This window comes from Pontibacter roseus DSM 17521, from assembly GCF_000373265.1.
Classification (GTDB): domain Bacteria; phylum Bacteroidota; class Bacteroidia; order Cytophagales; family Hymenobacteraceae; genus Pontibacter; species Pontibacter roseus.
The window spans coordinates 230687-288357 of sequence record NZ_KB890767.1; the positions used below are offsets into that span (position 1 = coordinate 230687).

The window sequence follows — 57671 nt, forward strand, 5'->3', positions numbered from 1 at the left end:
CAACAGCGCCTGCATTCTGCGCATTCAGCACTTTCACGCCGAACTCACAGCTGCCTCTGTATACCATGGCAATGTTGCCGGCAATCGCAGCCGCATTCGCGATAGGATTACAGCCGTCAAGCCCCTCGGCTAGCACCAGTTTGCCTGTGATTGGCATGGAGTTGAGCCTTGGTCCGAACGCAGCCTGTACTGCCAGCGAGCTGCCTGCAATAGAAGCAGGCGAAACAATCTGGAACATATCCTGGTCAGGTATACCGCTCCAGAGGTACATCTGCATTCTGGGGCGTTTGCCATCGACAGGTGTGGCAAAGTTGGCGTTGTTCCGGATGGTGGAGATGTTCCTGCCATCCTGCGCCTCGGCCATCACATAGTCATTGTCTAGTCCTCCTTTGCCAAAGTTGGCGGCCTGGAAGTTGCCGCTTTCTTCATCAAACCCATACTTGTACCATACGTCGTGGATGATGTTGTTCCAGTAGAACAGGTTGGTGATGGCGGCGTCGCGGTAGGCAGCGGGACCAGTTGTGAAATCGAACCCGTATTTGAATACCCGCTGCGTGCCGCCGTCCGGGCTATACCCGTATACCACATCGGCACCGTCGTCTGCGTTGCTGGCAATAAAACCTGTGTTATCCGGGTCTTCATACGAATACACGTTGTTGCCTCTGGTGATGGTATAGCTGGCTTTGTCAGTGGTGTGCCAACCGGAAGGCGATGCCACCACGTCTACTGCCGCTGCTGCGTTCACAGGCTTGCGGCTGCCGTGGTTGGGGCTCTCTACCGGCATCGGGTATACCTCGTACAGGCCGGGAGTTTTGCCATTGTTCATAGGACCGGCCACCGGTGCGTAAGGCGTCATATCGAGCGCCTCTTCCAGTTGTGTGGTGGCCGTGTGGCTGTGCGTTTCGTGCAGGAACTTGCCGCCGGCGCCGTCATTCTCGAACAGGCAATGCACCACCATGTTGTCTTTGTCTAATAACTCACCCGTGCTGGCGTCTACCCGAATGTTCCACCAGTTCTGTGCATCCAGCTCATAGATTGATACCTCCCAGGCCAGCTTCAGCGCATCGCCCATCGGCTGGTATACCAGTTTGGCAGGAATGGTCTCCAATGAGATGCCTCCCTTGGAAAACACCACCGCTTTGTTCCGGTCGTTGGTCTGCTCCAGAACAGTCAAAGGCTCGCTGATGGTGGCACCCAGGTGACGGGCTGCGGCCGCAACCGCCCCGGCAGCGTCCAGCACAGGCTGCTTGCTGTTCACTTTGGCTTCAATGCCTTCATGGAAGCGGTTTCCCATGGTCACCACCTGGTCACCTTTAACAGACATGTTGGTGATGGCTCCATGGATTTCGATTCCCTCGAACTGCTGCTTGATGTAGTAGTGCTTCAGGCCGGTCTTCTTGCTGTCGGACTCGCTGCTCAGCTCCAGGTCCGCGATGTCTTTGTCCTTGACCTTCAGCTTCTGCTTGTTCTTGTTGATGTGGTCGAGCGCTACCTGCGGAAGCTGCTTCCTTTTGTCGTTGCTCCTTCCCTGCCCGTAGGTCAGGGTGGTTCCCAGCAGCAAAATCACGACGAATGCCAACTGGACCAGTAAGCGTAGATTTTTTTCCATAAAGTGATTTGTTAAAGTTTAAGTTAGACTCTGTAGGTATCAGATTATGGAGTACGCAACGATATAGGTATAGTTATATTCAACTGCCTTTAAAATAAAACATTTTTTATCTTAATATTTACTTCTTATATTACACAACTAGCTGATACATTTATATATAAGTATTAATAAATATAAATGTAATCAAGTCAGCCAAATACCCATTCCAGAAGACTATACAGCCATATTCCTACTATAGCAGCAGGCTATACTATCCTACAGGTTCATGTAAACTTCTATTGCAAGGCTCGCTTCCTTGACACCAGCCCTACCTATACTTCCGAAATCATCGGAAGAGCCGCCTTGAAATACTCGGTGCCAATCCTGCGCCGCGTCCTACACCCTTTGTTATAGAGTGGATAACTGTCTGGAAAACTACTGGATAAAAACCACTCCCATCTCACCTTCGGATTCGTTATCTTTGTAGTGATGGAAAATTTCGTAGTATCAGCGCGTAAGTACCGGCCGGCCACGTTCGATAGCGTGGTGGGGCAGCACCATATCACCAACACCCTCAAAAACGCCATCAGCAGCCACCATCTGGCCCAGGCGTTCCTGTTCTGCGGTCCGCGTGGTGTGGGCAAAACGACCTGTGCCCGTATCCTGGCCAAGACCATTAACTGCCAGAACATCACCCCGGAAGTAGAGGCCTGCAACGAGTGCGAATCGTGCCGCAGCTTCAACTCCAACAGCTCCTTCAACATACACGAGCTCGATGCCGCCTCCAACAACTCCGTGGAGGACATCCGGAACCTGGTGGAGCAGGTGCGCTACGCCCCTCAGACCGGCAAATACAAAATCTACATCATAGATGAGGTGCACATGCTCTCGAACCAGGCCTTCAACGCGTTTCTGAAGACGCTGGAGGAGCCGCCTGCGTATGCCATCTTCATCCTGGCCACCACCGAGCGCCACAAAATTATCCCGACCATCCTGTCGCGCTGCCAGATATTCGACTTTAACCGCATCCGCATCGAGGACATGGTGCGCCACCTGGGCAGCATCGCCCAGAAGGAGAACATACAGGCCGAACCAGATGCCCTCCACCTGATTTCGCAGAAGGCCGATGGTGCCCTGCGCGACGCGCTGTCCATCTTCGACCAGATGGTGACTTTCTCGGGCCACAACGTGACTTACAGGGCCACCGTCGAGAACCTGCACATCCTGGACTACGATTATTATTTCCGCCTCACCGATTACCTGCTGCAGGAGAACCTGTCGGGCTCGCTGCTCCTCTTCGACGAGATATTGAAGAACGGCTTTGACGCGCATAACTTCCTGGTGGGTATAGGCGAGCATTTCCGCAGCTTGCTGGTATGTAAAGACGCTCAGACGGTGCAACTGCTGGAGGTGTCGGATAACGTCAAGGCCAGGTATGCGGAGCAGTCGGCCAAGTCGTCGGTGTCGTTCCTGCTTTCGGGCCTGAACCTGGTGAGCACCTGCGACATGCACTACAAGAGCAGCAAGAACCAGCGCCTGCACGTGGAGCTGTGCCTCATGAAGATGGCGCACCTCAACGCAGCCCTGAGTTTTGCCCAGCGCGTGGGAGAAAACGGAGCAGCCCCAAAAAAAGCTAAGGTAGCGGACCAGGCACCGGCCTCTACCAGTACTCCAGGTGCCACTATACCTTCTGCCGCTATGCAGCAACCGGCTGCTGGTGGTGTGCCTTCGGCAGCGATGCAAGGCGGTGGCGGTATACCTTCCGTAGGTTTGCAGCAACCACAGCAGCCGGGCACTGTGCCGTCGGAAGGACTGCAGCAGCCACCTAAACCACAGCACGTAACACCAGATGCCCACCTATCAGCCCCGGAGGCGCAGGCAGCCCCTGCCCCTGCCATGCAGCGGCCGTCTATACCTGTTCCTCCCCAGAAAAAGCTGGGCAAGTTGCCTAGCCTGAAGGACATCCAGAACCAGGCGGCCACTGTGGTGACGGACACGGCCGTGGCCGAGGAAGAGGAGGAGTCGCCGCATGGTAGTGTAGCGCCCGTTGATGCGGACCGGCTCAAAACGGTGTGGCACGCCATCCTGCGCCGCAAAAAGGCGGAGAACATGATGGAGTACACCCTCCTGAACCGCCAGTACCACATCGGCGAAGGGAATGATATTATTCTGCACCTGGAAAACCACGTGATGATGGACCAGTTCACCAGCCTGCGCCCGTCCCTGCTGGCCGAGCTGAAGAAAGAGACCGGCAACCGCAGCATCACGCTGAAAGCCGAGGTGATGGAGGTGCAGGAAGGCAATAAACTCTATACCTCACAGGACAAATTCAACTACCTGGCCGAGAAATACCCGGTGCTCGTCGATATGAAACAGCGATTAGGCCTGGACACTGACTTCTAAATCGGTAAAAAATATATATTTGTAAAGTTATAGTTAAAACGCATCTGTCACGTCGGCCGGCTTCTGTCCATTAGAAGCCGGCGACCTGGCAGCATGTTGTGTGTCTATACCTGTCTATACCTAAAAACTAGCCCATGAAAAAAGGATTATCCTTGTTTTTGGCTGCGTCAGCGCTCACGTTCACGCAGTGTAAAAACGAAATCACCCAGTCCCAGTCGGCCACCGACACGGCTGTGGCCTCTCCGGCCCAAAAGGAGTACAAATACGAAACCGCCGCCAACGACCCACTCAACGCCCGTGTCTATACCCTGGACAATGGCCTGAAGGTATACCTGACCGATTACGAGGACGCGCCACGCGTGCAGACCTACATCGCGGTGAAGGCTGGCAGCAAAAACGACCCGGCCGATGCTACTGGTCTGGCACACTACCTGGAGCACATGGTGTTCAAGGGCACGACCAAACTCGGTACGCAGAACTGGGAGAAGGAGAAAGCGGAGCTGGACAAGATTGAGGCGCTGTATGAAAAGCACCGCAACACCACCGACGCAGCCATGCGCAAGAAAATCTACCATCAAATCGACTCTATCTCGGGTGTAGCCGCTACCTATGCCGTAGCCAACGAGTACGACAAAATCCTGGGAGCCATCGGGGCCAAAGGAACCAACGCCTATACCTCCGTGGAGCAGACGGTGTATACCAACGACGTACCGAGCAACCAATTGGAGCGCTGGGTAGCCCTGGAGGCACACCGTTTTGGCGAGCTGGTACCCCGCCTGTTCCATACCGAATTGGAGGCCGTATACGAAGAAAAGAACCGCACCCTCGACAACGACGGCTGGAAAGTGATGGAGACGCTGAACGCGGCGATGTTCCCGACGCACCAGTATGGCACGCAGACCACCATCGGCACGGTGGAGCACCTCAAGAACCCCTCCATCACTGAAATCAAGAAGTACTTTGATGCCTATTACGTGCCGAACAACATGGCCATCGCGCTGAGCGGTGACATCGACTTCGACCAGACCATCCGCATGATTGATGCCCACTTTGGCAAGCTGCAGAAAAGGTCGGCCCCTGCCTTCCAGGTCGCGCAGGAGCAGCCCATCGCCAAGCCGATTGTGAAGGAAGTGACGGGTCCTAGCGCGGAGAACGTGTCCATCGCCTACCGTTTCCCGGGCATGAACTCGCGCGAGGCGCTCGTGCTGAGCATGATCAGCAACATCCTCTACAACGGTCAGGCCGGCCTGATTGACCTGAACCTGAACCAGCAGCAGAAAGTACTGCAGGCGTACGGCTATGACAACCAGATGAAAGACTACTCGGTGTTCCGTTTGGGTGGCTCTCCGCGCCAAGGACAGAGCCTGGATGAGGTGAAGGACATGCTGTTGACGCAGGTGGAGCTGGTGAAGCAGGGCAAGTTTGAGGACTGGTTGATTCCTGCGATTGTGAACGACAACAAAATCAGCCTGATGCAGTCGTATGAGGATAACTCCAACCGTGCCGATGCCTTCGTGACCGCTTTCGTCTATGACATTCCGTGGTCACAGTATGTGAACCGCCCGGAGGAATTCGCCAAAATCACGAAGCAAGAGGTGGTGGATGTGGCCAACAAGTACCTGAACAACAACTACGTGCTGGTGTACAAGCGCAACGACAAGAACGCTGCCGCCCAGAAAGTAGAGAAGCCAACCATCACCCCAGTGCCGGTGAACCGCGATGCGCAGTCAGAGTACTACAAGAACTTCATGGCGGCCGATGTGCCGGCGCTCTCTCCGGTGTTCGTGGATTACAAAGCCGACATCAAAGAGGCGAAGCTGAAGAACAATATCCCGCTCCTCTACACCAAGAACAACGAGAACGGCCTGTTCCAGCTTTACTACATCCTGGACATGGGCACGAACAACGACCAGAAACTGGGTATGGCGGTGAACTACCTCAAGTTCCTGGGCAACGACAAGTATACCGCTGAGGAACTCAAGAAGGAGTTCTACAAGCTGGGTACCTCCTTCAATGTGTCCACTTCCGGCGACCAGGTATATGTCACGCTGTCTGGCTTGGATGAAAACTTCGTGAAGGCGCTGGCCCTGTTCGAGAACACGCTGCAGAACCCGAAGGCTGACCAAAAAGCACTGGACGACATGGTAGCCGGCATCCTGAAGGCCCGCAACGACGCCAAGCTGAACAAATCTGTTATCCTGAACCAGGCTCTGGTGAACTACGCCAAGTATGGCCCGAAGAACCCGTTCACCACGGTGCTTTCAGAGAAAGAACTGAAGGCTGTGAAGCCACAGGAACTGGTGGACCTCATCAAGAGCATCCCTACCTACGAGCACCGCGTGCTGTACTATGGCCCACGTGAAGCAGACAACTTGGTGGCCGCCCTGAACATCGGTCACATCGTGCCGGGCAGACTGAAGCCGGTTCCTGCCGAGAAGGTATACGCCGAGCTGGACATCAAGCAGCCGACGGTGTACTGGGTGGATTATAACATGGTGCAGGCCGAACTGATGTTCCTGACCAAAGCGGATGCCTTCAACAAAGCCATGGTGCCGACCATCCGCCTGTACAACCAGTACTTCGGTGCCGGTATGAGCTCGATTGTGTTCCAGGAACTGCGCGAGTCAAAGGCTTTGGCCTACTCCGCTTACTCCAGCTACAGCACGGCCAGCAAGAAGGACCGCTCCAACTACATCATGTCCTACATCGGTACGCAGTCAGACAAGCTGCCCGAGGCGATGGCAGGTATGCAGGAGCTCCTGAACAACATGCCGCTGGCCGATGAGAACTTCAATCTGGCGAAGGCCTCGCTGCGCAACAGCATCTCTTCGGAGCGCATCACCAAATCATCTATCCTGTTTGACTACGAGCGGGCCAAGCGCCTCGGCCTGGACTACGACATCCGCAAAGACGTGTACGAAAGCGCCAACAGCCTGACCTTTGACCAGCTGCAGGAGTTCCAGAAGAAGTTCGTGAAAGCCCAGCCACAGGCCATCTTGGTAATCGGCTCGAAAGACAGACTGAATTTCAAAGAACTGGAGAAGTACGGCAAAGTGAAGCAACTGACGTTGGAGCAAGTATTCGGGTACTAGACCTGATTGCTATACCTTGATAACAAAAGCGGCAGCCCCTTCAGGCTGCCGCTTTTGTTTTACAGTTTAACTTATACTTGCTAACTTAAGCATATAGCAACCTATCCTGATGCCGCATAGCCAAATGCTGCAGAAAACGCAGAAGCAGCCGGCAGGTATAGAAAAAACGGCTACGGCAACCCAAATGTAAGTCAGAACAGACCCTCCAGAGCAGCACAATGGATTCCAGTACAAAGCGCCTTATCAGAAAAGCAACCGAACTTCCACTCCCCAGGCTGAAACGCATTCTGTCATTCTCAGTCATCATTCTGTTTGGCGTTCTCTCAGGCTGGCTGGTGGCAGAAACCACAGACCTTACGCCGCAGATAGCCTACATGACGGGCATTCTGGTGACGGCGGCTTTGCTTTGGGCCACGGAGACCATCCCACTGTTTGCCACCTCACTCCTTATCATAGGGGCGCAGGTTATCCTGCTGGGCAACCCGGGCAACTGGAGCATTTTGAATACGCCAGGTATAGCGACTATACCTTACCAGCGTTTCCTCGACCCTATTTCAGACCCTATCATCTATCTATTCCTAGGGGGCTTCATACTGGCCAAGGTTGGGGTGAAAGTGAACGTGGATGTATACCTGTCGAGCGTGATGCTGCGCATTTTCGGTCTGTCTGCCAAAAGTGCTTTGCTTGGCGTAATCGTCATCACCACCATCTTTGGCATGTGGATCAGCAACACGGCCACCACAGCCATGATGATTATCCTGACCAGTTCCATCCTTGCTTTTGTTCCGGCCAGTAACTCATTCCGCAAGGGACTTACGCTGGCTATACCTTTCTCGGCAAGCATAGGAGGCCTGGCGACGCCCATCGGGTCGCCGCCTAACGCCATTGCAGTCGGTTTGCTGGCGAACGAGGGCGTTCAGGTTGACTTCCTTACCTGGATGGTTATCATGCTCCCGCTGGTAGTGGTGCTGCTGTTCATACTTTTTCAGCTGCTGTGGCTCCGGTATAAACCTGAAATCCCCCTTATGCTGACGCCTGTGGAAAAGAAGCCTTTCAGCGGAGAAGGCATTTTCGTGATTGTCGTTTTTGGCATTACGGTGCTGCTTTGGTTAACCGATAGCTGGCATGGCATTCCGTCGGCGGTGGTGGCCTTGTTTCCCGCCATTATGTTCACGGCCACGGGCCTGCTTTCCATTAAGGAGTTCAACAGGTTGGAGTGGAACATTTTGTTTGTGATTGCGGGCGGCCTGGCGCTGGGCGAGGGAATGAGCCTCACCGGCCTCGATAAGGTGATTGCTGACTCTCTGCCTCTTGAGAGTGAATGGATTGTGCTAATCATCTTCATAACCACGTTGGTGGTGGGCACTTTCATGTCCAACACCACCACAGCCATACTGTTCATACCCATGGCCATTTCGATGGCGCACCAACTGGAAGGCGTGAATGTGAAGTTTATGGCCATCGGGCTGGCCGTGATGGCCGGAAGCAGCATGGCCCTGCCCATCAGCACCCCGCCAAACGCCATAGCCTACTCCACAAACGAGCTCACCACGAAGGACTTTGCCGTCAACGGCATCGTGATTGGCATTTCCAGCCTGATTATCACCTACTGCTATTTCTGGCTGCTTACGTACCTGGGTTTTTGGTAGTGCTGTTAGTCGCCAGCCGAACCTTCTGCCAGCACAAGCCTGCACTTCATATTGCCGGTCGTGGAGGTATAGCCGTGTGCTGGGTACAAGCACGAGCTAATAGGTTGCTTTCAGATTGTCTACCCGGAAGGGCAAGTACAACAGGCATGATTCTCTTGAGGCAGAAGCGGTGGTAGAGACAGGGCTCCTGCTTTTACCAAGGTTGCTTTTAACGAGCTAGATTGCCCTCTAGAAGCTGGCTTAAGTACTTGCTCCTGCTGCTCACCACTTTCTGGACTTCATTAGCAAAAAACTCAAAACAAACTGGCTTACAGAAGGTTAAATAATACAAAGATTCAACTGAAATGTCTTATTTTTTTACCTTTAATAGTTAAGCCTATGTTGAACAACCTATCCAAAATCAACATTTTTACGCTAATGTTGGTGCTCAGCACGGTTGTCCTTACCGGTTGTAAGGACGATGACGACTTCCCATTGCCTATCCCCGACACGAAAGTGTATGACCTCGAACCGGTAGCAGTTGAAACAATAGAAGGCACCGCCACATTTGTGCGGATAGATAACAGAACGACTTCCATTACCATTGTCTTGACTGGGACGCCTACAGGGGGCAGGCACCCAGCGCACATCCATGCGAACACAGCTGTAGAAGGAGGCCCCATCGTTATCTCACTCAATCCGGTTGACGGGACAACTGGTGTCAGCACCACGATTGTTCGGCGGGATGATGCCGGCAATCCGGTTTCTTTTGAGGAACTGATGGAATACGATGGGCACCTGAACGTGCACTTGAGCGAAGAGCGCCTGGATGTCATTGTAGCGCAGTCTGATATCGGCCAGAACGAACTGACAGGCAAGTCCAAGAGGTATACACTGGAGGAGGCAGCTGTACCAGGTATAAACGGACTCGTTGTCTTTGAGCGAAGAAGGAACGGAGAAGCCTTAGCCACCATTACTTTAGAGAACACACCTGAGAACGGCATACACCCAGCCCACATCCACAGGAACTCGGTTGAGGAAGGAGGAGGCATCGCATTCACTTTCAATCCTGTAGATGGCACAACGGGTATGAGCAAGACCAACGTGGCGGAACTGGACGATGGCACACCTTTCGGCTACTCGGACGTGCTGAAATACGACGGCCATGTCAACGTGCACCTCAGCCCTGAGCAACTGGAAGTCTACGTTGCCCAAGGGGACATTGGCTCCAATGCAGATTAGAAAGTTTATTTCCCATAAAACAGAAAGGCTGCCTGAGGTAATCAGGCAGCCTTTCTGTTTTGTTTCATGTCTTAGGTATAGCGTCACCTTGCTGCCAGTGCACGCTTACAGCTCGTACTGGCACTCGTGGAGGTATGGCTGTGGAAGGGTATAGGCAGGAGCTGAAAGTTCGCGCCAGCGGGGAAAGAGCGGAGCAAAACTTACCGCCTTTCCAGCACTTCAGCTACAGTAGTCCATTTTATTTCGGGATAGCGGTCGTTGTCTAAAGGCTCCAGTTTTGGTAACCCGCTGAACATATCGCGCATGTATTGCATACCCTGCCATGCCGGAAAGACTTCTTTGCTAGCCGGTGTAAGGGCTTTTGTTATCCTGATGATGGTATTCAGTAAGCTCAATCCGCCAACCCGGAGTAATTTGAATTCCTCTCCAGTAGCTTTGCTCGCAGCTTCTTTTAAGCCGTAGGCATCCAACACGTCTCCGGCGATGCGCAGGTAACGCGGTGCGGTGGGGTCAAGTGCGGCTGCTGCTGTGTAATCGGCTGTATTTTGTATGGTCGTGAAATCCATGAGCTGATTCGGATTCCCATAGTACATCACTTTTTTAATTGGGAACAGGACAATGGGTGCCTGCCCGGTAAGTAAATCAGCGAACATACCACATAGCACAGAAGTCGCGGCGATAGGCGCTTTGTCTAATCGCTCTTTGAATTCTTTGCGAAAGTCGAGGTTACGGTTCTTCCCATAAGGTAGGTTTGTGAAGTCAATCGCAAAGTCGGAAGGTATAAAACGGGGTACACCAGCCGCTACGACCGCATTCAGCAACAGGCTTTGTATACCCACCATCACATAGTGCAGCCCTGACAGGGCAGACACCACACAGGTAGCTCCTTCGCAGGATTTTGCCAGTTCAGAAGCGTTATGAAAATCTACTTCACAGATAGTGGCACCCTGTTTTCGCAATGCATCTACTTTAGCCGCATCACTGTTGCTACGCACTATTGCTCTCACTTCAGCTCCCTTCTCCAGAAGAGACCTGCCAATTCGCCCACCTAAATCTCCTGTGGCTCCTGCCAAAACTATAGTTGGCTTCTGTGACGCTGAAGTAGTGTTGTTTTCCATAGCTGCTTATTTACCTTTGGTTTGAACAAGCATTAACGGGAAAGGTTGCGGGTGGCTGACTATTCATGCTCACCCACGACTGAGATTTGGATTCGGCGAAGTGCCTTAGCTACTGCTACTGCTCAAGTTCAGCCAATCATCCTTGGTAAGCGACTGGAAGAAGCTGTTATCGGCGGTTACCAAATCAGTAGCCAGTTTCGACTTGCTCTGCTGCAGAATTTGGATTTTTTCCTCCACCGTGTTGGGGCAAATGAGCCGCACGGCAATCACTTTTTTCTCCTGCCCGATTCTGTAGCTGCGGTCAATGGCCTGGTTTTCTACGGCAGGGTTCCACCAGGGGTCCACGATGAACACGTAATCGGCTGCTGTGAGGTTAAGGCCTGTGCCGCCCGCTTTCAGACTCACCAGAAACACACGAATCTCTTCATCTTTTTGGAACTGGTCTACTACTTCGCCCCTGTTGCGGGTGCTGCCGGTGAGGTATGAGTACTTGACATTTTCCTTTACCAGCTCCTCTTTAATCAAATTCAGCATACCTACAAACTGTGAAAACACGAGTACTTTGTGGTGCCTCGCTATATTCTGAATCTGCTGCAGGAGCACTTGTATCTTGGCGGAGGTATCGGAGAAAAGTTTAGTATCGCCGGAGAGCAGTGGGGAATTGCAAATCTGGCGCAGTTTGGTGATGCCACGCAGCACGTGCATCGGGTGCTTTGTCAGCTCCTCTTCTCCGGTGGCGTTGATGCAGTCTCTGAATTCCTGCTCGGCGGTGTCGTATACCTTGCGCTGCTCCTCTCCCATCTCGCAGTACAGGACCATTTCTGTTTTATCGGGAAGCTCTTTGACTACTTCGGCTTTTGTTCTCCTCAGTACAAAAGGCCCAATCTTCTCCTGCAATGCCTGCGCGCTTCTCCTGTCCTTAAACTTATCGATGGGCATGGCATAGGTGTTCCGGAAGTAGGTTCTGGTGCCGAGTAAACCTGGATTGACAAAGGAAAGTTGCGCGTAAATATCGAAGGTATTGTTCTCGAACGGCGTACCCGTCAGCACGATTCTGTTGTAAGATTGCAGCAGACAAGCCGCTTTGTAGCGCTGCGAGTTCGGGTTCTTGATGTTCTGCGATTCGTCCAGGAAGGTATAGCCGAAGCTGTGCTTTTTCAGGAAAACAATATCGGAGAGCAGGGTATTGTAGGTGGTGATGACCACATCGTATTCCTGAAAAGCGTCTGTAGCCTTTGCTTTGTTAGAGCCGTGGTGCACATGCACTTGGAGCGATGGGGCAAACCTTTGCAGCTCCGCCTGCCAGTTGGGTATAAGCGAGGTGGGCACGACCAGAAGATGCGTTTGCCGCTCTCGCTTTTCGCGCAGCAAGAGCATAAAGGCGATAATCTGCACTGTTTTGCCCAGGCCCATGTCGTCGGCGAGGCAGCCGCCAAACTGCAGGTCGTCCAGAAAATTGAGCCAGCTGAGGCCCTGCAACTGATAAGGCCGCAAAGTGGTTTGTAGTTGGGCCGGTGCAGGTATAGGAGCGATGTTCTCCACGTTGCCCAGCTGTGCCTGGTACCACCACAGCTCTTTGTGCACCTGTTCATCCAGCATGTAATCTTCAAACAATTCGGTGAGCACGGCAAAGTTCGTTTTGGGAATCTGCAGCAATTCCTCCTCTACTATACCTGTGTCGAAATAGACTTTTAGCTTCTGGAGCCATTCCTCAGGTATAATGCCCATGGTACCATCGTCGAGCAGTACGTACTTACTCTTGTTCACGACTGCTTTCTTCAGCTGCTTGAGCGACGCTTTTTTGCGGCCGAATTTTACCTGAACCGTCACATTAAACCAGTTCAGACCACTGTCTACCTGAATAGCCACCGCGGCTTTGTGCTGGCTGAGTTTGTTGCCTTGCAGGTCGTTGAAACCAAGAATGGTAACTCCGTGCGCAGCCAGGTTGTCGAAGGCATCTAGAAACCAGGCCTCGTCCAGGAACCTGTCTTTGTGCAGGTAAAAGTACTCGAGTATGTTGTCGAGCTGCTCCCGGAAATGCGGGTGCTGCTGCATCAGCAATTTGGTAAAAGCCGCTTCTGCCTCGGTGTTGCGTGCCACAAAAAACGGCCTGCCCATGTTGTCCTGGTCATAAATCAGCTTATTCGACAACAGCGGAATCTCGATTTCACCGTAGCGCATAAAAGGCTGCAGCAACACATAGTTCTGCGACTCAATCAGGTATAGCACCTTCTCGGGCGGCTGGTTAAAGCCTTTGCTTCGCAGCTGTGCTTTGGTGGCAGGTTTCAGGTAGGTATGCTCCACAGGCACATGCGTGTCTATCTTTGCCAGCACCTGCTGCTGAAATTGGAGAAAAGCGTCGTGCGGCAGTTGCAACTCCTGGTCGTGCTTTGTGAAATAGGCTATAACGGCAGGTAAGTGCGGATTAGGACACAGGTACCAGGCATCATCGGCCACCAGGAAATGCTCATACCGAACGCTGATGCGACTAAGGGGATAATAGGTGCCGTTTATAAACAAATCGTTGGTGATGCTGAATACGTTGCTAGCCAGGCCTATGCGCACTTTAAAGTCAATTTGTGGCTGCGTGACCTGAACAGGTATAATAGAGCGCGGCGTTACCTTATCGGAAACCTCGCTGTCGTGGAGATAAAAGGTATAGTGCAGCGGATTGCGTACCAGCGCTTTAAAACTGGCTGCATCTGTAGCTGACTTTTCGTAGAAACTATGAAAACGGGCAATGGCGCTGTAGAACTTCAACTCGTCTGGCTTATCCGTTCGCCATACCTGTTCGAGTGGATTTAATACTGTAAAAGGAGCCTTTAGTTCGCCAGTGCTGCTCAGGCTGCAGGAGACCAGTTGTGCACTAAACAAATTGTAGTAACGGTGCCGCCCAATCACGACAATGGTTCTGGTATCGGATGCGGATTTGGAGATTTGTGGTTGAGAAGCAAGATAAGCCGCAAAGTTCGCCTCAGAGTCGTCTGCGCTGTCAAAAGGTTCGAACGGTGAGTATTGCTCTTCCATTGTTGCTTCTCAGGCAGCCGCTATACCTACAAAGTTGGCTAGGCCTTAGCTTCAAAGTTAATGGATTAAAATAGAAAGGCTGCCCAATCGCTCAGGCAGCCTTTCTATTTTAAAATCTATACCTCCAACTAGAAACTCTCCAAAGCCGCATTCAAGGTCTCACTCGGACGCATGGCTTTGCTGGTTTTCTCTTCGTTCGGGTGGTAGTAGCCGCCGATGTCAACAGGCTTGCCTTGTGCGGCAATTTGCTCATCCACAATTTTCTGCTCGTTGTCCGTCAGTTCCTGTGCCAGCTTTGTAAAGCGGTTTTTCAGCTCCTCGTTCTTGGACTGCTCAGCCAGCGCCTGTGCCCAATACATGGCCAGGTAGAAGTGGCTGCCACGGTTGTCGATTCCACCAACTTTACGAGCTGGCGACTTATCTTTCTCCAGGAACTCAGCGTTGGCTTTGTTCAGGGCTTCTGCCAGTACTTCCGCTTTCTCGTTTTTAGTCTTGTAGGCCAGGTCTTCCAAAGAAACCGCTAGGGCTAGGAACTCGCCCAGTGAATCCCAACGCAGGTAGTTCTCTTCTACGAACTGCTCCACGTGCTTCGGTGCAGAGCCGCCGGCACCTGTTTCGAACAGGCCACCGCCGTCCAGCAACGGAACGATAGAAAGCATTTTCGCGCTGGTACCCAGTTCAATAATCGGGAACAGGTCGGTCAGGTAGTCGCGGAGTACGTTACCGGTTACAGAGATGGTGTCTTTGCCGGCTTTGGCACGCTCACAGGTATAGCGCATGGCCTCCACTGGCGACATGATTTTGATTTCAAGACCGTTGGTATCGTGGTCCTGCAGGTATAGCTCTACCTTTTTGATGAGGTTGGCGTCGTGGGCGCGCTGTGGGTCCAGCCAGAAGATGGCGGGTGTATTTGTGATGCGGGCTCTCGTAACGGCCAGCTTCACCCAGTCCTGAATAGGAAGGTCCTTTGTCTGGCAGGCTCTGAAGATATCGCCCTGCTCCACTTGCTGCTCCATCAGCGTATTACCGTCAGCGTCCACAATGCGCACAGTACCAGCGGCGGCCATCTCAAACGTCTTGTCATGCGAGCCGTATTCTTCGGCTTTCTGGGCCATCAGGCCGATGTTCGGTACAGTGCCCATGGTGGTCGGGTCGAAAGCGCCGTTCTCTTTGTTAAACTGAATTACTTCCTGGTAAATCTGGGCATAAGAGCGGTCCGGTATAATCGCTTTCGTGTCGTGCAGTTTGCCGTCCGGTCCCCACATCTGACCAGACGAGCGGATTGCCGCTGGCATGGAGGCGTCGATAATCACGTCGCTTGGCACGTGCAGGTTGGTGATGCCCTTGTCAGAGTTCACCATCGCCAGCTCAGGGCGTTTCTTCATCTCAGTCTTCAGGTCAGCTTCAATCTCGGCACGCTGCTCAGCCGGCAGGTTCTGAATTTTAGCGTATACATCGCCCAAGCCGTTGTTGGGGTCTACGCCAATCTCTTTGAAGGTAGCGCCATGCTTGGCGAAAGTCTCTTTGAAGAACACCGTCACAGCGTGGCCAAACATGATAGGGTCAGATACCTTCATCATGGTCGCCTTCAGGTGTAACGAGAGCAGGATGCCTTGTTCTTTTGCCTCTGCAATCTCCTTCTCCAGAAACGAGCGAAGTGCATTGCGGCTCATCACAGAGGAGTCCATCACTTCGCCAGCCTTCAGGGCTACTTTGTCTTTCAGCACTTTGGTCTCGCCGTTGGCACCCACGAACTCGATGCGCACATCGGTTGCTTTGTCCACTACCACAGACTGTTCGCTGCCGTAGAAGTCGCCGCCCGTCATGTGGGCCACGTGCGTTTTAGAATCAGAAGACCACTTGCCCATCGAGTGCGGGTGCTTCTTGGCGTACTGCTTCACGGCATCGGCCACACGGCGATCCGAGTTGCCTTCGCGCAGTACCGGGTTCACAGCGCTACCTAGAATTTTTGCGTAACGTGACTTTGCTTCTTTCTCAGCGTCGTTCTTGGGGTCGGCTGGATAATCTGGTATGTTGTACCCCTGCGACTGCAATTCTTTGATGGCCTCTGTCAGTTGCGGTATAGAGGCGCTGATGTTGGGTAGCTTGATGATGTTCGCCTCCGGCGTCTTGGCCAGGTCGCCCAGGTAGGCCAGGTCATCCGACTGCTTCTGCTCCTCAGAAAGGTTTTCCGGGAAAGCAGCGATGATGCGGCCGGCCAGTGAAATGTCTCTGGTCTCTACTTCAATGTCGGCTGCTTTGGTGAAGGCCTGCACTATGGGCAGGAAAGAACGCGTTGCCAGGGCAGGCGCCTCATCGGTTATGGTATAGATAATCTTGGATGCTTTTGTCATCATGTTTTCTTTTGTTTTAAGGTAAAATCACCGGCAGCTGCGGGTTGTCTCCCGATTTTTTCCAGGCTTGTGGCCTTCCCCTTGCTGCTGGTTGGGATAGCAAATATAAGAGTCTTTTTAATACGGGCTAGCCCAAAGCTAGGCTTTCCTGCCCTACCTGGCTACCTCCTCTGCCACAGGATGGAGTGTGCCGACAAGGCGGCTCCACCGCCCTGGGTATATCATTCACCAGACGGCCTTCTTGTACCTGACCAAAACCACATTGATGGCTATACCTCTGTGAGGGTCAGCGGCATCCGGCTGCGGCATGTGGGCGAATATAACCGTTTTTTAATGGCAATCAGGCAGATGGCGCAACCGTAACCCCAGTCAGCCGTTCTTAGTAGCTGTTTGAATTCCACCCGATTAGCATACCTGTGTATGAAAATAACCTTACCTCTCCCCTTGGTTCAGTTGCTTAAAGTGTCGCTCCCGATGCTGTTTCTTGTACTTTTTCTAGGCCCTCTGCAGGCACAGACGCTTCGGATTATGCCTCTCGGAAACTCTATCACGCAGGGGAACACCGAGTATGTCAGCTACCGCTATCCGCTCTGGAAAAAGCTACTGGACGCCGAGGTGGACTTTGAGTTCGTGGGCTCACACAATGAGAACTACGGAGGAAGGCCCACCTATGAGGCCTACAACGGCCAAACCTTCAACAACAGAAACGAAGGCCACTGGGGCTGGAACACCGACCAGATACTGAACGGCAACCCAGGCGAACGCAGCAAGCAGCAGCTGAGCCAATGGATGCAGCGCTATACCCCGGACATCGTGCTCATGCACCTCGGCACCAACGATATGTTCAAAGGCGAGATACTGGATGAGGCTACACTGAACAGAACCTTGGATAACCTCCAGGAGACCGTGCGGCAAATCAGGGTTAAATCCCCTAATGTCATCATCCTGATGGCGCAACTGATTCCGATAGACTACGGCAATGGAAATGCGAACCGAAACGTCAGCAATCTCAATGCGCGCATCCCGGCTCTGGCGCAGGAACTGAACACAATCCAGTCCCCTGTGGTGGTGGTAGACCAGAATACCGGTTTCGACGCGACTTCAGGACGTGACACCTACGATGGTCTGCATCCCAACGCCAGCGGCATGGAGAAAATAGCCCAGCGCTGGTTTGAGGCCATCATGGACCAGATTATTGTACCGCTTCCTGTGGAACTGGTCAGCTTCAAAGGTATAGCCACTACCAGCGGGGTACAGCTTTCCTGGTCCACTGCCTCCGAGCAGGACAACAGCCATTTTGAGGTACAGCGCGCTCTAGACGCATCTGATTTTGCTGCCATCGGCCAGGTAGAGGGTGCAGGCACTACTTCACTCACCCGCAGCTATGCCTTCGAGGACAAGGAGGCGTCCGCCGGCACCAGCTACTACCGCCTGAAGCAAGTGGATTTCAGCGGAGAGACCAGCTACTCCAACGTGGTGGCGGTAACCACCAGTTCAGACGGACTGGCAGCTGACATGCGCCTATACCCTACCCACACGCGAGGGGACCTGGTGACACTCCAACTGATGGCGCTGCAGCCGCAGGAAAAATTCAACGTGGAAATCTATACCTTGGAGGGCAAACTGGTGAAGACATTCGCGGCCGAGGCGGACAGACGAGGCAATTACGCTGAGCGCATCAACCCGGCCGAGCTTCAAAAGGCTAGCCTTTACCTGGTGCGGGCAACCTTCCCAGACCGGGTATACCTGCGGCACCTGATGGTGGACTAGCAGGAGAGGCATAGGGTAAATGTCGGCACAGGCTACTGCTGTTGCAACAACTCAATCACTTCTTCGTCGCTCACCTGCGAGAACTCCTGGTAGAACTGCCCCACTGCCTGAAAGAAAGGCGGCACGAGTAGGCATACCACCTCATCGACCAGGGCAGTGAACCGCTCAATGGCAGATGGGGGAGCCACCGGCACAGCCACGATGATTTTGCGCGGGTGCTGCTTCCTGACCAGGTTCACAGTGGACAGCAGCGTTTTGCCGGTAGCAATGCCATCATCTACAATGATGACGATGCGGTCCTGAAGGGCAACGGGTTGCCGGTTGCCCATGAAGAGGCGGTACTTCCTGTGCAGGCTTTCCCGTATACGCTTTACTTCGGCAGCTACGTATTCCTGCGGCACGTTGATATGTTCCTCCACCTCCACATCGTCCAGGCTCACGGCCCCAATGGCGTACTCCGGATTAGCAGGATGCCCGATTTTCTTGGACACCGTCACTTCCAGTGGCATACCTAACCGCTTGGCGATAGGAGCCGCAACGGGCACGCCGCCTCTGGGTATGGCGAGTACCACGCCCAATTGGCCCTGGTACTTCTCCAGCCTGTCCGCCAGCAGCAGCGCCGCCTCTTCCCTGTTCTTGATGTACTCCATACTATATGGCTTGAGCTATTCTTAGGTCATGACATGTGCACCTCGGCACGCTGCTATACCTAGGGCTGGTCCTGGCGCAGCGGGTGCTGCTTGCCGGGGCCCAGGTACTTCCGGAACCAGTCGGTGGCCAACTGCGCGGCCATCTCCAGCGCCCCCGGCTCCTCAAACAGATGGGTGGCGTCCGGTACAAGCTCCAGGTCCTTGATGCATTGCAGCTGTTCTTGCGCCTGAATATTTAGGGCCAGCACCTGTTCATCCAGCCCGCCCACGATCAGCAGCGTGGGCGCCTGTACATCCGGCAATATGTCCCCTGCCAGGTCGGGTCGGCCTCCCCTGCTCACCACGGCGTCTATGATATCGCCTCCCAGGGCTGCTGCTGCGCCCAGGGCGGAGGCGGCTCCTGTGCTGGCCCCAAAGAATCCGTACCGCAAATCCCCTGTCAGTTCGTTTTGCTGCAGCCAGTTCACAGCGGCTATCAGGCGGGTGGTCAGCAGCGGCACGTCAAATCGGTTTTCGCGCCGCTGGTCTTCCTGTTGCGTGAGCAGGTCTAGCAGTAACGTGGCGAAACCGGAGCGTTGCAGGTGCTCCGCCACAAAGCGGTTGCGTGGGCTCAGGCGGCTGCTGCCGCTGCCATGCGAAAAAATCACCAGCCCTTTTGCCTCCTGCGGCACGGCCAAGTCGCCCATGATTTGCGCGTCCTGCACCTCTATGCTGACGCTGTCATTGAATCTATAATCTACCATTCCGATTGTTTTCGTTTGTGCCTGTCCTGCTTTGTCTTAGTCCTTTGATGTACGACCTGGGTGGGCAATGGTTGAATTCGATTCTTCTCTAGGTCAGGCAGTATCCGCTTCACCTTCTCCCTCTGCCAAACGTATAGGAGCTATACCCCTCATCCATTCTTTATGTATAGCACACGGCATCTGTTGTTGGCCTTCGCTGGACTCAGTCTCTGCCTGGCTTCTTGTAGTTCGGGGGAGCAGGAACAGACCATGGCATCGGAGGAGGCGCAGGAGCCGGAGCGGCTGGAAGAGGTGCAGGAGGAGCACGAGCGGCGGAACAGCACCCCGGGGCTGGACACCATCGGGTTTGAATCGGCTTTCACTCTTTTCCTGCAGGCGCTGCAACTGGCTGACACCGCCGCCCTCAACCAATACATTCACCCCGACTATGGCTTGTGGGTGATTGAACAGCCCGGTGCCATGCCGAAAATGACATATGTGACCGACATACGGGATTTCAAGCGGGAATTCCAGGACCGCTCCTTCTTCACGGTGCGGGAGGAAGTCACCTCATGCGACCTGCAGGAAGAGGCGTGGCCCAGTTTTGATTGCGCCAACCTGAACTACGACAAAGGGCAGTCCGGGTATAGCAAGGACGGCTGCTTTGTAGGCCCACCCAACAAGTTCCGGACTAGCGGCTACTGGGACTACGCCAGTCTATCCAATGACGAGGTGCAACGCGTGAAGGCAAGCTTGCCGCTCCTGCACAAATCGGTGCTGCACACCGCCACCTCCTTTGAGTTCCACTTCGGCCAGGTGGACGGCCAGTGGCGGTTGCTCTTCACCAAACTCATCCACCCCTGCAGCGCGTAGAGAGTTTAGGAGTTTAAGCTTCTAGGAGGGAAGAGGGAAACCTTAATACTTTCTATAGCCTCTGCATCTGTCGCCTTTATGGTCACGAAAAACGTATTCACGTATCCGATAGATTAAACTTCATCTACCGTAACTCATTTCAAGCATTCTATTTCTTAAACCCCCTCAACTCCCAAACTTCTAAACTCTCCCATGGCCTACTTCCGACGCTTTGACTATCCTGCCCCTGACCCGGCTATACTGGCCCGCCTCACGGAGCAGCAACGCGAGATGCAGGAGCGCATCATCCTCCAGAAACCGGATTTTGACCTGAAGCTCATTGCCGGCTGTGACTCCTCTTTCATAGGCGAGGATACCATTCTGTCGGTCTTCGTGCTACTCACCTATCCTGGGCTGGAGGTGCTGGAGAAGGTATGGCACCACGGGCCGGTGGAGCTGCCTTACATCCCTGGTTTCCTGGCCTTCCGGGAGGCGCCCAACCTGCTCAAGGCCTACGAGAAGCTACAGCAGAAACCGGATTTGATTATGGTGGACGGACACGGTATTTCGCACCCGCGCCGCTTAGGTATAGCCACGCACCTAGGGCTGCACCTGAACAAACCGACCATGGGTGTCGCCAAGAAGGTGTTGGTAGGCAAATACAAGGAGCCGGACACTGCAAAAGGCTCCATGTCGCCGCTAGAGCACAAAGGTGAAATCATCGCCAACGTGCTTCGCACAAAGGACAATGTGAAGCCCGTCTTCATATCAGCCGGCCATCTGATGGATTTGCAGTCAGCTACGGAAATAGCGATGGCCTGCGCCGTCAAGCACAAGTTGCCGGAGCCCACCCGTCTGGCCGACCATTATGCAGCGGTTTTTAAAAGTGAGGTGAAATGATTTGGAGTCCTTACGACTGACTGTTTCCTAAAGCTAATCACCTGAGACACCTTCCTATTCTGCAATTTCAAACATATCCCCCTCTCCTATACCTTCTTGTATAAAAGCCCTTCAATAAATAAGCCGCAATAGCTCATTTACTGAAGGGCTTTTATTTCTTCCCCTGCCTGCAGAGGCCGTTTCCACTCCTTCCAAGCATTCGCATTTTGAGTCTATAGGCCTGGCATAGCCTTTAAAATGCGCTATATGCAGGTATAAGTAAATATATATTCTCTATTAGAACACAACAAACATCATGTTCTGAACTGACCCTTATCATCCTTTAGGCTGCCACGGCCCGCTACCTTTGTCACATACAATAACAGCAGAACAACCAAAGGTACTATAAACTCAATGTCATGAAAAATCCAAATTTAACAACACTGCTGATTTCCGCAGCCCTGTTCCTGGGATTAGGCGTCAGCAACCTCCTCCACGCCCAAGGCACCTACCGCCTCACCGGCAAACCTGTTCTGACAGTGATGGGAGGTTCCACCATACACGACTGGGAAATGTCTTCTGCACAGTCTCAGGGCAGGGCCGAGATTCTTGTCGATGGCACCTCGCTCAAGCATGTAAAGTCTGCGAACGTGACTATGAAAGCCGAGTCGCTGAAGAGTGGAAAGGACAAGATGGATGGGATTGCTTATGACGCGCTCAAAACCAAAAAACACCCGGATATCCTGTTCACGCTGACCTCTTTCAAAAGCCTGGGCGGCAACAAGGGACTGGCAACAGGTAACCTGACAATAGCAGGCACCACAAAACCGGTCGCGTTCAAAGTGGAGTCGAGCACCAAAGGAGACATGGTATACCTGTCAGGGGAGACGGCCATCAAGTTCACCGATTTCAACATCACCCCTCCCACTGCCATGCTGGGCACCATCAAGACGAGCAACGACCTGAAGCTGCTTTTCAAAGTCAACTTCCAGCAGGCTGTCCTCCAATAATCAACTTAAAATTCTTCCAAGAAAAATAACTCTTACAGTCATGAAAAAATCGATACTCTCTTTAGGCTTGATGCTAGGCTTGAGCTTAAGTTCCTTTGCCCAAATCACCCTCTCCGATATGAAGTACTGGAGACCGTATGACAAGCGGGGCATCAACGTTTTCGAAACAGGCAAAACAGACACCGCTACGTTCGAAGGCATCAAAGTGAGGCTAGGCGGCAGCTTCGCACAGCAGTTCCAGGGCCTGCAGCACAAAAACACCGCTACCGCAATCATGCAGACGCAGAGCGGTGCCGAAGTGAACATGAACCAGCTGATGCCCATCGAGAATGGCTTCAACCTGGCCTCTGCCAACCTGAACCTGGACGTGGCGCTCGCGGATGGTATCCGGCTGAACCTGGTGACGTACCTGTCTTCCCGACACCACTCTGAGGCTTGGGTGAAAGGTGGATACATCCAGGTAGACAAAGCGGAGTTCCTGAACAGCGAACTGGTGAACAGGCTGTTTGAGAACCTGACGCTACGTGTCGGTCACATGGAAATCAACTACGGCGATGCGCACTTCAGAAGAACAGACAACGCGCACGCCCTGCAGAACCCCTTCGTGGGCAACTACATCATGGACGCCTTTACAACTGAAATCGGCGCTGAGGCCATCTACCAGTACAAAGGATTCCTGGCAGTAGGCTCTGTGACCGGCGGCGAAGTGCAAGGCGGTATCCAAAACCCTGGCCAGCGCAAGCCTTCTTTCATCGGCAAGCTCGGTTACGACAGCCAAGTGTCTGAAGACCTAAGAGTGAGACTGACCAGTTCCGTTTATACCACGGCTGGTTCTGTTAGAAACACATTGTATGGCGGCGACCGTGCTGGCTCACGCTACTTCCTGGTGATGGACCCAGCCAGAGTGGCCAGTGGAGCGGCGGTAACACCAGCCACACACTTTACTTCAGGTCACATCAACCCAGGTATTACCAACAGCCTGACAGCCCTGGTAGTCAACCCATTCGTCAAGTTCAAGGGACTGGAGTTCTTCGGTAACTTCGAGCAGGCCAAAGGCAAAGGCAGACTGGGCGCCAATGACGAACCATCTGACCGCACCTGGAGACAGCTTGGAACAGACCTGGTATACCGCTTCGGTGGCAACGAGAACTTCTACGTGGCAGGCCGCTACAACGTGGTGAAAGGTCGCCTTGCTCCCCTGGCCTCTGCCCCTACCGTGCAAAACAACATGGTGACCCTGGAAAGGGTACAGGCAGGTGCCGGCTGGTTTGTGACCAAGAACATCGTAGCCAAAGCGGAGTACGTGAAGCAGCAATACAAAGGCTTCGCTCCCAGCGACATCCGCCATGGTGGCCAGTTTGATGGCTTCATGATAGAAGGCGCTATCTCATTCTAACACCAAAACCCATGTTCCATAGCCCTATCTTTGTGGTTGCTGCCTTTCTAATGAGTGCGGCGCTGCTCCCGAAAGAAGAGTTTGTCGTTGTCAAAGGCAACAAAATAACCGTACAGGCACATACTTCGCTCGGAACCATCAACTGCGCTTACACAGGCGGCAGCCAGAAAGATACCCTCTACCTGAACAGGCAGCATCTGCAGAAAGACAGGCTGAGACTGACGATTCCGGTCGAGAAGTTCAATTGCGGCAACCTGCTCCTGAACCGGGACTTTGCCAACACCCTGAATGTGAAGCAGCATCCGGAGATAGAGATTGAGCTGATTAGCCTGAAAAGACAGGGCAAGGACTACCAAGGAGAACTGAAACTGGAGTTGGCTGGCAAAACCATACTTCTGAACGATGTCCAGTTCTATACCTGCTCCGGTAACAACGCAGATTTGCTGAAGAGCAACATCTGCCTGGACTTCTCTGAAATTGGACTTACGACTCCCAAAAAGCTGGGTGGCTTGTTTAAGGTGGAGGATGAGCTTCGGATAACAGTGGAGCTATACCTGAACCCCAAACAGCACAGCGGCTTGCTTCCTAAGTCAGCAGTTACCTTAAAAGCAAGTTGACCATGGGATGATGGAAAGCAATCGATGAGATGCAATAGATGCAACAGCTACATAGACAGAAGGCCCCGAAGCTATGATTCGGGGCCTTCTGTATTTCCACTATACTGCCACTATGTCCTGATATTGCAAAAGGCCAAGGTATAACTATGTCAAAATTTCAGGAAAATCATATCAAAATACCATTGGTGTATCCTTTGCTACTTGCCTCGTAGAACTAAGACTAGGGGAAAACAGTAAAGCGATATGAACTTTAACAACTATACCATCAAAGCCCAGGAGGCCATCCAAAAGGCCACTGAGATAGCAGGCGGATTTCAGCAGCAGGCTATTGAGACCGGGCACATTTTAAAAGCGATACTGGAGACGGACGAGAACGTCACCAGCTTTTTGCTTAAAAAACTCAACATCAACGGCAACATCCTGCACACCAAGTTGGACGAGACGGTAGCGGCATATCCAAAGGTGAGCGGCGGCAGCCCATACCTAGCCAACGACGCTGCGGCGGCGCTGCAGAAGGCCACTTCCTACCTAAAGGAGTTCGGAGATGAGTACGTGGCCATTGAGCACATGCTGCTGGGCATCATGGCGGGTCGCGATAAAGTGGCCGGCCTCATGAAGGATGTTGGGTTTAATGAAAAAGACCTCAAAAAAGCGATAAAAGAACTGCGCGGCGGTGCCAAGGTAACCGACCAGAATGCAGAGGCCAAGTATAACTCGCTCAAACGCTATGCCCGCGACCTGAACGAAATGGCCCGCAACGGCAAGATAGACCCGGTAATCGGCCGTGACGAGGAAATCAGGCGTGTGCTGCAAATCCTGAGCCGCCGCACCAAGAACAACCCAGTTCTGTTGGGTGAGCCGGGTGTGGGTAAGACCGCCATCGTGGAAGGTCTGGCCCAGCGCATCGTGAGTGGTGACGTGCCCGAAAACCTTAAAAACAAGACGCTCATGAGCCTCGATATGGGCCTGCTGGTGGCAGGCGCCAAGTACAAAGGTGAGTTTGAGGAGCGCCTGAAGGCAGTTATCAAAGAAGTGGTGGATGCAGAAGGCGACATCGTCCTCTTCATTGACGAAATCCATACCTTGATAGGCGCCGGTGCCGGCGGCGAAAGCGCCATGGACGCAGCCAACCTGCTCAAGCCAGCCTTGGCCCGTGGAGAGTTGCATGCCATCGGCGCGACTACACTGAAAGAGTATCAGAAGTATATCGAAAAGGACAAAGCTTTGGAGCGCCGCTTCCAGGCGGTGATGGTGGACGAGCCGAGCGTGCCGGATGCCATCTCTATCCTGCGTGGCATCAAAGACAAGTACGAGGTGCACCACGGCGTGCGCATCAAAGACGACGCGATTATCGCGGCCGTGGAGCTATCACACCGCTACATCACCGATCGCTTCCTGCCAGACAAAGCCATTGACCTGATGGACGAGGCGGCCGCCAAGCTGCGCATCGAGATTGACTCGCTTCCGGTGGAACTGGACGAGATTCAGCGCCGCATCATGCAGCTGGAGATTGAGCGCGAGGCCATCCGCCGTGAGAACGACAAGGACAAGGAGACGGTGCTCTCCAAAGAGATTGCCGACCTCTCCACCAAGCGCGATGACCTGAAGGCCAAGTGGCAGAACGAAAAGCAGATTATCGAAGGCATCCAGAAAGCGAAGGAGAGCATCGAGAACTATAAGCTGGAAGCTGAGCAGGCCGAACGCGCCGGTGATTACGGTCGTGTGGCGGAGCTGCGCTATGGCAAGATTCAGGAAGCCGAGGCACACCTGAAAGAGTTGCAGGAGCAGGTACGCCAGATGCAGGGCGAAAACCCAATGCTGCAGGAGGAAGTCACCGCCGAAGACATTGGCGAGGTAGTAGCCAAGTGGACAGGTATACCGGTGAGCAAAATGCTGCAGAGTGACCGCGAAAAGCTGCTACACCTGGAAGCCGAATTGGGCAGGCGTGTAGCCGGTCAGGAAGAAGCTATTCAGGCCATTTCGGATGCGGTGCGCCGCAGCCGGGCAGGACTGCAGGACCCGAAACGACCGATTGGTTCGTTCATCTTCCTGGGTACGACCGGTGTGGGTAAAACTGAGCTGGCCAAGGCCCTGGCCGACTACCTGTTCAACGACGAGAACGCCATGGTGCGCATCGACATGAGTGAGTACCAGGAGCGCCACGCCGTGAGCCGTATGATTGGAGCACCTCCGGGCTACGTGGGCTACGACGAGGGTGGTCAGTTGACCGAGGCCGTGCGCCGCAAGCCGTACTCCGTGGTACTGCTCGACGAGATTGAGAAGGCACACCCGGATGTGTTCAACATCCTGCTGCAGGTGCTCGACGATGGCCGCCTGACCGATAGCAAAGGCCGTGTGGTGAACTTCAAAAACACCATCATCATCATGACCTCGAACATCGGTTCACAGATTATTCAGGCGAATTTCGAGAAGATGACGCCGTTCAACCACGACGAGATACTGGAGCAGACCAAAGACGAGGTGTTCGAGCTGCTGAAGAAGTCGGTGCGGCCGGAGTTCCTGAACCGTATCGACGAGTTGGTGATGTTCCGTCCGCTGAGCAGAGGCGACATCCGCAAGATTGTCACCATCCAGTTCGCGCACATCCAGGACCGCCTGGAAGAAGCCGGTATACAACTAGTAGCTACCGACGAGGTGCTGGACTACCTGGGTGAGCAGGGCTACGACCCGCAATTTGGTGCCCGCCCACTGAAGCGTGTGCTGCAGCGCCAGGTGCTTAACGAGCTGTCCAAAGAGATATTGGCCGGCCACATAAACAAAGATTCTGTGGTGGAGGCCGTACTAGACAACGGGCAGATTCGTTTCAATAACGTGGACGTCGAAATCCCTACCGGGGAATAAGATACGTTTAAAGTTTAGACTGTAAATGGACCCCGCTATTCCTTTGGAGTAGCGGGGTTTTATTTTGATAAGCTGCACAACCTTGCCATACCTCCAACCTGTCATCTTACAAATGTTATATAGGCAGCCTTGCCTATACTTGCCTCCCAGACCATAACCAGCCGACTAAAAAGGCAACAACAATTGCACTGAACCACCTTAAACCGTAGCAATAAAACCCTATATCAGCATTCTACTTAATCTAAATTTGCACCGGAATTCAACCCCTGTTGCTGCCCGACGTATAATGAAGCTGGAATAAAAAACTTTGAAAGCTATGAAAAAACCAATTCTTTATTTAATCGCTGGTACTTTGATGTCAGCCACAGCTTGTAGCAGCACAGATTCGGCTGCCACCGCTGACTCTACCAACATGGAGACTTCTGAGACAGTTACCGCTGCTGGTAGCACAGACGAGGATATGTCCACTACCAACACTAATAACGCCAACACCAATACTACTAACACTGGCAGCAACGGTACTGAAAGCACTGCCGGCTCAACTAACTCCACAGGCACTACCGAATCGGCTGGCAGTATAGGCGCAACTGGAACTGCCGCCGCTACCGGCACTGACGCAGGAATGGGCACAGATATGGACGTAACCACACTGATGAACCTGGACGATGCCACTTTTATGATGACTGCAGCCAGCAGCAACATGCTGGAGATAGAGCTAGGTAAAATGGCGGCCCAGAAGGCTACTGACCCACAAGTGAAGGAATTTGCGAAGATGATGGTAGAACACCATACCAAAGCCAGCCAGGAGATGAAGTCTATGGCTTCGCAGATGGGACTGACTTTGCCTACGGCGCTCATGCCGATGCACCAGCAGATGGTGGACAAACTCTCGCAGAAGTCAAGCGACAACTTTGATGAGTCTTACATGGACACTATGGAGACCGCGCATAAAATGGACATCGCCATGTTTGAGGCAAAAACCAATAACGCCGAATCAGACGATGTGAAGAGCTTCGCTTCGAAGACATTGCCACAGTTGAAGAAGCATCAGGAAAAGGCATCCACTATTGAAGACACAGTGGACTAAGCCATTGCCAAACCAGTAAGCAAAAGGGCCGGCAGATAATCATCTGCAGGCCCTTTTCTTTTTCCCGCTACTCCCCCTGCTGTACCCAGGCCATTGCCTGTTCCTTTTCAGCCAGATTGTAGTAGCGCACGCCTTTCTTTTTTACCGGGCTGATGAGTTTAGCGGCCCATTCCTGCCACTTCTTCTCTCCCACCATGGCCACCCGGCCATAGTCAAGCCCGTGAATAATATCAAACAGGCCATTCTCTATAGCCGCCACGGGTTGTACCCAGTCCACCTGGTCCATTTCATAATACAGGTGTGTCTCGGTGTGGCGTTGCATCAGGTCGCGGAGCAGGTTGCGGTAGGTATCAAAATCGTTAACGGTCAGTTCTTCGATTACCCGCACGGCAAGCAGGTTCCCCTGGGTCTGTGGCAGTATTTCCAGCATAGGCTTCGTGTGTTGAGGTATAGACTTGGCTTCTGAGGCGCCTCCTTTATACGCATTGACAATTTCCGTAGGGCGTTTAAAGGGCAGCTGGCAAGAAATTAAACAAATGCTTCAGTCATTGCGCCTGAATGTATATTTTGCAGCGGCTATACCTATACCTATACCTATACCTATGCGCCTGAAGTACCTGCTCCTGCTGTTTTGCTGCTTTGCCCTGTTCACTGCCCAGGCAAAAGTCGACACGCTCCTCATCCAGAGCCCTTCCATGCAAAAGACGCTGAAGGCGGGCGTGGTGACGCCAGACAGCTATAAGAAGAAAAAGAACGGTCCCTACCCGGTGCTATACCTGCTACACGGCTACAGCGGCAATTTCAGCAACTGGCTCCGGGTGCCGCCGCAAAAAGACCTGCTCCAGACGATGGCCGACAAGTACCAGCTCATCATCGTGACGCCGGACGGCGGCTTCGGCAGTTGGTACTACGACAGTCCAGTGGACAAGAGCAGCCAATACGAAACCTTCATCACGCAGGAGCTGCGACAGGAAATCGAAGGCAAGTACCGAACAGTGCAGGAACGGAAGGGCCGTTTCATCTCTGGCCTGAGCATGGGCGGGCATGGGGCGCTATACCTGGCCACGCGTCACCCCGAGCTATACCTGGCGGCCGGCAGCATGAGCGGCTCGCTCAATGTGTCGGGCATAGACCGCAAAAACCTGTTGCCGAGCATTGAGGCAGTGCTAGGCCCAAAAGACAAAAATCAACAGCTGTATGAAGCAAATTCGGTTGTGCACATGGTTCCCCAAATCAAGCAGAGTGGCCTGCACCTGATTATCGACTGTGGTGTGGATGATTTCCTGCTGGAGGACAACCGGGAACTGCACCGCCGCCTGGTTTACGAGAAGGTGCCCCATGAGTACATTGAGCGGCCCGGCGGCCACTCCTGGGATTATTGGGGAAATGCATTGGAATACCACCTGCTGTTCTTCCAGAAAGTCGCCGCCGGGCAACTACAGACGCCCTGATTGCCTGCAACTAAGAGGCGAAACGGTACCTCAGCTGCCGAATGACGCGCTTGATGCGCACCCGTGAAATGTCATAGAACATGGCGATGGCCAATATGGCGGCGGGCACCAGAAAGGTATGGTACCGGAGCATCGGGTAGAGGTACCCTCCCGCCACAGCCCCGGCCAGGAAAAATAAGATGATGACCAGCCTCAGCGTGATGCGCTGCCCAAGGCCGGCCTTTTGTGCCGCTCCAGGGAGAGTGGCGGTTGCCAAATCAATGCCCAAGTCTGTGAAGATGCCTGTGAGGTGCGTAGTCCGGACAACAGACCCAGAAATCATGGACACCATGCTGTTCTGCAGCCCCATGGCAAACAGTAGGCTACCAGCGAAAACCTCCTTCATCACGGTGCTGCCATCGTAGTTTTCGCCGTACACGGCATTCAGCAGCAAGATGGTGATTTCTGCCAGGATGGGGATGGAATAGGCGAAGACCTGGTTCCGGCCCACCCGACTGATAAAGAGGCTCGTCGCAAAAGACCCCAGCAGGTATAGGAACATCCAGAGCCCGATGATGCGGACCAGCCGGAAATCGCCTTGCGCCAGGCTCTCGGCAAAGTAGGCGGCGTGCCCTGTCACGTTGGTGGTGAGCACGGAAAAGGCCAGCAGTCCGGCTATGTTCACAAAGCCAGCCGTGAGGCAAAGCAGTGCCGCCAGTTTTATGTTGTGCCTGAAATTGCGCCGTTGCCCGATGTGCCGAAACATGTGGGGAATTTACAGAATTTCCGGAAGCTTTCCCTTGAATTATCGTGGCTGCCGAAATCCGCTTGGCTGTGGCGGCGTCCCACCTATCAGGTATAGGTGCCGCCTAGAAAGCTGTCGCCGCAGGTATACGTAACCATATTCTGTCCCCGGCTGGAACAGCGTACAAACGGCTAATCCAACACAGCTGCATTTATCTGGCTATACCTGCCGCTGCCCTGTTGCAAACTTGCAGGCGAAACATTAATTTGCACCTTAGCCGTTATTCACCCATTTCATCACCTTAACTGTGTCTTCTGTTTTCTCGACTTACATAGAACTAGGCTTCCATCATATTTTTGATTTCAAGGCCTACGACCACATGCTGTTCCTGCTGGCCCTTTGCGCCATCTATACCATGCGCGACTGGCGGCAGGTGTTGGCCCTGGTGACCAGCTTCACCATCGGCCATTCCATCACGCTGGCGCTGTCCACGTTCAACGTCATCAAGTTCGACACCGCCCTGATTGAGTTCCTGATTCCCGTCACCATCCTGTTCACCTGTGTCATCAACTTCTTCAAGCTCAACAGCGCCGCCTCCAAACAGCACCCCATCTGGTCGTTCCACAACCTGCTGGCCGTCACGTTTGGTTTGATTCACGGCATGGGCTTCTCCAATTTCCTGAAGTCGATGCTGGGCCGCAACGGCGATACCTGGCAGCAGCTGCTGGCTTTCAACATTGGCATTGAGCTGGGGCAGCTGCTCATTGTGAGCATCCTGCTGGTGCTGGGCTTCCTGATGATGAACCTGTTCCGGGCCAAGAAGCGTGACTGGATTATGGTGCTCTCCAGCGCCGCCGCTGGCATTTCGCTCATCCTGATGATGGAGACCAACATTTTCTAAAAAGCTATACCTTAACACAACCTAATCTATACCCTGATTCACCTTACAACCAAATGAAAAACCTAATCAAAGGGTTGGCGCTATTCGGACTGCTGGCGGGACCACTGGCTGCCATGGCGCAGGACACCAAGTTCGGGCAGCTCGGGCAAGAGCTGCCAACGCCCAACACCTACCGCACCGCCTCCGGCGCACCCGGCCACCAATACTGGCAGCAGCGCGCCGACTATACCATCAAAGTAGAGCTCAACGATGAGAACCAGTCCATCACCGGCTCCGAGACCATCACCTATACCAACAACTCGCCCGATGTGCTGGCGTACCTGTGGGTGCAGATGGACCAGAACATCTACGAGCCGAAGTCGATGAGCAACATGACGCAGACGGGCACGCTGCAGGACCGCATGTCTACCGCGGCCGTGGAGCACATGACCCGCGAGGCGTTTGACGGCGGTTTCAAGGTGCGCTCGGTGAAAGACCGCAACGGCAAGGACCTGAAGTATACCGTCAACAACACCATGATGCGCATCGATTTGCCGCAGCCGCTCAAGCCGAAGCAGTCCTATACCTTCAGCATTGACTGGAACCACAACATCAACGACCAGAAGGCCTTGGGTGGCCGTTCGGGCTACGAGTTCTTCCCCGGCGACGGCAACTACCTCTACGAGATGGCGCAGTTCTTCCCGCGCATGGCTGTGTACGACGATGTGAACGGTTGGCAGCACAAGCAGTTCCTGGGAGCCGGTGAGTTCGCCCTGCCCTTCGGCGACTACAAAGTGAGCATCACCGTTCCGGCCGACCACGTGGTGGCAGCCACGGGCGAGTTGCAGAACGCAGGCCAGGTGCTGACGGCCACGCAGCAGAAGCGCTTCGCTGAGGCCGCCAAAGCCAACAAGCCTACCGTGATTGTAACACAGGAAGAAGCCACACAGGCCGAGAAAGCAAAAGCCAAAGGCAAGAAAACCTGGGTATACAACGCCAAAAATGTGCGCGACTTCGCCTGGGCCAGTTCCCGCAAGTTCATCTGGGATGCCATGAACGTGAATGTGGGCGGTCAGAACGTCCTGGCCATGTCCTACTACCCGAAGGAGGCGAATCCGCTTTGGGGGCAGTACTCCACAGAGGCCGTGGCGCATACCTTAAAAGTATACTCCAAGCACACCATCGACTACCCTTACCCGGTGGCCATTTCGGTGCATGGCCCGGTGGGCGGCATGGAGTACCCCATGCTGTCGTTCAACGGGTATCGCCCAGAGCCAGACGGCACCTACCCTGCCAATATCAAGTACGGCCTTATCTCCGTGATTATCCACGAAGTAGGACACAACTTCTTCCCGATGATTATCAACTCTGACGAGCGCCAGTGGACCTGGATGGATGAAGGCCTGAACACCTTCATGCAGTACATTGCGGAGCAGGAGTGGGAGCGCAATTACCCTTCGCGCCGCGGTGAGCCGGCCAACATTGTGGAGTACATGAAAAGCGCCAAGAACACCCAAGTGCCGATTATGACGAACTCGGAGTCGGTGCTGCAGTTCGGTAACAACGCCTACGGCAAGCCCGCTACCGCGCTGAACATCCTCCGCGAGACGGTGATGGGCCGCCAACTGTTCGACTACGCCTTTAAGGAGTACTCTAACCGCTGGGCCTTCAAGCACCCGATGCCGGCCGACTTCTTCCGTACCATGGAAGACGCCTCGGGCGTGGATTTGGATTGGTTCTGGAGAGGCTGGTTCTATACCACCGACCACACCGATATCTCCATTGAGGGCGTAAAATGGTTTACCATTGACTCGCAGAACCCAGATTTTGTGAGTGCCCAGATGCGCGAGCAGCAGAACAAGGCACCCCAGACCATCTCACAGCAGCGCAACCTGCAGGATATCAAAAAGACAAGGTTGGACGAGCGTCCGGAGCTGAAGGATTTCTACAACACCTATGACCCGCTGGCGACCACAGCCACGGACAAGGAGCGTTACCAGAAGTTCTACACCACCCTTTCGGAGCAGGAGAAAAAGGCGCTGGACTCTGGCCTGAACTTTTACGAGGTGGGCTTCAAGAACCTAGGCGGGCTGGTGATGCCGCTGGTGGTGCGTATGGAGTTTGAAGATGGCACCGATGAGGTGGTGAACATACCGGCCGAAATCTGGCGCTACAACAACGAGGAGATTACGAAGGTGTTCGTAACGGAAAAGCCGGTGGTGAGTTTCTCACTGGACCCATACCTGCAAACAGCCGACACAGACCTGTCGAACAACAGCTACCCCCGCCGCATGGCCCCATCCCGCTTCGATGTTTTCAAGCAGAGCCGCCAGCAGCAGCCCAACCCGATGCAACAACAACGAGAGGAGACGAGCCGCAGCGGAAACGGAAGCTCCAACAAGTAAAATACATTTCTAGCAAAAGGCCCTTGAATCACGCGGTTCAAGGGCCTTTTGCTTTTAAAACAATTTACTTCGTAGCAGCTGTCTATGCTTAAGCATTCTGCTTTTCTTTGCACTGCCATACCTGTATGCCCCGGTATACCTGAGCTGCTTCTGCTATACCTGCATACCTACGGCTACTCCATATTATACTTGTTGATGAACTGACGCTTCGTCCGGTCACCTTTCCGTACAAACGGACGGATGATGAGGCGCGTGCTGTTCTCGTAGGTGAAGAACCTGTAGGCCCAGTTGCTCAGCACCACCAGCTTGTTCCGGAAGCCCACCAGCGCCATTACGTGCACGAACAGCCAGACGGCGAAAGCCATAAAGCCCCCGAAATGCAGGTTACCCGGCAAATCCGCCACCGCCCTGTTGCGCCCGATGATGGCCAGTGAACCCTTGTCCACGTATTCGAACGGCTCCATCTTTTCTCCTTTCACCAGTTTCTTCAGGTTCTTGGAGAGCAGTTTGCCTTGCTGAATGGCTGGCTGCGCCACCCCCGGATGCCCCTTAGGCCACTTTTCCGTCTTCATCAGGGCGATATCCCCGATGGCGAAGATGTTGTCATAGCCCATCACCTGGTTGAAAGGGTTCACCAGGATGCGTCCGCGCTCCACGGCTTCGGCTGGCAGACCCTCAATAAGGGCACCCTGCACACCTGCGGCCCACACCAACGTCTGCGTCTGTATCTGCTCCCCCCCTTTTATGGTGGCCACGTAACCATCGTAAGACTCCACCAGCGCGTTCAGGCGCACGTTCACGTTCAGCTCCTCCAGGTATTTCTGTGTTTTCGCGCTTGACTCTGGCGACATGGGAGGCAGCACTCTGTCCATACCTTCCACCAGGTAGATGTTCATCTTGTTGAAGTCCACACCCGGGTAGTCTGTGGGCAGGATGTGCTTGCGCATTTCGGCGAGGGCACCGGCCGTCTCCACGCCGGTAGGGCCACCGCCCACTATCACGAAGTTGAGGAGGCTCTGCTGCAATTCCGGGTCAGCGGTCATGCTGGCCTGCTCAAAGCACTGCAGCAAATGGCTACGCAGGTTCAGGGCATGCGGAATCTGCTTCAGCGGGAAAGCGTTCTTCTTCACCTCTTCGTTGCCAAAGTAATTCGTTTTGGTGCCCGTGGCGATAATAAGGTAATCATATGTCAGCTCCCCCACCAAAGTATGCACCGTCTTGGCGATGGGGTTTATGCCATCCACCTTGACCAGGCGGAAGTGGAAGTCTTCGAACTCATCGCTGCCGAACATCTTGCGCAGCGGCTCCGCAATGGAGTCCGGCTCCAGGCCGGCGGTGGCCACCTGGTAGAGCAGCGGCCAGAAACCGTGGTAGTTCTGCCGGTCGAGCATCACCACCTGGAAGTCTTTGCACTTGAGTTTCTGCGCCACGTTTATTCCCCCGAATCCGCCGCCAATGATGACCACGCGCGGTTTGGTGGTGTCTGGTATGTTAAGAGATAATTTATCTACATCGAGCATAAGGTGATTTTTTATATTGGATTAAATGCCGCTGGCCCACAAAGAGCCATTCCAGTATACGTTTCTATCTATATTGTGGGATAACGCAGCCCCCGGATGTTGGTTACTTTCTGTACAATTTCGGCTACGGCTGTGTGCTCTTGCCGGTATACCGCAAAAAAGCCCGGCCCCCAGGTATAGCTATACCTGGGGGCCGGGCTGAAAACGCGGATAAAATATCTATTTCTTGTTGAACTCGCCGTTCTTGAGCATGTTTATGAGCTGTAGGATAGCGAACGGGCTGACCGTGGGGAACATGTTCCGTTGCTCCTGCTTCTGCACGTTCTGCATGTTCCAGGTCCTGAAGTTGGCGTTGCCGTCCATCGGAGTCGTCCCGAAGAGTTCCTCCAGCCGCTTAGGGTCCAGGTTGCGCAAGGCCACGGCCATGCCGTCATCGGGTAGCTTCACGGCCAGCACGGCATCCTTGAAGTCGCGCTCAGTCGCCCAGGGGAACACGTTTACCGTGGGCAGCTCGGTGGGGTCTTCCTGCATCTGCATGATGATGGAGTAGCCCTGGCTCTGGTAGTTCTGGGGGATGATGAGGTACTGCTTTTTGTAACCGATGGCGCTGAACACCACACTGTCGCCGGTGAGCACCGGCAGCGAGAAGAAACCGTACTGGTTGGTCTGGGTGCCCCGGCTTGTCTTGGGGATGAACACGTTCACACCGGCCACGCCGTACAGGCTATCGCCGATGGTCACAAAACCGGTGAGTTGCACCACCCGCTTCTGCCCCTGCGCCGCCACCTCGCCGGGTGCTCCCATCAGCAAGGCGAAGAGCACCAGCAACGGCAGCACCATACCGATACCGCGCTTGTTCTGGAGCATGAGTTGTTTCAAAATGGACTTCATGTAGTACAATAATACTTCATAATATTTTATTATAGCAGCTTTTGGCTAATTTTGTTCTGACAGGCAGTTCAAATATGCGGCTCAAACACTTCAGTCTTTCTTTCGGGGAACAGGTTCTAAAGGCGCTGGCCGACGACTCGCGCCTGCGCATCCTGAGCCTCATCCTCCGCAACAAAGAGATGTGCACCTCTGACCTGGAGCAGGTGCTGGACTTCACCCAGACCAAGACCTCCCGCCACCTGGCCTACCTTCGCAACGCCGGTTTGGTGGTGCCGCGCAAGTTCGACCAGTGGGTGTACTACTCCTTAAAGGATGAGGCGGGTGATTTCGTTCAACAAATCTTCACTTACCTGGAGCGCGATGCCCTGCTGCAGAAGGACCAGGAGACCTACCGGATACTCTACTCCAACCGCGAGCTGGCCATCAACCGCATGCAGACCCGCCGCTGGACGGACGCCTGAGGTTAGACACAGGTATAGCCCAATGGTTTAAACAGCGGTATAGGCCTTTTAGTATAGAATGCCGCTCCGCTTAACATAAAATAATTTAAAACATCCGCCCCTCCAACCCGTTTCTCTTTAGCTGAAGACCTACTTATGAAGCCATACACACACCTCTTCTTTGACCTCGACCACACCCTTTGGGATTTTGAGAAAAACTCAGAAGAGACCCTCTATACCTTGTTCCAGGAGTTCAACCTGGCTGCCTTCGGAAAGTTCGACTGCGATTCTTTCTACAAGAAGTACAGGTTCGTGAACACACGCCTCTGGGACCTCTACAACAAAGGCAAAATAGACCAGAAGGAGTTGCGGGAGAGTCGCTTCGTGAAGACGCTGACCGGGCTGGGACTGGAGGCGCACGAGGTGCCGGCCGGCCTGTCAGAGGCCTATACAGACCTGTGCCCTACCAAAACCGCCGTGTTTCCCTATACCTTCGAGGTACTCGACTACCTCCGGTCCAAATATGAGCTCCACATCATCACGAACGGTTTCCGGGACGTGCAGCACATCAAGATGAGCGGCTCTAACCTGACGAATTACTTCAAAGAGGTCATCACATCGGAGTGCTGCGGGTACAAGAAGCCCGACAAGCGCATATTCGAGCACGCCTTGGAGCGCACCAAGGTACGGCCAAATGATTGTCTGATGATTGGCGACAACCTGGAGTGCGACATAGAGGGCGCCCGCGAGGCAGGTATAGACCAGGTGTTCTTCAACCCCGAGAAGACGAAGAGCCGGCTCAACCCCAAGCCCACCTACCACATCCACTGCCTGAGCGAGCTGCAGGCCATCCTGTAGCCCTCCTTCGCAAAGCTATACCTGCCACAGGCCGGAAAATAAAATAATTCGCCTTACCTTTGTACAGGTGGCCGCCCAGGCAGCCACGCAATGTCTTAATTCTGAATCTGTAAACTAGAAAAAGATGGCAACCGGATTTTTTAAAGTACCCACTCCCATAAACGAGCCTGTGAAATCCTACGCGCCGGGCTCACCGGAGCGCGAAGAACTGCAGCGCACCTACAAAGAACTCAAGTCGCAGGAGATTGATGTGCCTATGTACATCGGCGGCGACAAGGTATACACTGACAGTAAGAAGCCGATGCTGCAGCCGCACGACCACCAGCACATCCTGGGGCACTTCAGCGAAGGTGATTCGTCCCACGTGGAACAGGCCATCAACGCGGCCCTGGCGGCTCGTGAAGACTGGGCGAACATGGGCTGGGAGCACCGCCTCAGCATTTTCTTGAAGGCTGCTGAACTGCTGGCCGGACCGTGGAGAGCGCGTATGAACGCGGCCACCATGCTGGGCCAGTCCAAGAACGCCTACCAGGCTGAGATTGACTCTGCTTGCGAGCTTATTGACTTCCTGCGCTTCAACGCACAGTATGCCACTGAAATCTACCAGATGCAGCCGGAGTCCTCTCCGGGTGTATGGAACCGCATGGAGCACCGTCCGCTGGAGGGCTTCGTGTTCGCGCTGACGCCGTTCAACTTCACCGCCATCGCCGGTAACCTGCCTGCTTCTGTGGCCATGATGGGCAACGTAGTGGTGTGGAAGCCAGCCAACACCCAGATTTATGCCGCCCAGATGATTATGGAGCTGTTCCGCGAAGCCGGTCTTCCGGACGGTGTCATCAACCTGGTGTATGTGGACGGTCCTACGGCTGGCGACGTCATCTTCAAGCACGCTGATTTCGCCGGTATCCATTTCACAGGCAGCACGGGCGTATTCCAACACATTTGGAGAACCATTGGCGAGAACATCCACAAGTACAAGACGTACCCACGCATCGTAGGTGAGACAGGTGGCAAGGACTTTATCATGGTGCACCGCTCCGCTGACGCGAAGCAGGTGGCAACTGGTATCGTGCGTGGTGCCTTTGAGTACCAGGGCCAGAAATGCTCCGCCGCTTCACGCGCCTACGTGCCAAGCAACCTGTGGGAGGACGTGAAGCAGTACGTGATAGAAGACCTGAAATCCTTCAAGATGGGTCCTCCGGAGGATTTCTCCAACTTCATCAACGCCGTGATTGACGAGAAGTCCTTTGACAAGATTGCCCGCTACATCGACAACGCCAAGGAAAGCAACCAGGTGGAAATCATTGCAGGCGGCAACTACGACAAGTCGAAGGGCTTCTTCGTGGAGCCGACGGTGCTGCTGTCGCACAACCCGCAGTACATCACCATGTGCGAGGAAATCTTCGGGCCGGTTATCTCCATCTACGTGTATGACGAGAACAACTACGAGGAGACGCTCGAGCTAGTGAACTCTACTTCGCCATACGCCCTGACAGGCGCCATCTTCGGACGCGACCGCTATGCCGTGGAGCAGGCTACGAAGAAGCTGAGCGACGCAGCCGGCAACTTCTACATCAACGACAAGCCGACGGGCGCCGTGGTAGGCCAGCAGCCATTCGGTGGCTCACGCGCCTCCGGCACCAACGACAAGGCCGGGTCTATGCTCAACCTGCTGCGTTGGGTGTCAGCCCGTTCTATCAAGGAAACGTTCGTGTCGCCGGTCGATTACCGCTACCCGTTCCTGGGCGAGAATAAATAAGGTATAGTCCTACCTTTACTACCAAGCCGCCATGTTCAAAAGAGCATGGCGGCTTTGCGTTATACGGGCAACAGGTGTTTAAACACACATTCTGCTATACCTGGTCCCGCTGCTCCTGTCAGCGGTCGCCGTTGCGGTCCTGAGTGCAAAACAGTATGGGTTTATAAAAAGCCACTCTGCCTCTATTTCAGCGCAATTTTAGCCCCTGTTTTACATTGGAAATAGTCTTTTGATTGTTGGTCGTTTATACCTAATTTTGCTCCCAAATTTCAAGAAAGCATTACAGCAATATGGAAACTACTGGGAATCAGTATCTACCGTCGGATTACCTGCCTATACTCATACAATTTGCGGCTGCGATTGGCTTTGTCATATTCGCCTTGGTGGTGACGCACTTGCTGGGCCCCAAGAGAAAAAGCGAGGTAAAGGACAACGCCTGGGAAAGTGGGGTGGAGTCAGTGGGAGACGCTCGTACGCCTATCTCCTACAGATACTTCTTGACAGCTATCCTTTTTGTCCTATTCGACATCGAGATTATCTTCCTATACCCTTGGGCGGTGAACTTCCGTGAGTTTGGTCTGGAGGGCTTCCTGCCGATGCTCTTGTTCCTGGGAGTACTGCTGACCGGTTTCTTCTACGAGATAAAGAAAGGCATCCTGAAGTAGGCACGGTGCATTAAACTTTTAGTGCAAATCCGGTGTTCCTGCTAGGAACATGACCGACAAAAAATTACAATTCTTGAGACATGAGTGATACAAATAAAGATATAACAATGGGTGAGGCGCCGGAAGGCTACTCAGGTGCTGGTTTCTTCGCTACTTCATTTGAGAAAGTGATTGGCCTGGCCCGCGCGAATTCGCTGTGGCCTTTGCCTTTTGCTACTTCCTGCTGTGGTATCGAGTTCATGGCCACCATGGGTTCCACTTACGACATCTCCCGCTTTGGCTCGGAGCGCCCCAGCTTCTCGCCACGCCAGGCAGACATCCTGCTGGTGATGGGCACCATCGCCAAGAAAATGGGCCCGGTGGTGAAGCAGGTATACGAGCAGATGGCAGAGCCGAAATGGGTGGTGGCCGTGGGTGCCTGCGCTACGTCAGGCGGCATCTTTGACACCTACTCTGTGCTACAGGGCATAGATCGCGTGGTGCCGGTAGACGTGTACGTGCCGGGCTGCCCGCCTCGTCCGGAGCAGATTCTGGATGGGCTGATGCGCGTGCAGGACCTGGCTAAGAACGAATCGCTTCGCCGCCGCCACTCACCAGAATACCAGGCGCTTTTGGCCTCTTACAACATTAAATAAGCATCATGGAGCTTACGAACGAAAACGTACTTGGTAAACTGATAGCGCAGTTTGGGGAAGAGAACATCTTTGATGCCTATGACCCGGATGGCATCATGACCTTCACGACTACCCGTGAGAACATCATTGCGCTGATCCAATACCTGTATGACGACAAAGACCTGCAGGTACAGTTCCTGACCACCATGGCAGGCGTCCACTTCCCTGACCATAAAGACAAAGAACTGTGTATGATGTACCAGTTGCACAGTCTGCGTCACAATTACCGGCTGCGCATTAAAGTGTTCATCCCAAGCAAGGACCCGGTACTGCCGACCCTGACCAACATCTATGCGGCTGCCAACTGGATGGAGCGGGAGGCTTATGACTTTTACGGTTTTATCTTCACCGGCCACCCGAACCTGACGCGAATCCTCAACATCGAGGAGATGGAATACCACCCGATGCTCAAGCAGTATCCGCTGGAAGATTTGACGAGGGAAGACAAGATAGACACGTTTTTCGGACGTTAAGCCAGTTTTTGCCCCGGCTATACCTGGGGCGCCTTTAAGAAAAGCATACTATGGCTACTGATAAAAAAACAGCTGAGGTCGACCAGTTACAGGAGTTCCGGGATAACCTCGACCTGAAACTGCAGGACCCCAAGAACCAGAACCTGACGACCCTGAACCTGGGTCCGACGCACCCGGCGACGCATGGTATCTTCCAGAACATCCTGCAGATGGACGGAGAGATTATCATGGACGCCGTGCCGACGATTGGGTACATACACCGCGCCTTCGAGAAGATTGCGGAGCGCAGGCCGTTCTACCAAATCACACCGCTCACGGACCGCATGAACTACTGTTCGTCCCCCATCAACAACATGGGGTACCACATGACGGTAGAGAAGCTCCTGGGCATTGACATACCCAAGCGCGCGCAGTACATCCGAGTCATCATGATGGAGCTGGCCCGTATTTCCGACCACCTGATTTGTAACTCCATCCTGGGTGTGGACTCCGGCGCTTTCACCGGCTTCCTGTACGTGATGCAGGAGCGCGAGCACATCTACGACATCTATGAGGAGGTATGCGGTGCTCGTCTGACCACTAATATGGGCCGCATCGGGGGCATGGAACGCGACCTTTCTCCGAAAGCCTTGCACCTGATTGGCGAGTTCCTCAAGCGCTTCCCGAAAGTATGGGCGGAGTTCGAGAAGATGCTGACACGCAACCGTATCTTCATCGACCGTACGGTGGGTGTGGGTGCCATTTCGGCCGAACGTGCGTTGAGCTACGGCTTCACAGGCCCTAACCTGCGTGCCACCGGTGTGGACTACGACGTGCGCGTGATGAACCCTTACTCTTCTTACGACGATTTCGAGTTCGAAATTCCGGTGGGTGCCAAAGGTGATACCTACGACCGTTACCTGGTGCGCAACGAAGAGGTATGGCAGAGCTTGAAAATCATTGAGCAGGCTTACAAAAACCTGCCGGAGGGCTCCTACCACGCCGATGCGCCGCATTACTACCTACCGCCAAAGCAGGAGGTATACCGCAGCATGGAAGCCCTTATCTATCACTTCAAGATTGTGATGGGTGAGATTAACGCTCCGAAAGGTGAGGTATACCACAGCGTGGAAGGCGGCAACGGCGAGCTTGGTTTCTACCTGATAAGCGACGGCGGCAGAACGCCATACCGCCTGCACTTCAGGAGGCCATGCTTCATCTACTATCAGGCGTACACGGAGATGATTAAAGGTGGACAGTTGGCCGACGCCATCCTGACCCTGAGTAGCCTCAACGTGATTGCCGGCGAACTGGACGCATAATACATTATTCTATATATCATCTAACACCGGCCCTTGGCTGGTGCTATTCAAAGAGATGGCAGAGATTAAAAACGAAGTGAAGTTTTCTGATAAGGCACTTGCTGAGATTCAGCGCTACATCAGCCATTACCCGGAAGGACGCCAGAAATCGGCCCTGCTCCCAGCCCTGCACATAGCGCAGGCGGAGAACGGAGGCTGGGTAAGCCCGGAGGTGATGGACAAGGTTGCCGAAATCCTGAACATACAGCCTATCGAGGTATATGAAGTGGCTACTTTCTATACCATGTTCAACCTGAAGCCAGTGGGCAAGCACGTGCTGGAGGTATGCCGTACAGGCCCTTGCTGCCTGCGTGGCGCTGACCAGATGATTGAGACGCTCAAGCAGAAGCTCAACATCCAGGAAGGCGAAACTACTGCCGACGGCATGTTCACCCTGAAGCCGGTGGAATGCCTTGCCTCGTGCGGAACAGGCCCGATGCTGCAGGTGCGCGAAACCTACTACGAGAACATCGACAGCGAGGAGGCTGTGGACCGGTTCCTGGAGATGATGCGCAACAAAGAGCCCGAGACGCCGGAGTGGGCGAAATAGTTATCAGGACTCTGTGACAAAAGACTGTTGCACACAAGACCAATCAAACGCTAGGTATATAAGTCTCTATCTTCTGTCAAAAATCCTTCGTCAAACCTAAAACCAGGCAGCGTGCCCTGAAAGCGGCTGCCCAGCTATACATCCTACTATCATGGGACTCAAGATATTAACCGAACATATAAACGTACCAGGCATCGAAACCCTGGAGGTATATCGTAAGCACGGTGGCTACCGCTCTGTGGAGAAAGCGCTGAAGACGATGACTCCGGAAGAGGTGGTGGAAGAAGTGAAGACATCTGGCCTGCGTGGTCGTGGTGGTGCCGGCTTCCCTGCTGGTATGAAGTGGAGCTTCCTGGCCAAGCCGGAAGGCGTTCCGCGTTATCTGGTGTGCAACGCCGATGAATCGGAGCCGGGCACTTTCAAGGACCGCGTGTTCATGGAAAAGAACCCGCACGCCTTGATTGAAGGTATGATTACCTCCAGCTATGCCCTGGGTGCGCATACCTCCTATATCTACATCCGCGGCGAGTTGTTGTTCATCCTCCGCATCCTAGAAAAAGCGATAGCGGAAGCATACGCGGCTGGTTTGCTAGGCAAAAACATACTAGGCTCAGGCTACGACCTGGACCTGCATGTGGCTCCGGGTGGAGGTGCCTACATCTGTGGTGAGGAAACTGCCCTGCTGGAGTCACTGGAGGGCAAGCGTGGTAACCCACGCAACAAGCCGCCGTTCCCGGCTGTGAAAGGCCTTTTCGCCTCTCCTACCGTGGTGAATAACGTGGAGACCATCGCTTCTGTGCCGTGGATTGTGAACAATACCGGCGCGGAATATGCCAAAATAGGTATAGGCCGAAGCACAGGCACCAAACTGATTTCTGCCAGCGGTAACATCAACCGTCCGGGCGTGTACGAAATCGAACTGGGTGTACCGGTAGAGGAATTCATCTACTCAGACGAGTATTGTGGCGGCATCTGGAAAGGCAAAGAGCTGAAGGCCGTGGTGCCGGGAGGTTCTTCTGTTCCGATTCTCCCAAAAGACCTGATTTTGAAAACGGCTGCCGGCGAGCAGCGCCTGATGACGTACGAATCGCTGTCGGACGGTGGTTTTGTGAGCGGCTCCATGCTGGGCTCCGGTGCCTTCATTGTGTTTGATGAGGACCAGTGCATCGTGCGAAACACGTGGAACTATGCACGCTTCTACCACCATGAGTCGTGCGGCCAGTGCAGCCCATGCCGTGAAGGCACAGGCTGGATGGAAAAGGTGCTGCACCGCATTGAGTACGGCCATGGCCATCAGCAGGACATCGACCTGCTGGTAAGCGTTGCCAAGCAGATTGAAGGAAACACCATATGCCCGCTTGGTGATGCAGCGGCCTGGCCAGTAGCCAGTGCCATCCGTCACTTCCGTGAGGAGTTCGAGTGGCACATCAAGCACCCACAGGAGGCAACCGCCCCAGGTGCTGTGTACAGAGGCCAGTTAGCAGCTGCGCTGGCATAAATCAATAGTTCAATAACTGCCTGCTATACCTTGGGCAGCAGGCTTTGCATAAAAAACGAGATGGCTAAAATAACATTTGACGGCATCGAGGTAGAGGTTGAAGATGGAACCACCATCCTGCAGGCCGCCCGTAAAATCGGCGGTGATGTAGTGCCTCCTGCCATGTGCTTTTATACCCCGCTGAAAGGCAGTGGCGGAAAGTGCCGTGTGTGCCTGGTGAAGGTGACGCAAGGCTCTGCCCGCGACCCACGCCCTATGCCGAAACTGGTGGCCTCGTGCATCACACCAGTACAGGATGGCATGGTGGTGGAGAACACGACCAACGAAGAAGTGCTAAACGCCCGCAAGGGTATCGTGGAGATGCTGCTCATCAACCACCCGCTCGATTGCCCTATCTGCGATCAGGCCGGTGAGTGTGACCTGCAAAACCTCTCCTATGAGCACGGCGTGAGCGCCATCCGCTACGAAGAGGAACGGCGCACGTTCAACAAAGTGGATTTAGGTCCCTACATCCAGCTGCACATGACGCGCTGCATCCTGTGCTACCGCTGTGTGTATACCGCCGACCAGATTACGGAGAAGCGTGTGCATGGTGTGTTGGGTCGTGGCGACGCTGCCGAAATCGGGACTTACATCGAGAACGTGATTGACAACGACTTCTCGGGCAACGTGATTGACGTGTGCCCCGTGGGAGCCTTGACAGACAAGACCTGGCGCTTCAAGAACCGGGTATGGTTCACCAAGCCGATGGACGCTCATCGAGACTGCCCTACCTGCAGCGGTAAAGTAACGCTGTGGACACGGGGTGACCAGGTGCTGCGCGTGACGGCCCGCAAGGACGAGTACGCCGAGGTGGAGGAGTTCATCTGCAACACCTGCCGCTTCGACAAGAAAGAGGTGAGTGACTGGACCATTGAAGGCCCACGCCACATCGACAGGGGGTCCGTGATATCGGCCAACCACTACGAACTGCCGGTGGTGAATGTGCCGATTGTGCCGAACCTGCCAAAATCTACCGTTAAAAAAATGCCACAGGAATAACCCATGGATTCTGTAGACCTCATTTATAAAGCCATTTACATCCTGGTCATTTTCGGCATCACCCTGCTGATTGCGACCTATTCCACGTACTTTGAGCGTAAAATCGCGGCTTTCATACAGGACCGTGTAGGCCCGAATAGAGCCGGCCCGATGGGTCTGCTGCAGCCGCTGGCCGACGCCGGCAAGCTTTTCTTCAAGGAGGAGTTCATTCCGGGCAAAGCGAACAAAGTACTCTTCATCCTAGGTCCAGGTATAGCCATGCTGGTGGCGTCCATGTCGAGCGCCGTTATCCCGTTTGGTGATATGCTCATCGTGGGTGGCCGTGAGGTATACCTGCAGGCAATAGAAGTGAACATCGGAGTGCTCTACATCTTCGGGGTGGTATCGCTGGGGGTTTATGGCCTGATGATTGGTGGCTGGGCTTCGAACAACAAGTTTTCCCTGCTGGGCGCTATCCGTGCGGCTTCTCAGAACATCTCCTATGAACTGGCCATGGGCCTTTCGCTGATTGCGGTGCTGATGCTGAGCGGCTCACTGTCGCTACGCGTGATTGCGGAGCAGCAGGCGGGCTTCAACTGGAACATCTGGTACCAGCCACTCGGCTTCCTGATTTTCCTGGTATGTGCCTTTGCTGAGACCAACAGAACGCCATTCGACTTACCAGAAAGTGAGGCCGAACTGATTGGCGGCTACCACACCGAGTATAGCTCCATGAAACTGGGTATGTACCTGTTTGCCGAATACATCAACATCTTTGTTGTGTCTGCCGTGATGTCTACGCTCTACTTTGGCGCTTATAACTTCCCATTCATGGAGAACCTGCGCAATGCGTTCAGTGACCCGGTGCTGGGCAACAACGTGGTGACGCTGGTGGGAGTGGCTGTGATGTTTGCGAAGATTTTCGCCTTTATCTTCTTCTTCATGTGGGTGCGCTGGACGTTGCCGCGCTTCCGCTACGACCAATTGATGAAGCTGGGCTGGAACATCCTGATTCCGTTGGCCATCCTGAACATCCTGCTGACAGGCGGCGGTATCCTGCTGAAAGACTATTTATTTTAAACTATAGTACCGAAATTTGAATGTTGGCCCGCCAGCGTCTGTTCATATAGACGGCTAAGCCAACAATCATAATCGACACGAAATGGAACCACTATCAAATAGAAGAAAGAGTGTAGCACAAAAGGAAATGACGTTCTCCGAGAGAATGTACCTTCCTGCTATTGCTCAGGGTTTGGGGATTACATTGAAACACTTCTTCAAGAAGAAGGCTACCATAAATTACCCGGAAGAGACACGTCAGCGCAGCGACATTTGGCGCGGCCTGCACGTGCTCAAGCGCGACGAGAATGGCGCCGAGCGTTGCACGGCCTGCGGTCTGTGCGCCGTGGCCTGCCCTGCTGAGGCCATCACCATGACTGCCGGAGAGCGCAAGACGGGCGAAGAACACCTGTACCGCGAGGAGAAGTATGCTGTGACCTATGAGGTGAACATGCTGCGCTGTATCTTCTGCGGCCTGTGCGAAGAAGCCTGCCCGAAAGCGGCTATCTTCCTGCAGGACGACAAGATTGCCCCGGCCCGCTACGAGCGCGACGAATTCATTTATGGGAAAGACCGCCTGGTAGAGCCCCTCAAAACCACTGAAACCAAATAGAACCGATGACTGACAGTCTGTTTTTCTTCCTTGCTTCGCTGACGCTTCTTTGCGCGCTAATGGTCGTTATCTCCAAGAACCCAGTATATAGCGTTATCTTTCTGATACTCACGTTCTTTACCATATCAGCCCATTACATCCTGCTGAACGCACAGTTCCTGGCTGCCGTGAACATCATTGTGTACGCTGGCGCCATCATGGTACTCTTCCTGTTCGTACTGATGTTTATCAACTCAGGCAAGAACGCTCAGGGAAAAACGAAGGGGGTGCTGTCGAAAGTAGCAGGAGCCATTGCCGGGGGCCTGTTGTTCCTGGTGCTCATAGCCGCCTTGAAGGATGTGCAGTTGGAAGCCGTGAACCCGGACACCTACGACTCACAGGTAGGTATGGTGAAGAACCTGGGACAGGTGCTGTTCACCAAGTATATGCTGCCTTTCCAGTTGGTAGCCGTCCTGTTTCTAGTGGCTATGGTGGGCGCCGTGATGATAGGCAAACGCGAAGCCGGAGAGCAGAACTTTTAGTATCTAATCTATATCGATTCAGAAAAGCCGAGGCCTACATGCCTCGGTTTTTTTTATTGACCGGCTGTGAGGGATATCTCCAGCAGCTCTGAGCCTCCCTTGTCATCGTCTGATACCACTACCAACCTATACCTTCCCTTTCCTTCGCGCTTCTTCACCACCAGCGATTCTGCCTTTCCAGCATAGGGTTTGCCGTCAGCCTGAACAATGAGGGTAGCTGGCACCTCCAATGAATCCTGTTTGCCTATCTCCCTGAAAGGTATGAAGCCTACGTAGCTTCCCAGCACTTCGCCATCGCCAATGGCATCCTGGGTATCTTCGAGGGAGGCAGTGAAGAACAGCTTATCGTCATACACAAAAGCGCCAGAGAAGCCAGCCTGCAGGTTCTTGAGCTCGGGCAAACGGAAATAAGCCAGTTCATGTTTGGGTATGCGGCCGCCTGATTCTCCGAGCAAGTACGGGATGAACTCGCCCAGGCTGAAGGTAATCAAAACGTTCTGCCCGGAGCCGATGGCTCGTTGGAGCAGGTATAGCTTGCCGTGTCCTGCGGCCACCCCTTCAATGTTCAAAGTGGACTCCCCCAGCACCTCTTGTGTTTCCAGCTGTTTGTAGAGTGCATCCAAATCGACTTCCTTTGTCGTCGAACCTTCACGGCACAGGCTGTCCCCGCAGATATTGGACAGGAAGGCTTTGCGCCTTTCGGGGGAGGAGCCGGAGCCCAGCATGAGCAAGTAGGGTTTGCCTTGGTACTGGAAGAGGGTCATGCTCTCCAGGTCCGGCTTCTCGGATTTAGCGATTCGGCCCGTAGCTCCAAACCCGGTGGTGTCGAACAGCGCCACCTGTGACAGGAGCTTGTAGTCCTCATCCAGCCGATACAGGTATGGCGAGTCATCCCCTATCACATAATACTGGTCGCCCAGCAGCTCCAGGCCGGAGGCAGAGGGCAGGCTGTCGTACAGCAGTACTTTCTCTATCGTGGCTTTCATCTCCAGTTCAGTATTATGTGCAGTAGCACCGGTAAGCGGTGGTGCCTGCCGACAGGAGACCTGTGACAGCAGCACCCAAAAACATAAAAAAAACAAGCAATCGGTTTTCATCTTGCTCCCGTTAGGATTCGTCTGTTTCCTCCATCTGATTTCCCTGCCATACCTCCTACTCAACTCTATGTGCGGGTGCGCGAGGCAAGGGGCATTGCCGCCTATACCTGCACGTGGTCAGTCCAGGGAAGAGTGGCAGCCAGAGTCCTTGACTTTACGCACAAACAACAAAAGCGGTGCCGCCCAATCCTATTTCGACCACTCATTCGCCCTCTAAAGACCGGAAAATCAGGACTAAAGTACAAATCATTAAGAAGAAACCGCAGCCCATGGAGTGGCGGGAAGAAGATTGGAAATATGTTATGGATTTTACAAAAATGGGGATAACTTTGCGACTCGAATTTTGGATTATAATTTACCAGAAATACGTTCAGCCCCATAGAAGATGAACCAAATGCCAGAGGTTATCCGAACCATCCCGCTAGAATTTTACCTCTATTTCAGCTCCGCCCTCTTTGTTATCGGCGTGATAGGTGTCCTGACCAGACGAAATGCCATTGTTATTTTCATGTGTGTCGAGCTGATGCTCAACGCTGTAAACGTGCTGATGGTCGCCCTGTCGTCATACCGCTCTGACCCGAACGGACAGATTTTCGTGTTCTTCATCATGGCTGTGGCGGCTGCGGAAGTGACCGTGGGACTGGCCATCATCGTGATGATATACCGCAACATCCGCTCCACGGATGTGCAACTGCTGAACTACCTCAAGTGGTAAGCCACCTCATTTTCAACCTGAATAGCTCAATTAAACCCATACGCTAAATGCAAGAAGTAGTAATGCCCATCAACAATCAGGAAATGGCGCTGCTGTGTTTGCTTGTGCCGCTCCTGCCGTTCATAGGCTTTCTGATTAACGGTCTTGGCAACCGCAAATTGCCTAAGGCCCTGGTAGGCCTGCTGGGCAGTGGCACGGTGCTGGCCTCGTTCCTGATATCGGTATACCTGTTCATAGACTTCACTTCCAATGGCAGCCGCCCTTACATCGTGGACCTCTACAACTGGTTCACGGTAGGCAGCCTCGAGATTGGTTTCTCGTTCATGATTGACCAGCTCACCCTGCTGATGTTGCTGATGGTGACTGGTATAGGTTTCCTGATTCACGTGTACTCGGCCGGCTATATGAGCCATGATGAAGGCTACGGCAAGTTCTTCGCCTACCTCAACCTGTTCATGTTCTCGATGTTGCTGCTCGTGATGGGCTCTAACTACGTGATGATGTTCGTAGGCTGGGAAGGCGTAGGCCTCTGCTCCTACCTGCTAATTGGCTTCTGGAACAAGAACCACAACTATAACAACGCCGCCAAGAAAGCCTTCATCATGAACCGCATCGGTGACTTGGGCTTCCTGCTGGGCATTTTCTTGATTTTCATCACCTTCGGCAGCGTGAGCTACCCGGAGGTGTTCCTGTCTGCCTCGCAGATGACGGGTATGACCGATAGCGGTGTGATGATTGCCATTACGATGCTGCTGTTTGTGGGGGCGATGGGTAAAAGTGCGCAGATTCCACTGTTCACGTGGCTTCCTGACGCGATGGCGGGTCCTACGCCTGTTTCGGCCCTGATTCACGCCGCTACCATGGTGACGGCGGGTATTTACATGGTGCTTCGCTCGAACGTGCTGTATGCACTGGCCCCGACTACGATGGAGTTTATTGCCATCATCGGTCTAATAACTGCCTTGGTGGCCGCTACCATCGGTCTGGCGCAGAATGACATCAAAAAGGTACTGGCTTACTCTACTGTTTCGCAGTTAGGCTTTATGTTCCTGGCGCTGGGTGTGATGGCCTTCTCCTCTTCTATCTTCCACGTGCTTACACACGCATTCTTCAAGGCCCTCCTTTTCCTGGGTGCTGGTTCTGTGATTCACGCCGTGAGCAACGAGCAGGATATCCGCAACATGGGCGGCTTGCGCAAGTGGTTGCCAATTACGTTTATCACCTTCCTGATTGGTACACTCGCTATTTCAGGTATACCGCCGTTTGCTGGTTTCTTCTCTAAGGACGAATTGCTGGCGCATGTGTTTGAGCACAACAAGCTGATGTGGGCACTTGGCCTGCTGGCTTCGTTCATGACGGCTTTCTACATGTTCCGCCTGCTGTTCCTGACCTTCTTCGGCAAGTTCCGTGGCACGGAAGCACAGCGTTCGCACCTGCACGAGTCGCCTTCTTCCATGACCATTCCGCTGATTGTGCTGGCTATACTCTCTACAGTAGGTGGTTTCATTGGTCTGCCAGCCGTGTTCAGCGACACGCATACCTTGGGCAACTTCCTGTCGCCTATCTACGACTTCGCCCGCCAAGCCAATGCTACGGCGCTGGAGCCGGCGCACATCGACCATGCCACCGAATACATCCTGATGGGGGTTTCGGTCGTGGTGTCGCTTATCGCCATTGCCATTGCTTATGTGCTGTATGTGAAAAAAGAAACGGTACCCGCTCCGGAAGGCGCCCGTCTGTCTCCGATTCACAACCTCATCTACAACAAGTATTACGTTGACGAGATTTACAATGCGGTTATCGTGCGTCCGCTGATGGCCCTGTCTTCCGCCTTCCACCGCTTCGTGGATGTGATTGTAGTAGATGGCATCGTGAATGGCTTCGGTAAGCTTGTGATGCTGACCGGCCGCACCCTGCGCTATGCACAGAGCGGCGTGATTGGCTTTTACGTGCTCTTGATGGTGGCCAGCATTGTTCTGATTCTATTTTTAAACTTCTTTATCGGATAAGGTTCTAAGAAGATGATTACAGCTCTATTACTTTTCTGGCCTGCCCTAGCTGCACTGCTGGTGTTGCTGATTAAGGGACAAGGTGCCAAGAAAGTGGCTTTCATAGCAACGCTTGTTGAGTTCGCCATTGCCCTTTTCGCGACCGTGAACTTTGTACCTGACGCTACCACACAGTTTGCCCTGGACATGCCGTGGGTGGAACGTGCCGGCATCGGCTTCAGCATCGGCATGGATGGCATCAGCCTCCTGATGGTGCTCCTGACCACGTTCCTGATGCCGCTCATCGTGCTTTCTTCCTTTAAGCACGACTACAAAGACCCGCACGTGTTTTACGCGCTGGTTCTGTTCATGCAGACCGGCCTGATTGGTGTGTTTGTGGCCATGGATGCGTTTCTGTTCTACTTCTTCTGGGAAGTGGCGCTGATTCCGATTTACTTTATTGCGGCCATCTGGGGCGGCGCGCGCAGGATACCGGTTACGTTCAAGTTCTTCGTGTACACGATTTTCGGCTCGCTCTTCATGCTGGCGGCCTTCGTATACCTGTACTTCCAGACGGCTGGCACAGGTATAGCAGCGCACTCCTCTAACGTGAATGCCTTCTACCAACTGACGTTGGATAGCGCCACGCAGAGCTGGATTTTCTGGTTCCTGTTCCTAGCCTTCGCCATCAAGATGCCGGTGTTCCCGTTCCATACCTGGCAACCGGATACCTATACAGAATCTCCTACACAAGCAACCATGCTGCTGGCTGGCATCATGCTGAAAATGGGTATATACGGTGTGCTGCGCTGGTTGCTCCCGGTGGTGCCGATGGGCGTGAGCCAGTGGGCTGACACCGTACTGGTGCTGTCTATCATCGGTATAGTTTACGCCTCCATCATCGCCATACGCCAGCAGGACCTGAAACGCCTGATTGCCTACTCGTCCATCGCGCACGTGGGTTTGATTGCCGCCGGCATCTTTGCCCTGAACGAGCAGGGTCTGCAGGGTGGTGTGTTGCAGATGCTGAGCCACGGCATCAACGTGGTGGGCTTGTTCTTCATCATCGACATCATTTTCCGCCGCACCAATACCCGTGAGATTGCCAGCCTCGGCGGCATCACGCAGACGACGCCGGTGCTCTCCATCATCTTCCTGATTCTGCTCATGGGCTCGATAGCACTTCCGCTGACAAACGGCTTTATCGGGGAGTTCCTGCTGCTGTCAGGCGTGTTCCAGCACAACTTCTACTTTGGCGCCTTTGCCGGCACGACTATTATCCTGGGTTCGGTATACATGCTGCGCATGTTCCAGGGCGTGATGTTCGGCACCAAGTCAGAAGCGACGGAAGGCTTTGCTGACCTGAACTTCAACGAGAAGGCGGTGCTGATTCCGTTGGTCATCATGGTGTTCTGGATTGGCCTGTTCCCGAACACGTTCCTGAGCATCTCTGAGCCTGCTGTCGGACAACTGCTGAGCATTATCAACCGATAGTCCGCACACGAAACAAGAAACGATATTACAACGACATGATTTCGATAATACTGCTTTCCGGGTTTGGGATAATCAACCTCTTCGTAGGTTTCCTGAAATCTAAGAGAATCCTGTTGCCACTGTCGCTGCTGTTCCTGGCGATTGTGTTCGGCGTCAACCTGCTTGACTGGAACGATACCCAGAGCTACTTCAACAACATGCTCACCATCGACAATTACGCGGTGGCTTTTACGGGCATCATGGTCCTTTCCACGCTGCTGATATTGCCGTTCACGCAGCACTTCATCACCCGCAACGACGAGAACCTGGGCGAATACTACGCCCTGCTGCTGTTCTCGCTGGTGGGCGCCGTGATGATGGTGAGCTACGAGAACCTGCTGATGCTGTTTGTGGGGCTGGAGATTCTCTCTATAGCCATGTACGTGATGGCAGGTAGCGACAAGAGCAGCCTGCGCTCCGCTGAGGCGGGTCTGAAATATTTCCTGATGGGCTCTTTCTTCACTGGTGTGCTGCTGTTTGGCATGGTGATGATTTACGGAGCGACCGGCACCTTCAACATTACCGAAATCAGCGCCACGCAGGCCATAGGCGCAGACGGCGTGACCAACACCATGTTCGTGCTGGGGCTGCTGCTGATTGTGATTGGCATCTCCTTCAAGATATCAGCCGCGCCGTTCCACTTCTGGACGCCGGACGTGTACGAAGGCACTCCTACTGTATGGACGGCCTACATGTCTACGGTGGTGAAAACGGCTGGTGTGGCGGCCTTCTTCAAACTGATGTACGCAGCCTTCGCTGCGTCTTACGCCTCATGGATGCCAACGCTGGTGGCCATCACAGTGCTCACGCTCGTGATAGGAAACATTGGCGCGGTGGTGCAGCAGAACATGAAGCGTATGCTGGCCTACTCCAGTATATCCCATGCTGGCTACATGCTCATGGCTTTGATTGCCTTTAACGAATACTCAGAGTCTTCCATCCTGTTCTACTCCTTCGCCTACTCCACTGCCTCCATCGCCGCCTTTGGTGTGCTGCAACTGGTGGTGAAACAGCGCGGCAGCGAGACGTTTGAGGCCTTCAACGGATTGGGCAAAACAAATCCACTCCTGGCGTTGGCCGTGACGGTATCCATGCTGTCGTTGGGAGGTATACCGCTGACAGCCGGCTTCTTCGGCAAGTTCTTCGTATTTGCCTCCCTTATTGAGAACCCTGATATGATGTGGCTGATAGTGGTTGCCGTGGTGCTGGCCGCTGTGGGCATCTACTATTACTTCAAAGTGGTGATTGCCATGTACATGCACCCTGCCGGGGACCATGCACCGATTCAGGTGTCAGGCTTCATCAACGCCATGTTGATTATCATCACGGCACTCACCATACTACTAGGTATAGCCCCTGCCTTGCTCAGCGACATTCTCTAAGACATATTGAACCAGAAGCAAAAGCGGCTGCCTCTTTCGAGGCGGCCGCTTTTGTTTTTAGCCAGCAAAACTGCTGCATTACTCATGCGTAGTACATGCAGCAACAGGTTGTGCAGGTATAGCATCTGGTTGAGATAAAGGTATAGCAGCACCTACAAAACAGTAGCTCGCCTCGGCTGTTATACCTATCGGGAACCTATGCCAGCCGAGGGCAGCGGGTGCAAGCCCTTGACTTGTTCACCGGCTATAACACCACGCGCAAGCATGAAAAAGGCAATTAGAAAACCATATTGTTACAGAAATACAGCTATTGCATGACAAATTATGTGGAATGGACGTAAAAGCAGATGTACTGTACCCGTACCTCCTTTGGTTCAGGTATGGGAGGCCGTTTTCATTAGGCACGACAATGGAGGAACCACATAATTCATCACGAACTTTAAGAACCGAGAATGACATCTGCTACAAGTGAAGCTCACGCTATAGTGAGAAAGCAGCTGTTAATTATAACCTCCCCTACAGCGGAAAGGAGGGCTCGCGTGAAGCGTACAACCACAGTTTTATTTTAAATCTATCACTTTAAACACAACACCTATGAGAAAAATTGTACTGCTGATTTTCGCCATCGTGCTCTGCCTGTCGCAACAGGCTATGGCACAAGGCGGAACAGTTTCGGGTAGAGTAACCGAGCAGGCGACCGGGGACGGGCTGCCCGGTGTATCCGTCGTAGTGAAAGGCACTACCACCGGAGCAAACACAGACGCAGACGGCAACTTCACCATTGCCCTGCCAGCCAGCATATCCCCAGGCAATGCCGTGCTGGTCATCAGGTTTGTAGGTATGGCTACCCAAGAGGTGCCTATCAGCGGCCGAAGCACCGTTAACGTAGCCCTCAGCCCTGACACCAGACAACTGTCTGAAGTAGTGGTGACAGGCTATACCACGCAAAACCAACGGGAAGTGACAGGCTCTGTGACAACCGTAAGAGCGGAGGAAATTGCGCAGGTGCCGATTGCGTCTTTCGACCAGGCCTTGCAAGGCAGAGCCCCAGGTATATTGGTACAGGCGCAGTCAGGCCAGCCGGGTGCCGCCGCGAATGTGGTTATTCGTGGTAGGGGCTCCATCATTGGCAACACCTCCCCGCTCTACATCATGGATGGCGTGGAGATTACCTCTTCAGACTTCGCTACCCTGAACCCCAACGACTTTGAGAGCCTGACTGTGCTGAAAGACGCCTCAGCTACCTCTATCTATGGATCCAGAGGGGCTAACGGCGTGGTGGTCATCACTACCAAGAAAGGCCGTGTGGGTGCTACCAGAATTAATTATGATTTCCAGTACGGTTTCTCTAGAGCACCTGAAAACAAGCTGAAGGTGATGAACTCAGAGGAGAAGCTGCGGTATGAGCTGGACAGGGGCAACCTGTACGGCTGGACCGAAGGAGAACTTGAGGAGCTGCGGCAAGTGGACACCAACTGGGAAGACGTGTTCTTTAGAACGGGCCGCACCCAGAACCATACCCTGAGCGCCTCAGGTGGCTCGGAAAAGACAAGGTACTTCGTATCAGGCTCTATCTTTGACCAGAGCGGAACCGTGCGAAACACGGGTCTAGAGCGCTACACAGGCCGTGCTAACGTGGAGAGTACCGCCGGTAACTTCAGCTTTGGCCTTAACTCTACTTTCGGTTACTCTGAGTTCAGCAACACGACGGAGAACGACTCCTACATCGGAAGCCCGCTGAACGCCATCCGCTGGGCTAACCCCTACGAGACTCCATACAATGATGAGGGAGACTATACTGAGATTACCTCAGGTCAGCCAAACCCTTTGCAGGAGTTGCTGGAAAACACCCGCGAGCGGCAGCAAATCAAAGGTATAGGAAGTGTGTTTGTGAATTATGAGGCTCCGTTCCTGGAGGGATTGACGCTCAGGACAAACTGGGGTGGTGACTATACTTCCAATGAGTCATTCGTTTTCCTGGACCCACAGACCTATAGCGGACAGATAACCACCGGACAGGCCGGTAGCTTGAACCGGGCCTACCAACGGATTTTCCGCTATACCGGCACGACATCCGCCTCTTACAACAAAAGGTTTGGTGACCATGACGTGACGGTGGCTCTCTTCAACGAGATAGTGCAAAGAAAAGGAAGGTCTTTCGGCTTCACAGGGTATGGTCTGCGAGGCCCGTTTGAGAACGAATCAGGTATAACACCCGGCTCGGCAGACAATGGATTCATTCCCACAGTGTCAGGCATTGGCAGCGAGAACTCTTTGCTGTCTTACTTCACAGACATCCGATACGGCTACAGAGACAGGTACTTTATCAACATCGGCGCCCGCCGCGACGGATCCTCCCGTTTTGGTGCTGACAGACGGTATGCCAATTTCGGCTCTGTGGGTTTCAGCTGGATACTGACAGACGAGCCCTTCCTGGAAGGCTTGACAGGTGACTTCTTTAACGAGGCCAAGTTCAAGATAAGCTATGGCTCTGCCGGCAACCAGGCCATCGAAGACGACTTTGCTTCAAGAGAACTCTACAGCCGTTCTGTTTACAGCGGTGGCAGTGGATTGGTGCTTACCAACCTGCCCAACCCGCAGCTCCAGTGGGAAAGAAGAAGAACGTTTAACACCGGTCTGGAAGCCACCATGTTCGGCGGGCGCTTGGGCGCAACCGTGGAGTTCTACAATGCCCTGACCACTGACTTGTTCTTAGACCGCCAGCTTTCCAGAACTTCCGGGTTCCAGTTCCTCACGTCCAACGTAGGGGAACTTCAAAACAGAGGCGTGGAATTCGGAATTGAAGGAGACATCATCAAAACAGATAATTTCACCTGGAGCGCCAACGTGAGCTTGACGTACAACAAAAACGAAATCAAGGAACTCTATGGCGATACCGATGAAATAGAAGACGGCCTCTACATCAACAAAGTCGGAGAGCCAATGAACTCCTACTTCCTTGTGAGATATGCAGGTGTAGACCCTGATAACGGCGATGCCTTGTATTACACCAGAGACGGCGAAACAACCAATGTGTACAACCCCGATGACCGTGTGATAATAGGTTCTATAGAGGCACCTTTCTTCGGTGGTTTTGGCAGTGCCGTCAACCTGGCAGGCGTTGAGGTAAGCGCGTTCTTCAGCTTTGTGCGTGGAAACAAAATCTACAACAACGACCGGGCGAACGTGGAGAACCCGGACTACCTGTTCGACAACCTATCCAGAGACTTGCTCAATGAGTGGAGGCAACCCGGAGATGAAACAGACATCCCCAATCCAGATGTCACGTTCTTCGCTGAGACCACACGTTTCGTAGAG

At 53.6% G+C, this 57671-nt stretch carries 44 protein-coding genes (2 of these 44 running past the window's edge); 33 read left to right on the forward strand and 11 right to left on the reverse strand.

Going from position 1 to position 57671, the window contains the following annotated elements:
* On the reverse strand, positions 1–1609 hold the 5' portion of the coding sequence (locus B051_RS0117505) for a T9SS-dependent M36 family metallopeptidase (protein ID WP_018479523.1). Its footprint begins 1181 nt before the window's first position; 1609 of the gene's 2790 nt are visible here — the first part of the coding sequence; its start codon is at positions 1607–1609; the stop codon falls past the left edge of the window.
* A 468-nt stretch (positions 1610–2077) separates the two neighbouring features.
* Here B051_RS0117505 and B051_RS0117510 point away from each other — a divergent pair, with 468 nt between their 5' ends.
* The 4 genes from B051_RS0117510 to B051_RS0117530 all read left to right on the forward strand — a co-directional run bounded on the left by B051_RS0117510 (position 2078) and on the right by B051_RS0117530 (position 9953).
* Positions 2078–3991 carry a DNA polymerase III subunit gamma/tau gene (locus B051_RS0117510; RefSeq protein ID WP_018479524.1) on the forward strand — a complete coding sequence of 638 codons (1914 nt, stop codon included), beginning with the start codon at positions 2078–2080 and terminating at the stop codon, positions 3989–3991.
* A 134-nt stretch (positions 3992–4125) separates the two neighbouring features.
* Positions 4126–7083 carry a M16 family metallopeptidase gene (locus tag B051_RS0117515; RefSeq protein WP_018479525.1) on the forward strand — a complete coding sequence of 986 codons (2958 nt, stop codon included), beginning with the start codon at positions 4126–4128 and terminating at the stop codon, positions 7081–7083.
* Between the two features lie 218 nt (positions 7084–7301).
* On the forward strand, positions 7302–8732 hold the full coding sequence (locus tag B051_RS0117525) for an SLC13 family permease (RefSeq protein WP_018479526.1): 1431 nt from the start codon (positions 7302–7304) through the stop codon (positions 8730–8732).
* A 378-nt stretch (positions 8733–9110) separates the two neighbouring features.
* Positions 9111–9953 (forward strand): hypothetical protein, encoded by an 843-nt coding sequence (locus tag B051_RS0117530; RefSeq protein WP_018479527.1) that lies wholly within the window; start codon positions 9111–9113, stop codon positions 9951–9953.
* Positions 9954–10153: 200 nt separating this feature from the next.
* On the opposite strand, the gene B051_RS0117535 is transcribed toward B051_RS0117530, so the two are convergent.
* The 3 genes from B051_RS0117535 to B051_RS0117545 form a co-directional block, all read right to left on the reverse strand.
* Positions 10154–11071 carry an NmrA family NAD(P)-binding protein gene (locus B051_RS0117535; RefSeq protein ID WP_018479528.1) on the reverse strand — a complete coding sequence of 306 codons (918 nt, stop codon included), beginning with the start codon at positions 11069–11071 and terminating at the stop codon, positions 10154–10156.
* A 105-nt stretch (positions 11072–11176) separates the two neighbouring features.
* Positions 11177–14098 (reverse strand): DEAD/DEAH box helicase, encoded by a 2922-nt coding sequence (locus tag B051_RS0117540; protein ID WP_018479529.1) that lies wholly within the window; start codon positions 14096–14098, stop codon positions 11177–11179.
* Positions 14099–14226: 128 nt separating this feature from the next.
* A complete protein-coding gene (locus tag B051_RS0117545) occupies positions 14227–16455 on the reverse strand; it encodes an NADP-dependent isocitrate dehydrogenase (RefSeq protein ID WP_018479530.1) in 2229 nt (742 codons plus the stop codon).
* A 417-nt stretch (positions 16456–16872) separates the two neighbouring features.
* On the opposite strand from B051_RS0117545, the gene B051_RS0117550 reads away from it, so the two are divergent.
* The gene (locus B051_RS0117550) at positions 16873–18222 is read left to right on the forward strand and encodes an SGNH/GDSL hydrolase family protein (RefSeq protein WP_245539656.1); all 1350 of its coding nucleotides are present in this window, start codon (positions 16873–16875) and stop codon (positions 18220–18222) included.
* A 32-nt stretch (positions 18223–18254) separates the two neighbouring features.
* Here B051_RS0117550 and B051_RS0117555 read toward each other — a convergent pair whose 3' ends face one another.
* Positions 18255–18872 (reverse strand): phosphoribosyltransferase, encoded by a 618-nt coding sequence (locus B051_RS0117555; protein WP_018479532.1) that lies wholly within the window; start codon positions 18870–18872, stop codon positions 18255–18257.
* Between the two features lie 59 nt (positions 18873–18931).
* On the reverse strand, positions 18932–19615 hold the full coding sequence (locus B051_RS0117560; protein WP_018479533.1) for a dienelactone hydrolase family protein: 684 nt from the start codon (positions 19613–19615) through the stop codon (positions 18932–18934).
* 162 nt (positions 19616–19777) lie between these two features.
* Between B051_RS0117560 and B051_RS0117565 the strand changes: the two genes are divergently transcribed.
* The 7 genes from B051_RS0117565 to B051_RS22085 all read left to right on the forward strand — a co-directional run bounded on the left by B051_RS0117565 (position 19778) and on the right by B051_RS22085 (position 28297).
* A complete protein-coding gene (locus tag B051_RS0117565; RefSeq protein ID WP_033317012.1) occupies positions 19778–20467 on the forward strand; it encodes a hypothetical protein in 690 nt (229 codons plus the stop codon).
* Between the two features lie 192 nt (positions 20468–20659).
* Positions 20660–21346 carry a deoxyribonuclease V gene (nfi, locus tag B051_RS0117570; RefSeq protein ID WP_018479535.1) on the forward strand — a complete coding sequence of 229 codons (687 nt, stop codon included), beginning with the start codon at positions 20660–20662 and terminating at the stop codon, positions 21344–21346.
* A 398-nt stretch (positions 21347–21744) separates the two neighbouring features.
* Positions 21745–22335, forward strand: a complete 591-nt coding sequence (locus B051_RS0117575; protein WP_018479536.1) for a YceI family protein — start codon at positions 21745–21747, stop codon at positions 22333–22335.
* Between the two features lie 40 nt (positions 22336–22375).
* Positions 22376–23731 carry a hypothetical protein gene (locus B051_RS0117580; RefSeq protein ID WP_018479537.1) on the forward strand — a complete coding sequence of 452 codons (1356 nt, stop codon included), beginning with the start codon at positions 22376–22378 and terminating at the stop codon, positions 23729–23731.
* A gap of 11 nt (positions 23732–23742) precedes the next feature.
* The gene (locus B051_RS0117585) at positions 23743–24348 is read left to right on the forward strand and encodes a YceI family protein (RefSeq protein WP_018479538.1); all 606 of its coding nucleotides are present in this window, start codon (positions 23743–23745) and stop codon (positions 24346–24348) included.
* A gap of 243 nt (positions 24349–24591) precedes the next feature.
* Positions 24592–27210, forward strand: coding sequence for an ATP-dependent chaperone ClpB (gene clpB, locus B051_RS0117590; RefSeq protein ID WP_018479539.1), 2619 nt, complete (start codon positions 24592–24594; stop codon positions 27208–27210).
* Between the two features lie 316 nt (positions 27211–27526).
* The gene (locus tag B051_RS22085; RefSeq protein WP_083919472.1) at positions 27527–28297 is read left to right on the forward strand and encodes a DUF4142 domain-containing protein; all 771 of its coding nucleotides are present in this window, start codon (positions 27527–27529) and stop codon (positions 28295–28297) included.
* Between the two features lie 67 nt (positions 28298–28364).
* Here the strand turns inward: B051_RS22085 and B051_RS0117600 are convergent, their stop codons facing one another.
* Complete coding sequence (locus tag B051_RS0117600; protein WP_018479541.1) at positions 28365–28727, reverse strand: SpoIIAA family protein; 363 nt, start codon at positions 28725–28727, stop codon at positions 28365–28367.
* Between the two features lie 172 nt (positions 28728–28899).
* Between B051_RS0117600 and B051_RS0117605 the strand changes: the two genes are divergently transcribed.
* Positions 28900–29748, forward strand: a complete 849-nt coding sequence (locus tag B051_RS0117605; protein ID WP_018479542.1) for an alpha/beta hydrolase — start codon at positions 28900–28902, stop codon at positions 29746–29748.
* A 10-nt stretch (positions 29749–29758) separates the two neighbouring features.
* On the opposite strand, the gene B051_RS0117610 is transcribed toward B051_RS0117605, so the two are convergent.
* Positions 29759–30493, reverse strand: a complete 735-nt coding sequence (locus tag B051_RS0117610) for a YoaK family protein (RefSeq protein WP_018479543.1) — start codon at positions 30491–30493, stop codon at positions 29759–29761.
* A gap of 286 nt (positions 30494–30779) precedes the next feature.
* Between B051_RS0117610 and B051_RS0117615 the strand changes: the two genes are divergently transcribed.
* Positions 30780–31373: a HupE/UreJ family protein gene (locus B051_RS0117615; protein WP_018479544.1), complete on the forward strand. Its 594-nt coding sequence runs from the start codon at positions 30780–30782 to the stop codon at positions 31371–31373.
* A 53-nt stretch (positions 31374–31426) separates the two neighbouring features.
* Entirely contained in the window at positions 31427–33757 is a 2331-nt protein-coding gene (locus tag B051_RS0117620; protein WP_018479545.1) for a M1 family metallopeptidase, read from the forward strand.
* 173 nt (positions 33758–33930) lie between these two features.
* Here B051_RS0117620 and B051_RS0117625 read toward each other — a convergent pair whose 3' ends face one another.
* Together B051_RS0117625 and B051_RS0117630 are read right to left on the reverse strand one after the other, a co-directional pair.
* Positions 33931–35277, reverse strand: a complete 1347-nt coding sequence (locus B051_RS0117625; RefSeq protein ID WP_018479546.1) for an NAD(P)/FAD-dependent oxidoreductase — start codon at positions 35275–35277, stop codon at positions 33931–33933.
* Positions 35278–35496: 219 nt separating this feature from the next.
* On the reverse strand, positions 35497–36168 hold the full coding sequence (locus tag B051_RS0117630) for a carboxypeptidase-like regulatory domain-containing protein (protein WP_245539658.1): 672 nt from the start codon (positions 36166–36168) through the stop codon (positions 35497–35499).
* Positions 36169–36242: 74 nt separating this feature from the next.
* On the opposite strand from B051_RS0117630, the gene B051_RS0117635 reads away from it, so the two are divergent.
* From B051_RS0117635 to B051_RS0117695, 13 genes are all read left to right on the forward strand, one after another.
* Entirely contained in the window at positions 36243–36629 is a 387-nt protein-coding gene (locus B051_RS0117635) for an ArsR/SmtB family transcription factor (RefSeq protein ID WP_018479548.1), read from the forward strand.
* Positions 36630–36764: 135 nt separating this feature from the next.
* Complete coding sequence (locus B051_RS0117640) at positions 36765–37466, forward strand: YjjG family noncanonical pyrimidine nucleotidase (RefSeq protein ID WP_018479549.1); 702 nt, start codon at positions 36765–36767, stop codon at positions 37464–37466.
* Between the two features lie 124 nt (positions 37467–37590).
* Positions 37591–39225, forward strand: a complete 1635-nt coding sequence (gene pruA / locus B051_RS0117645) for an L-glutamate gamma-semialdehyde dehydrogenase (protein WP_018479550.1) — start codon at positions 37591–37593, stop codon at positions 39223–39225.
* Between the two features lie 290 nt (positions 39226–39515).
* Positions 39516–39890 carry an NADH-quinone oxidoreductase subunit A gene (locus B051_RS0117650; RefSeq protein ID WP_018479551.1) on the forward strand — a complete coding sequence of 125 codons (375 nt, stop codon included), beginning with the start codon at positions 39516–39518 and terminating at the stop codon, positions 39888–39890.
* 80 nt (positions 39891–39970) lie between these two features.
* Positions 39971–40525: an NADH-quinone oxidoreductase subunit B gene (locus B051_RS0117655; protein ID WP_026236496.1), complete on the forward strand. Its 555-nt coding sequence runs from the start codon at positions 39971–39973 to the stop codon at positions 40523–40525.
* A gap of 5 nt (positions 40526–40530) precedes the next feature.
* Complete coding sequence (locus B051_RS0117660; RefSeq protein ID WP_018479553.1) at positions 40531–41037, forward strand: NADH-quinone oxidoreductase subunit C; 507 nt, start codon at positions 40531–40533, stop codon at positions 41035–41037.
* A 50-nt stretch (positions 41038–41087) separates the two neighbouring features.
* The gene (gene nuoD / locus B051_RS0117665; RefSeq protein WP_018479554.1) at positions 41088–42338 is read left to right on the forward strand and encodes an NADH dehydrogenase (quinone) subunit D; all 1251 of its coding nucleotides are present in this window, start codon (positions 41088–41090) and stop codon (positions 42336–42338) included.
* A gap of 55 nt (positions 42339–42393) precedes the next feature.
* Positions 42394–42927, forward strand: a complete 534-nt coding sequence (nuoE, locus tag B051_RS0117670; protein WP_018479555.1) for an NADH-quinone oxidoreductase subunit NuoE — start codon at positions 42394–42396, stop codon at positions 42925–42927.
* 151 nt (positions 42928–43078) lie between these two features.
* Positions 43079–44425 (forward strand): NADH-quinone oxidoreductase subunit NuoF, encoded by a 1347-nt coding sequence (gene nuoF, locus B051_RS0117675; RefSeq protein WP_018479556.1) that lies wholly within the window; start codon positions 43079–43081, stop codon positions 44423–44425.
* A gap of 60 nt (positions 44426–44485) precedes the next feature.
* Positions 44486–45466: a 2Fe-2S iron-sulfur cluster-binding protein gene (locus B051_RS21600; RefSeq protein WP_018479557.1), complete on the forward strand. Its 981-nt coding sequence runs from the start codon at positions 44486–44488 to the stop codon at positions 45464–45466.
* 3 nt (positions 45467–45469) lie between these two features.
* Positions 45470–46525, forward strand: coding sequence for an NADH-quinone oxidoreductase subunit NuoH (gene nuoH / locus B051_RS0117685; RefSeq protein ID WP_018479558.1), 1056 nt, complete (start codon positions 45470–45472; stop codon positions 46523–46525).
* A 127-nt stretch (positions 46526–46652) separates the two neighbouring features.
* A complete protein-coding gene (locus tag B051_RS0117690; protein WP_083919473.1) occupies positions 46653–47117 on the forward strand; it encodes a NuoI/complex I 23 kDa subunit family protein in 465 nt (154 codons plus the stop codon).
* A gap of 5 nt (positions 47118–47122) precedes the next feature.
* Positions 47123–47638 carry an NADH-quinone oxidoreductase subunit J family protein gene (locus tag B051_RS0117695; protein ID WP_018479560.1) on the forward strand — a complete coding sequence of 172 codons (516 nt, stop codon included), beginning with the start codon at positions 47123–47125 and terminating at the stop codon, positions 47636–47638.
* A 53-nt stretch (positions 47639–47691) separates the two neighbouring features.
* Here B051_RS0117695 and B051_RS0117700 read toward each other — a convergent pair whose 3' ends face one another.
* On the reverse strand, positions 47692–48624 hold the full coding sequence (locus B051_RS0117700; RefSeq protein WP_018479561.1) for a DUF6929 family protein: 933 nt from the start codon (positions 48622–48624) through the stop codon (positions 47692–47694).
* 496 nt (positions 48625–49120) lie between these two features.
* On the opposite strand from B051_RS0117700, the gene nuoK reads away from it, so the two are divergent.
* From nuoK to B051_RS0117735, 5 genes are all read left to right on the forward strand, one after another.
* Positions 49121–49450 carry an NADH-quinone oxidoreductase subunit NuoK gene (gene nuoK / locus B051_RS0117710; protein WP_018479563.1) on the forward strand — a complete coding sequence of 110 codons (330 nt, stop codon included), beginning with the start codon at positions 49121–49123 and terminating at the stop codon, positions 49448–49450.
* Between the two features lie 47 nt (positions 49451–49497).
* On the forward strand, positions 49498–51459 hold the full coding sequence (gene nuoL, locus B051_RS0117715) for an NADH-quinone oxidoreductase subunit L (protein ID WP_157579028.1): 1962 nt from the start codon (positions 49498–49500) through the stop codon (positions 51457–51459).
* Positions 51460–51471: 12 nt separating this feature from the next.
* A complete protein-coding gene (locus B051_RS0117720) occupies positions 51472–52932 on the forward strand; it encodes a complex I subunit 4 family protein (protein ID WP_018479565.1) in 1461 nt (486 codons plus the stop codon).
* 35 nt (positions 52933–52967) lie between these two features.
* A complete protein-coding gene (locus B051_RS0117725) occupies positions 52968–54353 on the forward strand; it encodes an NADH-quinone oxidoreductase subunit N (RefSeq protein WP_018479566.1) in 1386 nt (461 codons plus the stop codon).
* 594 nt (positions 54354–54947) lie between these two features.
* Positions 54948–57671 carry the 5' portion of a SusC/RagA family TonB-linked outer membrane protein gene (locus tag B051_RS0117735; RefSeq protein WP_018479568.1) on the forward strand. It continues 228 nt past the right edge of the window, so 2724 of the gene's 2952 nt are visible here — the first part of the coding sequence; it begins with the start codon at positions 54948–54950; its stop codon lies beyond the right edge, outside the window.

What these genes read in the sequence shown, in the direction of transcription:
- B051_RS0117555 (WP_018479532.1), bottom strand. Translation starts at nt 18,872, where the DNA reads ATGGAGTACATCAAGAACAGGGAAGAGGCGGCGCTGCTGCTGGCGGAC.
- B051_RS0117695 (WP_018479560.1), top strand. Translation starts at nt 47,123, where the DNA reads ATGACTGACAGTCTGTTTTTCTTCCTTGCTTCGCTGACGCTTCTTTGC.
- B051_RS0117540 (WP_018479529.1), bottom strand. Translation starts at nt 14,098, where the DNA reads ATGGAAGAGCAATACTCACCGTTCGAACCTTTTGACAGCGCAGACGAC.
- B051_RS0117630 (WP_245539658.1), bottom strand. Translation starts at nt 36,168, where the DNA reads ATGAAGTCCATTTTGAAACAACTCATGCTCCAGAACAAGCGCGGTATC.
- B051_RS0117565 (WP_033317012.1), top strand. Translation starts at nt 19,778, where the DNA reads ATGTATAGCACACGGCATCTGTTGTTGGCCTTCGCTGGACTCAGTCTC.
- B051_RS0117530 (WP_018479527.1), top strand. Translation starts at nt 9,111, where the DNA reads ATGTTGAACAACCTATCCAAAATCAACATTTTTACGCTAATGTTGGTG.
- B051_RS0117635 (WP_018479548.1), top strand. Translation starts at nt 36,243, where the DNA reads ATGCGGCTCAAACACTTCAGTCTTTCTTTCGGGGAACAGGTTCTAAAG.
- B051_RS0117600 (WP_018479541.1), bottom strand. Translation starts at nt 28,727, where the DNA reads ATGCTGGAAATACTGCCACAGACCCAGGGGAACCTGCTTGCCGTGCGG.
- B051_RS0117625 (WP_018479546.1), bottom strand. Translation starts at nt 35,277, where the DNA reads ATGCTCGATGTAGATAAATTATCTCTTAACATACCAGACACCACCAAA.
- B051_RS0117720 (WP_018479565.1), top strand. Translation starts at nt 51,472, where the DNA reads ATGATTACAGCTCTATTACTTTTCTGGCCTGCCCTAGCTGCACTGCTG.
- B051_RS0117610 (WP_018479543.1), bottom strand. Translation starts at nt 30,493, where the DNA reads ATGTTTCGGCACATCGGGCAACGGCGCAATTTCAGGCACAACATAAAA.
- B051_RS0117620 (WP_018479545.1), top strand. Translation starts at nt 31,427, where the DNA reads ATGAAAAACCTAATCAAAGGGTTGGCGCTATTCGGACTGCTGGCGGGA.
- nfi (WP_018479535.1), top strand. Translation starts at nt 20,660, where the DNA reads ATGGCCTACTTCCGACGCTTTGACTATCCTGCCCCTGACCCGGCTATA.
- B051_RS0117575 (WP_018479536.1), top strand. Translation starts at nt 21,745, where the DNA reads ATGAAAAATCCAAATTTAACAACACTGCTGATTTCCGCAGCCCTGTTC.
- B051_RS0117545 (WP_018479530.1), bottom strand. Translation starts at nt 16,455, where the DNA reads ATGATGACAAAAGCATCCAAGATTATCTATACCATAACCGATGAGGCG.
- B051_RS0117525 (WP_018479526.1), top strand. Translation starts at nt 7,302, where the DNA reads ATGGATTCCAGTACAAAGCGCCTTATCAGAAAAGCAACCGAACTTCCA.
- B051_RS0117700 (WP_018479561.1), bottom strand. Translation starts at nt 48,624, where the DNA reads ATGAAAGCCACGATAGAGAAAGTACTGCTGTACGACAGCCTGCCCTCT.
- B051_RS0117690 (WP_083919473.1), top strand. Translation starts at nt 46,653, where the DNA reads ATGACGTTCTCCGAGAGAATGTACCTTCCTGCTATTGCTCAGGGTTTG.
- nuoH (WP_018479558.1), top strand. Translation starts at nt 45,470, where the DNA reads ATGGATTCTGTAGACCTCATTTATAAAGCCATTTACATCCTGGTCATT.
- B051_RS0117660 (WP_018479553.1), top strand. Translation starts at nt 40,531, where the DNA reads ATGGAGCTTACGAACGAAAACGTACTTGGTAAACTGATAGCGCAGTTT.
- B051_RS0117650 (WP_018479551.1), top strand. Translation starts at nt 39,516, where the DNA reads ATGGAAACTACTGGGAATCAGTATCTACCGTCGGATTACCTGCCTATA.
- B051_RS21600 (WP_018479557.1), top strand. Translation starts at nt 44,486, where the DNA reads ATGGCTAAAATAACATTTGACGGCATCGAGGTAGAGGTTGAAGATGGA.
- nuoL (WP_157579028.1), top strand. Translation starts at nt 49,498, where the DNA reads ATGCAAGAAGTAGTAATGCCCATCAACAATCAGGAAATGGCGCTGCTG.
- B051_RS0117585 (WP_018479538.1), top strand. Translation starts at nt 23,743, where the DNA reads ATGTTCCATAGCCCTATCTTTGTGGTTGCTGCCTTTCTAATGAGTGCG.
- B051_RS0117725 (WP_018479566.1), top strand. Translation starts at nt 52,968, where the DNA reads ATGATTTCGATAATACTGCTTTCCGGGTTTGGGATAATCAACCTCTTC.
- B051_RS22085 (WP_083919472.1), top strand. Translation starts at nt 27,527, where the DNA reads ATGAAAAAACCAATTCTTTATTTAATCGCTGGTACTTTGATGTCAGCC.
- B051_RS0117640 (WP_018479549.1), top strand. Translation starts at nt 36,765, where the DNA reads ATGAAGCCATACACACACCTCTTCTTTGACCTCGACCACACCCTTTGG.
- B051_RS0117655 (WP_026236496.1), top strand. Translation starts at nt 39,971, where the DNA reads ATGAGTGATACAAATAAAGATATAACAATGGGTGAGGCGCCGGAAGGC.
- B051_RS0117560 (WP_018479533.1), bottom strand. Translation starts at nt 19,615, where the DNA reads ATGGTAGATTATAGATTCAATGACAGCGTCAGCATAGAGGTGCAGGAC.
- B051_RS0117515 (WP_018479525.1), top strand. Translation starts at nt 4,126, where the DNA reads ATGAAAAAAGGATTATCCTTGTTTTTGGCTGCGTCAGCGCTCACGTTC.
- pruA (WP_018479550.1), top strand. Translation starts at nt 37,591, where the DNA reads ATGGCAACCGGATTTTTTAAAGTACCCACTCCCATAAACGAGCCTGTG.
- nuoF (WP_018479556.1), top strand. Translation starts at nt 43,079, where the DNA reads ATGGGACTCAAGATATTAACCGAACATATAAACGTACCAGGCATCGAA.
- B051_RS0117580 (WP_018479537.1), top strand. Translation starts at nt 22,376, where the DNA reads ATGAAAAAATCGATACTCTCTTTAGGCTTGATGCTAGGCTTGAGCTTA.
- clpB (WP_018479539.1), top strand. Translation starts at nt 24,592, where the DNA reads ATGAACTTTAACAACTATACCATCAAAGCCCAGGAGGCCATCCAAAAG.
- nuoE (WP_018479555.1), top strand. Translation starts at nt 42,394, where the DNA reads ATGGCAGAGATTAAAAACGAAGTGAAGTTTTCTGATAAGGCACTTGCT.
- nuoD (WP_018479554.1), top strand. Translation starts at nt 41,088, where the DNA reads ATGGCTACTGATAAAAAAACAGCTGAGGTCGACCAGTTACAGGAGTTC.
- B051_RS0117535 (WP_018479528.1), bottom strand. Translation starts at nt 11,071, where the DNA reads ATGGAAAACAACACTACTTCAGCGTCACAGAAGCCAACTATAGTTTTG.
- B051_RS0117550 (WP_245539656.1), top strand. Translation starts at nt 16,873, where the DNA reads ATGAAAATAACCTTACCTCTCCCCTTGGTTCAGTTGCTTAAAGTGTCG.
- B051_RS0117605 (WP_018479542.1), top strand. Translation starts at nt 28,900, where the DNA reads ATGCGCCTGAAGTACCTGCTCCTGCTGTTTTGCTGCTTTGCCCTGTTC.
- nuoK (WP_018479563.1), top strand. Translation starts at nt 49,121, where the DNA reads ATGAACCAAATGCCAGAGGTTATCCGAACCATCCCGCTAGAATTTTAC.
- B051_RS0117510 (WP_018479524.1), top strand. Translation starts at nt 2,078, where the DNA reads ATGGAAAATTTCGTAGTATCAGCGCGTAAGTACCGGCCGGCCACGTTC.